At 71.2% G+C, this 57,671-nt stretch carries 48 protein-coding genes (1 of these 48 running past the window's edge); 16 read left to right on the top strand and 32 right to left on the bottom strand.

Annotation, left to right across the window (positions count from 1 at the left end; translation table 11 throughout):
• From AB0K21_RS02910 to AB0K21_RS02895, 4 genes are all read right to left on the bottom strand, one after another.
• On the bottom strand, positions 1 to 207 hold the 5' end (the start) of the coding sequence (locus AB0K21_RS02910) for an SIS domain-containing protein (RefSeq protein WP_364147322.1). 900 nt of this gene lie to the left of the window's left edge; only the first 207 of its 1,107 coding nucleotides appear in the window; its start codon is at positions 205 to 207; its stop codon lies beyond the left edge, outside the window.
• Entirely contained in the window at positions 204 to 377 is a 174-nt protein-coding gene (locus tag AB0K21_RS02905; RefSeq protein ID WP_012888128.1) for a Trm112 family protein, read from the bottom strand. Before AB0K21_RS02905 ends, AB0K21_RS02910 begins: the two co-directional genes overlap by 4 nt.
• A gap of 4 nt (positions 378 to 381) precedes the next feature.
• The gene (locus AB0K21_RS02900) at positions 382 to 1,737 is read right to left on the bottom strand and encodes a phosphomannomutase/phosphoglucomutase (protein WP_343980306.1); all 1,356 of its coding nucleotides are present in this window, start codon (positions 1,735 to 1,737) and stop codon (positions 382 to 384) included.
• Positions 1,738 to 2,093: 356 nt separating this feature from the next.
• Complete coding sequence (locus AB0K21_RS02895) at positions 2,094 to 2,462, bottom strand: DUF3499 domain-containing protein (RefSeq protein WP_343980308.1); 369 nt, start codon at positions 2,460 to 2,462, stop codon at positions 2,094 to 2,096.
• A 250-nt stretch (positions 2,463 to 2,712) separates the two neighbouring features.
• Here AB0K21_RS02895 and AB0K21_RS02890 point away from each other — a divergent pair, with 250 nt between their 5' ends.
• The gene (locus AB0K21_RS02890; RefSeq protein ID WP_343980311.1) at positions 2,713 to 3,168 is read left to right on the top strand and encodes a metallopeptidase family protein; all 456 of its coding nucleotides are present in this window, start codon (positions 2,713 to 2,715) and stop codon (positions 3,166 to 3,168) included.
• A gap of 17 nt (positions 3,169 to 3,185) precedes the next feature.
• Here AB0K21_RS02890 and AB0K21_RS02885 read toward each other — a convergent pair whose 3' ends face one another.
• The 4 genes from AB0K21_RS02885 to AB0K21_RS02870 form a co-directional block, all read right to left on the bottom strand.
• Positions 3,186 to 4,601 carry a DUF5719 family protein gene (locus tag AB0K21_RS02885; RefSeq protein ID WP_343980314.1) on the bottom strand — a complete coding sequence of 472 codons (1,416 nt, stop codon included), beginning with the start codon at positions 4,599 to 4,601 and terminating at the stop codon, positions 3,186 to 3,188.
• Positions 4,598 to 7,483, bottom strand: coding sequence for a glycosyltransferase family 2 protein (locus tag AB0K21_RS02880; RefSeq protein ID WP_364147317.1), 2,886 nt, complete (start codon positions 7,481 to 7,483; stop codon positions 4,598 to 4,600). The genes AB0K21_RS02885 and AB0K21_RS02880 overlap by 4 nt, the downstream gene beginning before the upstream one ends.
• Positions 7,484 to 7,737: 254 nt before the next feature.
• On the bottom strand, positions 7,738 to 7,998 hold the full coding sequence (locus AB0K21_RS02875) for a WhiB family transcriptional regulator (RefSeq protein ID WP_037969494.1): 261 nt from the start codon (positions 7,996 to 7,998) through the stop codon (positions 7,738 to 7,740).
• Positions 7,999 to 8,305: 307 nt separating this feature from the next.
• Positions 8,306 to 10,489 carry a hypothetical protein gene (locus tag AB0K21_RS02870; RefSeq protein WP_364147314.1) on the bottom strand — a complete coding sequence of 728 codons (2,184 nt, stop codon included), beginning with the start codon at positions 10,487 to 10,489 and terminating at the stop codon, positions 8,306 to 8,308.
• Positions 10,490 to 10,726: 237 nt separating this feature from the next.
• On the opposite strand from AB0K21_RS02870, the gene cofD reads away from it, so the two are divergent.
• Together cofD and AB0K21_RS02860 are read left to right on the top strand one after the other, a co-directional pair.
• Entirely contained in the window at positions 10,727 to 11,692 is a 966-nt protein-coding gene (gene cofD / locus AB0K21_RS02865; RefSeq protein ID WP_343980325.1) for a 2-phospho-L-lactate transferase, read from the top strand.
• Complete coding sequence (locus AB0K21_RS02860) at positions 11,689 to 13,008, top strand: coenzyme F420-0:L-glutamate ligase (protein ID WP_364147310.1); 1,320 nt, start codon at positions 11,689 to 11,691, stop codon at positions 13,006 to 13,008. The genes cofD and AB0K21_RS02860 overlap by 4 nt, the downstream gene beginning before the upstream one ends.
• 58 nt (positions 13,009 to 13,066) lie before the next feature.
• Here the strand turns inward: AB0K21_RS02860 and AB0K21_RS02855 are convergent, their stop codons facing one another.
• The 3 genes from AB0K21_RS02855 to AB0K21_RS02845 form a co-directional block, all read right to left on the bottom strand.
• On the bottom strand, positions 13,067 to 13,321 hold the full coding sequence (locus tag AB0K21_RS02855) for a hypothetical protein (RefSeq protein ID WP_343980331.1): 255 nt from the start codon (positions 13,319 to 13,321) through the stop codon (positions 13,067 to 13,069).
• A gap of 277 nt (positions 13,322 to 13,598) precedes the next feature.
• Positions 13,599 to 15,329, bottom strand: a complete 1,731-nt coding sequence (locus AB0K21_RS02850; RefSeq protein WP_343980334.1) for a substrate-binding and VWA domain-containing protein — start codon at positions 15,327 to 15,329, stop codon at positions 13,599 to 13,601.
• A 101-nt stretch (positions 15,330 to 15,430) separates the two neighbouring features.
• On the bottom strand, positions 15,431 to 18,055 hold the full coding sequence (locus tag AB0K21_RS02845) for a bifunctional FO biosynthesis protein CofGH (protein WP_364147307.1): 2,625 nt from the start codon (positions 18,053 to 18,055) through the stop codon (positions 15,431 to 15,433).
• A 220-nt stretch (positions 18,056 to 18,275) separates the two neighbouring features.
• Here AB0K21_RS02845 and AB0K21_RS02840 point away from each other — a divergent pair, with 220 nt between their 5' ends.
• A complete protein-coding gene (locus tag AB0K21_RS02840) occupies positions 18,276 to 18,491 on the top strand; it encodes a hypothetical protein (protein WP_343980340.1) in 216 nt (71 codons plus the stop codon).
• A gap of 56 nt (positions 18,492 to 18,547) precedes the next feature.
• Here AB0K21_RS02840 and AB0K21_RS02835 read toward each other — a convergent pair whose 3' ends face one another.
• From AB0K21_RS02835 to AB0K21_RS02820, 4 genes are all read right to left on the bottom strand, one after another.
• Positions 18,548 to 19,642, bottom strand: coding sequence for an NDP-sugar synthase (locus tag AB0K21_RS02835; RefSeq protein ID WP_343980343.1), 1,095 nt, complete (start codon positions 19,640 to 19,642; stop codon positions 18,548 to 18,550).
• A 17-nt stretch (positions 19,643 to 19,659) separates the two neighbouring features.
• Positions 19,660 to 20,781 (bottom strand): glycosyltransferase family 1 protein, encoded by a 1,122-nt coding sequence (locus AB0K21_RS02830; protein WP_343980346.1) that lies wholly within the window; start codon positions 20,779 to 20,781, stop codon positions 19,660 to 19,662.
• A 90-nt stretch (positions 20,782 to 20,871) separates the two neighbouring features.
• Positions 20,872 to 21,840: a lysylphosphatidylglycerol synthase transmembrane domain-containing protein gene (locus AB0K21_RS02825; RefSeq protein ID WP_364147302.1), complete on the bottom strand. Its 969-nt coding sequence runs from the start codon at positions 21,838 to 21,840 to the stop codon at positions 20,872 to 20,874.
• Positions 21,841 to 21,847: 7 nt separating this feature from the next.
• Positions 21,848 to 22,687, bottom strand: a complete 840-nt coding sequence (locus AB0K21_RS02820; RefSeq protein ID WP_343980352.1) for a class I SAM-dependent methyltransferase — start codon at positions 22,685 to 22,687, stop codon at positions 21,848 to 21,850.
• Positions 22,688 to 22,866: 179 nt separating this feature from the next.
• On the opposite strand from AB0K21_RS02820, the gene AB0K21_RS02815 reads away from it, so the two are divergent.
• Positions 22,867 to 23,832, top strand: a complete 966-nt coding sequence (locus tag AB0K21_RS02815; protein ID WP_343980356.1) for a lysylphosphatidylglycerol synthase domain-containing protein — start codon at positions 22,867 to 22,869, stop codon at positions 23,830 to 23,832.
• A 13-nt stretch (positions 23,833 to 23,845) separates the two neighbouring features.
• Here AB0K21_RS02815 and AB0K21_RS02810 read toward each other — a convergent pair whose 3' ends face one another.
• The 3 genes from AB0K21_RS02810 to AB0K21_RS02800 form a co-directional block, all read right to left on the bottom strand.
• Positions 23,846 to 24,916: a glycosyltransferase family 4 protein gene (locus AB0K21_RS02810; protein ID WP_364147298.1), complete on the bottom strand. Its 1,071-nt coding sequence runs from the start codon at positions 24,914 to 24,916 to the stop codon at positions 23,846 to 23,848.
• Positions 24,917 to 25,810 carry a glycosyltransferase family 2 protein gene (locus AB0K21_RS02805; RefSeq protein WP_343980362.1) on the bottom strand — a complete coding sequence of 298 codons (894 nt, stop codon included), beginning with the start codon at positions 25,808 to 25,810 and terminating at the stop codon, positions 24,917 to 24,919.
• 466 nt (positions 25,811 to 26,276) lie between these two features.
• Positions 26,277 to 28,418, bottom strand: coding sequence for a hypothetical protein (locus AB0K21_RS02800; RefSeq protein WP_343980366.1), 2,142 nt, complete (start codon positions 28,416 to 28,418; stop codon positions 26,277 to 26,279).
• Positions 28,419 to 28,699: 281 nt separating this feature from the next.
• On the opposite strand from AB0K21_RS02800, the gene AB0K21_RS02795 reads away from it, so the two are divergent.
• From AB0K21_RS02795 to AB0K21_RS02775, 5 genes are all read left to right on the top strand, one after another.
• Entirely contained in the window at positions 28,700 to 30,160 is a 1,461-nt protein-coding gene (locus AB0K21_RS02795) for a hypothetical protein (protein WP_343980369.1), read from the top strand.
• Between the two features lie 156 nt (positions 30,161 to 30,316).
• On the top strand, positions 30,317 to 31,921 hold the full coding sequence (locus AB0K21_RS02790; RefSeq protein ID WP_343980373.1) for an LCP family protein: 1,605 nt from the start codon (positions 30,317 to 30,319) through the stop codon (positions 31,919 to 31,921).
• A 416-nt stretch (positions 31,922 to 32,337) separates the two neighbouring features.
• Positions 32,338 to 34,245, top strand: a complete 1,908-nt coding sequence (locus tag AB0K21_RS02785; RefSeq protein ID WP_364147293.1) for an acyltransferase family protein — start codon at positions 32,338 to 32,340, stop codon at positions 34,243 to 34,245.
• Between the two features lie 49 nt (positions 34,246 to 34,294).
• Positions 34,295 to 35,395, top strand: coding sequence for a glycosyltransferase (locus AB0K21_RS02780; protein ID WP_364147290.1), 1,101 nt, complete (start codon positions 34,295 to 34,297; stop codon positions 35,393 to 35,395).
• Positions 35,380 to 36,117 carry an acetoacetate decarboxylase family protein gene (locus AB0K21_RS02775; protein WP_343980379.1) on the top strand — a complete coding sequence of 246 codons (738 nt, stop codon included), beginning with the start codon at positions 35,380 to 35,382 and terminating at the stop codon, positions 36,115 to 36,117. The genes AB0K21_RS02780 and AB0K21_RS02775 overlap by 16 nt, the downstream gene beginning before the upstream one ends.
• Before the next feature lie 230 nt (positions 36,118 to 36,347).
• On the opposite strand, the gene AB0K21_RS02770 is transcribed toward AB0K21_RS02775, so the two are convergent.
• The 8 genes from AB0K21_RS02770 to AB0K21_RS02735 form a co-directional block, all read right to left on the bottom strand.
• A complete protein-coding gene (locus AB0K21_RS02770) occupies positions 36,348 to 37,280 on the bottom strand; it encodes a ribonuclease Z (RefSeq protein ID WP_343980382.1) in 933 nt (310 codons plus the stop codon).
• 88 nt (positions 37,281 to 37,368) lie between these two features.
• Positions 37,369 to 38,244: a sugar kinase gene (locus AB0K21_RS02765; RefSeq protein WP_343980385.1), complete on the bottom strand. Its 876-nt coding sequence runs from the start codon at positions 38,242 to 38,244 to the stop codon at positions 37,369 to 37,371.
• Positions 38,245 to 38,256: 12 nt separating this feature from the next.
• Positions 38,257 to 39,138, bottom strand: a complete 882-nt coding sequence (locus tag AB0K21_RS02760; RefSeq protein WP_343980403.1) for a glycosyltransferase — start codon at positions 39,136 to 39,138, stop codon at positions 38,257 to 38,259.
• Between the two features lie 196 nt (positions 39,139 to 39,334).
• Positions 39,335 to 40,102 carry a CDP-alcohol phosphatidyltransferase family protein gene (locus AB0K21_RS02755; RefSeq protein ID WP_343980387.1) on the bottom strand — a complete coding sequence of 256 codons (768 nt, stop codon included), beginning with the start codon at positions 40,100 to 40,102 and terminating at the stop codon, positions 39,335 to 39,337.
• Positions 40,080 to 41,120, bottom strand: a complete 1,041-nt coding sequence (locus AB0K21_RS02750) for an iron-containing alcohol dehydrogenase family protein (protein ID WP_030907485.1) — start codon at positions 41,118 to 41,120, stop codon at positions 40,080 to 40,082. The genes AB0K21_RS02755 and AB0K21_RS02750 overlap by 23 nt, the downstream gene beginning before the upstream one ends.
• 5 nt (positions 41,121 to 41,125) lie before the next feature.
• Positions 41,126 to 41,860 (bottom strand): phosphocholine cytidylyltransferase family protein, encoded by a 735-nt coding sequence (locus tag AB0K21_RS02745; protein WP_030907488.1) that lies wholly within the window; start codon positions 41,858 to 41,860, stop codon positions 41,126 to 41,128.
• Positions 41,861 to 41,966: 106 nt separating this feature from the next.
• Positions 41,967 to 42,590, bottom strand: coding sequence for a DUF5941 domain-containing protein (locus AB0K21_RS02740; RefSeq protein ID WP_343980393.1), 624 nt, complete (start codon positions 42,588 to 42,590; stop codon positions 41,967 to 41,969).
• A 169-nt stretch (positions 42,591 to 42,759) separates the two neighbouring features.
• Positions 42,760 to 44,388: a CDP-alcohol phosphatidyltransferase family protein gene (locus AB0K21_RS02735; protein WP_364147282.1), complete on the bottom strand. Its 1,629-nt coding sequence runs from the start codon at positions 44,386 to 44,388 to the stop codon at positions 42,760 to 42,762.
• A gap of 155 nt (positions 44,389 to 44,543) precedes the next feature.
• Here AB0K21_RS02735 and AB0K21_RS02730 point away from each other — a divergent pair, with 155 nt between their 5' ends.
• On the top strand, positions 44,544 to 45,896 hold the full coding sequence (locus tag AB0K21_RS02730; protein WP_364147279.1) for a bifunctional cytidylyltransferase/SDR family oxidoreductase: 1,353 nt from the start codon (positions 44,544 to 44,546) through the stop codon (positions 45,894 to 45,896).
• Between the two features lie 25 nt (positions 45,897 to 45,921).
• Here the strand turns inward: AB0K21_RS02730 and AB0K21_RS02725 are convergent, their stop codons facing one another.
• Positions 45,922 to 46,941, bottom strand: coding sequence for a glycosyltransferase family 2 protein (locus tag AB0K21_RS02725; RefSeq protein ID WP_364147606.1), 1,020 nt, complete (start codon positions 46,939 to 46,941; stop codon positions 45,922 to 45,924).
• A 66-nt stretch (positions 46,942 to 47,007) separates the two neighbouring features.
• Between AB0K21_RS02725 and AB0K21_RS02720 the strand changes: the two genes are divergently transcribed.
• From AB0K21_RS02720 to AB0K21_RS02710, 3 genes are all read left to right on the top strand, one after another.
• Positions 47,008 to 48,510 carry an LCP family protein gene (locus AB0K21_RS02720; RefSeq protein WP_364147276.1) on the top strand — a complete coding sequence of 501 codons (1,503 nt, stop codon included), beginning with the start codon at positions 47,008 to 47,010 and terminating at the stop codon, positions 48,508 to 48,510.
• Positions 48,511 to 48,567: 57 nt separating this feature from the next.
• Positions 48,568 to 48,936: an STAS domain-containing protein gene (locus AB0K21_RS02715; RefSeq protein WP_343981205.1), complete on the top strand. Its 369-nt coding sequence runs from the start codon at positions 48,568 to 48,570 to the stop codon at positions 48,934 to 48,936.
• Positions 48,937 to 49,289: 353 nt separating this feature from the next.
• Positions 49,290 to 49,685 (top strand): STAS domain-containing protein, encoded by a 396-nt coding sequence (locus tag AB0K21_RS02710; RefSeq protein WP_364147273.1) that lies wholly within the window; start codon positions 49,290 to 49,292, stop codon positions 49,683 to 49,685.
• 67 nt (positions 49,686 to 49,752) lie between these two features.
• On the opposite strand, the gene AB0K21_RS02705 is transcribed toward AB0K21_RS02710, so the two are convergent.
• The 4 genes from AB0K21_RS02705 to AB0K21_RS02690 form a co-directional block, all read right to left on the bottom strand.
• Positions 49,753 to 50,784: a LacI family DNA-binding transcriptional regulator gene (locus AB0K21_RS02705; RefSeq protein ID WP_364147270.1), complete on the bottom strand. Its 1,032-nt coding sequence runs from the start codon at positions 50,782 to 50,784 to the stop codon at positions 49,753 to 49,755.
• Between the two features lie 59 nt (positions 50,785 to 50,843).
• Entirely contained in the window at positions 50,844 to 51,074 is a 231-nt protein-coding gene (locus AB0K21_RS02700) for a hypothetical protein (RefSeq protein ID WP_343981215.1), read from the bottom strand.
• 111 nt (positions 51,075 to 51,185) lie between these two features.
• A complete protein-coding gene (locus AB0K21_RS02695) occupies positions 51,186 to 51,779 on the bottom strand; it encodes a DUF305 domain-containing protein (protein WP_343981218.1) in 594 nt (197 codons plus the stop codon).
• Positions 51,780 to 51,845: 66 nt separating this feature from the next.
• Complete coding sequence (locus AB0K21_RS02690; RefSeq protein ID WP_364147267.1) at positions 51,846 to 53,198, bottom strand: DUF1996 domain-containing protein; 1,353 nt, start codon at positions 53,196 to 53,198, stop codon at positions 51,846 to 51,848.
• Positions 53,199 to 53,522: 324 nt separating this feature from the next.
• Here AB0K21_RS02690 and AB0K21_RS02685 point away from each other — a divergent pair, with 324 nt between their 5' ends.
• Both AB0K21_RS02685 and AB0K21_RS02680 read left to right on the top strand, forming a co-directional pair.
• A complete protein-coding gene (locus AB0K21_RS02685) occupies positions 53,523 to 56,513 on the top strand; it encodes a discoidin domain-containing protein (RefSeq protein WP_364147264.1) in 2,991 nt (996 codons plus the stop codon).
• A gap of 218 nt (positions 56,514 to 56,731) precedes the next feature.
• Positions 56,732 to 57,076 (top strand): hypothetical protein, encoded by a 345-nt coding sequence (locus AB0K21_RS02680; protein ID WP_343981228.1) that lies wholly within the window; start codon positions 56,732 to 56,734, stop codon positions 57,074 to 57,076.
• Positions 57,077 to 57,196: 120 nt separating this feature from the next.
• On the opposite strand, the gene AB0K21_RS02675 is transcribed toward AB0K21_RS02680, so the two are convergent.
• Positions 57,197 to 57,526 (bottom strand): hypothetical protein, encoded by a 330-nt coding sequence (locus tag AB0K21_RS02675; RefSeq protein WP_343981231.1) that lies wholly within the window; start codon positions 57,524 to 57,526, stop codon positions 57,197 to 57,199.
• Positions 57,527 to 57,671 lie beyond the last annotated feature (145 nt).

Genomic DNA, 57,671 nt, shown 5'->3' with positions numbered 1-57,671 from the left:
ACCGGCGATGCCGGAACCGCCCACGCCGGCGACCACGATCGCCCGGGGCCGGCCGTCCTCGGCGAGTGCGGACAGGCCCGACTCCATGGCGACCCGGTGGGAGGTGCGGACCTGCGCGGCCGAGTCGGCCACCGCCCGCAGCATGCCCGACGGGTCACCGTCGGCCGGCTGCTTTCCGTCGTCGAGCCGATCGGGCTCCCAGTTCACGACTTCCGGGCCTCGTCGACCAGCAGGACCGGGATGTCGTCCCGGACCGGGTAGACCAGGCCGCAGGAGGCGGAGGTGCAGGACAGCTCGTCCACCTCGGGCTCGGCTCGCAGCGGGGACTTGCAGTTGGGGCAGGCCAGGATCTCCAGCAACCAGTCGTCGATCTTCACTCGTTCAGCTCCTCACGACAGCAAGGACCTCGTCCCTGATCGCTGCCATCTGAATCTCGTCTGCCGCCTCGGCGTTCAGCCTGAGCAGCGGCTCTGTGTTGGACGGACGGAGGTTGAACCACCATCCCGGGCCGGAGACGGTCAGGCCGTCCAGCTCGTCGAAGGTGACGCCGTCACGGGTGGCGAACGCCTCGCGAACCCGCTCCGTCGCCGCGACCTGGTCGGCGACCGTACTGTTGATCTCTTCGGAGGCCGCGTAGCGGGTGTATCCGGCCAGGATCTCCGAGAGCGGCTTCTCCTGCTCGCCCAGCGCGGCCAGCACGTGCAGCGCGGCCAGCATGCCGGAGTCGGCGAACCAGAAGTCCCTGAAGTAGTAGTGGGCGGAGTGCTCGCCGCCGAACACCGCGCCGGTCTCGGCCATCTCGGCCTTGATGAACGAGTGACCCACCCGGGTGCGGACCGGCCGGCCGCCGAGTTCGGTGACGATCTCCGGAACGCCCCTGGAGGTGATCAGATTGTGAATGATCACGGCGCCGGGGTGCTTGACCAGTTCCCGGGCGGCGACCAGCGCGGTGATCGTGGACGGCGAGACCGATTCGCCACGCTCGTCGACCACCCAGCAGCGGTCCGCGTCGCCGTCGAAGGCCAGTCCGATGTCGGCGCCCACATCGAGCACCGTCTTCTGCAGGTCGCGCAGGTTGTCCGGCTCGATGGGGTTGGCCTCGTGGTTGGGGAAGGTGCCGTCGAGCTCGAAGTACAGGGCGGTCAGCTCGATGGGCAGCCCCTCGAAGACCGTCGGAACCGTGTGCCCGCCCATCCCGTTCCCCGCGTCGACCACGACCCGCAGCGGCCGGATGCCGGAAAGGTCGACCAGGCCGCGCAGGTGATCGGCGTAACCGCGCAGCAGGTCGCGCCCGGAGACCGTCCCACCCCCCTGCCCGCCGAGACCGCCCGACGCCAGGATCGCGGCGGCCCGGTCACGGATCTCGATGAGCCCGGTCTCACCGCCGATCGGCACGGCGCCGGCCCTGCACATCTTCATGCCGTTGTAGCGGGCCGGATTGTGGCTGGCCGTGAACATCACCCCGGGCAGGCCGAGGCTGCCACTCGCGTAGTAGAGCAGGTCCGTGGAGCCCAGCCCGGCGTGGATCACGTCGGCTCCCCGCGAGGCGGCCCCCCTGGTGAAGGCCGCCGCCAGCGGCGCCGACGACTCGCGCATGTCGTGTGCCACCACGGCGGTCTCGGCCCCGGTCACTTCCACGAAGGCCGCGCCGACCGCTTCGGCGGTCTCCTCGTCGAGCTCGTCCGGCACGACGCCACGAACGTCGTACGCTTTGAAGATCTTGACAAGGTCGCCCACTCCAGCTCCACCCTCTGCGTCGTGTCCGCTGCCGTTGCCTTCCAGTTAACGCTGGTCAGCGCATTGTCGGGCAGTCCGCGCCTTACGACGCGAACGTTCTCCCTCGTGGGAGTTCTCGCTTCACCGCCGACCGCCTGACCTTGCGGCCCGGTCTCACACCGACTCCACGAGCGTTTAAAGTCTCCCCGCAACTCTGGGCGACCTGACCGTGAGCACGATCAACGCTTCAGGAGACCAAAACCCTCGCCGGCCACGGCGAAGCCACGGTCAACAGGCCGTACCACTCTCCCAAGCATGTCAAAGCATAACGGCGCGCGCTCATATCCGAGCAGCTCCTACTCCCCACCCTAGTAGGGTCAGCGGTCGCGCTGGGGCTGAGCGGAGCGGAGCACCCGCAGATGACCCCGGCGCCCGACCTCGACGCCCTGACCGACCGGTTCGGTGCCGCCGCTGGGGGCGGGTCTCGCGGCCTCGCGGACCGCGTTGGCGAGGGCCTCCAGATCGTCCGTACTCGGTGTGGCACTGTCAGTCGGCAGGCGGACCACCTCCCAGCCGCGGGGGGCGGTGAGCCGCTCGGCGTGCTCGGCACACAGGTCGTAACAGTGCGGCTCGGCGTACGTCGCCAAGGGCCCGAGAACAGCGGTCGAATCGGCGTAGACGTACGTGAGCGTGAAAACGGCAGGCTGACTGCACGCGGTGCGGGAACAGCGGCGGACGGGGCTCACGGTGGGACCGTATCCGGTAAGCGTCCGGGGCGCCACTATCTGAGCGCTCTTAACGAGCGTGTCGCCACAATTCGGACACGTGTCCCGGCTTCCACCCGCCTGTATGGCTTACGCCCCTCCTCCGCGCTCCCGCCACACGGCTGCTCGGGTCCCACACCCGACGCACGGCACCACCGCCCCACGCACTCGATACGCCACCTTCCGTCACCGGCACTCCCACCCCCGCTCGGGTCACGTCTAAGCTGGGGCCGTGAGCCCGGCACCCGGCAGACCTCGTTCTCCCCGCAGGCGCGACAGGCACGGCCGCGGCCTGCGCGGTCCGCTCGCGCCCTCGCACGTGCCGATCGCCAAGTCCCGCAGCGAGCGGTTCGACGATCTCGTCCTGGACGCCGTCGACCGGCTCAAGCCCCGGTGGGCCAAGCAACTGGCGGCCGTGGAGTTCGCGGTCGAGGAGGTCCCGCCGATCAGCGAGCTGGGCGACGGCCCCGGGCTGCCGGCCGGCGAGCCGATCCCGTTCGGACGGGCCAAGCCCGCCGACGGGAACCGCCCGGCCATTGTGATCATTTACCGCCGCCCCCTGGAGAGCCGGTCCCGCGACCGCGACCACCTCGGCGCGATGGTGCACGAGGCGGTGGTCGAGCAGGTGGCGGGCCTGCTCGGACTCTCTCCGGAATCGATCGACCCCGGCTTCGACGACCACGACTGACCCGTCCGAACCGCCTGTCAGGGCAGGACCGTCGCGGCGGACTCCGCGACCGGCGGGATCAGCGCCCACATCCGGGCCGCGGCCAGTGGCTGCACGGTCAGCGCCGGCCCGCCCTTCCGCCGCTCGTCCATGACGCGCCCGCCGTAGACCGGTCCCGAGCCGGGCATCGGCTGCACGACCACCGCGAAGACCCCGTCCACCTTGGGCAGTTTGACCTGCTTGGTACGCGAGGCGGAGATGTCCACCTGGAACGGCTCGCCCGGCTCGCCCTTGCGCGGAACCACCTGCACGCTCACCTTTCCCGCCGTGTCCGGCGCGGTCAGCAGCAGCCGGGAGGTCACCTTGCCCTCCGTGCGGTTGTCGGCGACGACGCTTCCCAGGTCGACGGGGTCCGCCCCGGCGGTGAAGGCCACGTCGACCTTCGCCCCGGTGCCGGTGGCGACGAGCCCCGCGACGATCGGGGTCTCCGAGGTGAGCAGCAGCGCGGACGGCTGGCCGCCGATCCCGGTGGACAGGTCGAGGGTGGCGACGGAACCGGCGGGTACCTCGACGAGCTCGCGGCCCTTGAGCGCGTACGTCCCTTCGGGGGTGAGCGCCCTGACCTCGACCAGCGTGTCGACCTCGGCGTCGGAGGCGACGAGCAGCTCGCGTTTCCCGCCACCGCCGGGGATGCCCGGCACCACGACGCGGGTGGCGGGGGCCGCGGAGGCGGGCAACCAGTCGACGCCGCGCCCACCGTTCATGATCGCCCTGGCCGCGGCGGTGACCCGCCCGGAGCTGGTGCGCACCTGGATCGCCAGGGCGAGCGCCGAGGGCGCGAGATCCCCGACCTTGATCGAACGGTTCTCACCGGGTTTCAGGGTGAACACACCACCGCTGTCGGCCACCACGGGACCCTCGCCCGAATAGACCATGATCTCCACGATGGCCGGGGCGAGGTCGGCGTTGGTCAGGTAGAGGGTGACCTCGGCCGCGGCCGGCCCCGGGCCGACCAGCCAGGTGCTCGCCACCGGCTCGGTGCAGCGCACCCCGGCCAGTCCCCGCTGCCTGCCCGACTTCTCCTTGCGGGTCTGCGCCACCTCCAGGCCCGCCGCCATGCTCCCGGTGGCCGTGATGACAAGGGGCGGTGACGAGGTGGGGATCTTCTCATGCCAGAGGCGGCCTGGGGTGTCGAGGGTGGCGAGGGTCCTGTCACCGGTGACGAGTGCCGCGGTCCCCTGTGCCCGGCTGCCCGGCGGGGCCACCACGCCGACGGAGGCGTCCCCGGGCGATGGGCAGACCGTCGTCACCGAGGCGACGGGAACCTTCTGAGCCTGTGGCGCGGAGGTGGCGGCCGTCTGCGGCTGGGTGGCGGAGGCCACCCCGTACAGGGCGAGCAGGGCCACCAGCACCAGCACCAGCAGGCTGAACCGGTTCTCGATCAGGGATTTCACCGGGGGGCCAGCTCTCTACGGGACTCGGGCAGGTCCTGCGGGGCGGCGGGCTGGTCGGACTCGGTACGCGAGCCGGGCGCGGCCAGCACCAGGACGACCAGCACCAGCGCGGCCTGTACCCACAGCCAGCGGCTGTGCCAGGGGTCGCCGGGCGGGGTGACGGGAACGGCGATCGGCTGGGTCAGCCGCCACACGCCGACCGAGCGGGACAGGCTCATCCTCGCCAGCGAGGGCTGCGAGTCGAGGGCGGCGCTGATCGCCGCGTCGACGGGCGCGGTCATCACGACGAACCGGACACCGTGCGCCGCCAGCACCCGGGCGTCGTCGCCGCCCCTGCCGGACACCAGCCCGGCCGTGGCGACGCGGACCCGCTCCCTGGGCCCCTCGGGCACGGGGATGTCTGCCTCGCCGATCACCGGGGTACGTCCGCGCAGCACCGTGAAGAGCAGACCGTTCGGCGAGGTGCGCAGCAGCAGGGTCCGCTCGTCACCGGCGGAGTTGACCGCCGCGAGGGCGGGCATGACGTCGCGTACGGTTCCGCGGATCGGGCCGTTCACCCCCTCGGCGATCCACATGCCCGCGGCGAGCAGCGGTGTGGAGAACGCGACCAGCACGACCCCGAGCGCGGCGAGCCTGCGCAGCCCGCCGGCCGCCCGGAACTCCACGACCCGGTCGGCGGTGAGCGCGGCCACCACGAGCATGCCGGTGGCCGCGAAGGCCAGTGGCACACCGGGCCAGGCGGGAGCCTCGACGTCGCCGTTGATCGAGGTGACGGGGGTCCTGCTGACCAGGATGGCCACCAGCACGCCGAAGAGGGCGACGCCCCAGCCGACCGCGATGACCATCCGGTTGCGGCGCATCAGCAGCGCGAGCAGGCAGGCGGCGATGAGACCGCCGGTCACCCAGAGTGGCGGCATGCCGGGCCCGCCCGGGCTGAGCAGCAGCAACGACTGCGCGGGCAGCCCGGGGTCGACCAGCGCGGGCTGGTGCAGCCCGGCCTCCAGTAGCAGCCGCTTGGGATCCGCGACCAGCTGGGCCAGCCAGGGGAACAGCAGGACCACGGGCACGGCGAACGCCACGAGCATCGAGACGGCGACGCCCCGGCGCGGGAAGGCCAGCGCCGCCAGCGCGCCGAGGATCGCGGTCAGCGGGTAGACCAGCGGGGCGAAGGCGGTGCCGACGGCCAGCAGGAGCCCCAGGCCCCAGGCGGCGCGGCGGGCACGGCGCCGCTCCCCGGCGAGCACCGTGGTGGCGAGCGCCGCGTAGACGGGAAGCAGCACGAAGACCACCGCGGTGCCGAGCCGGCCCGCGGCGACCGCGCCGGTGGCCACCGGCAGGAGGGCGTAGGAGGAGGCCAGCCAGACCCGGGTCCAGCGACCCGGGATCATCGACCGGGTGGCCGCGTACGCGGAGATCCCCGCCAGCGGCACGCAGCCGAGCAGCAGCAGCGAGACCGCGAGCCACGTCTTGCCGAACAGCACCGTGGAGAGCACGGCCAGCACCGCCACGTACGGCGGAGCCCACGCGTCGGTGCCCAGCCCCGTCTGGTGGTGGCTCTCACGGTAGAGATCCCACAGGTCGGAGGCCCCGCCGATCACCGGGACGAGCGCGCCGCCGCCCAGCCTGGCGCCGCCGGTCAGGGCGCGCTCGGCGATCAGCGTGACCAGGGCGAGCGCCAGGAAGAGCAGGACGCCCGGGTTTCCGAAGACGCGCTGCATCACACCGGCGTCGGTGAGCAGTTCCTCGCCGTCCTCCTGCTGCGGGTGCGGCGAGGCCGCCACCGCGTGGTGGCGCCCCTCGGACTCCACGAACCCGCCCCCGGCCAGATAGTTCTGGGCCCGGTCGACGAGCCGCCGGTAGCCGGCACCGGGTGGGGTGAGCAACCGGCTGATCGCCGGGTACGCCTGCCTGCGCCCCTTGGCCCGCACCCGCCGAGCCTTGATCATCCGAATGGGATGGCCGAACACCGAGCCGAACGCGAGGAACTCGTCCAGCGCGTTGGCGGGCTGCTTGGCCACCAGGAACAGCGCCGTGCGGAAGACGGAGCCGAACGCGTTGCGTACCAGCGCCCACAGCAGCGGCCTCAGCGGCAGATTCGCCATGACGACGAAGAGGGCGTTACGCCGGTCCAGGCGGCGGGGGTGGTCACCGCTGGCGGTGATCCGGCGGCGTCGCCTGGTGGCGGCCTCGGCGTGCCAGGCGACCGCCCGGGTGACGTTCTGCACGCGGTATCCGGCGGCCCTGACCCGCCAGCACAGGTCGAGGTCGTCACGGAAGAGCGGCAGGGCCGGATCGAGACCGCCGACCTCCTCCCAGACATCCCTGCGGATCAGCATGCCCGCGGTCGAGACCGAGAGCACGTCCCTGATCCCGTCGTACTGCCCCTGGTCGAACTCACGGGCCTCCAGCCCGGTGTTCCTGCGGCCGGTGCGGTCGACGGTGACGCCGACCTCCAGCAGGATCCGCCGGTCCAGCCAGTCCCGGAGCTTGGGGCCGAGCACCGCCGCCCGGGGATCCGCCTCGGCGGCCTCCAGCAGGATCCGCAGGGCATCGACGTCCGGCGCGCAGTCGTCGTGCAGCAGCCAGATCCACTCCTGCCCCCCGCCGGGGCCGAGCTTGTCGAGCACCTCGGCGACGGCCTCGCCGAAGCCGGTCGAGCGCGGCAGGGTGAGCACGGCTCTGGAGCCGAGGGCTCCGGTCAGCAGCGCGGCGCTGCCGTCCCTGCTGCCGTTGTCGACCCCGACGACCCGGTCCACCGGACGGGTCTGCCGGAGCAGGGCTTCCAGGGTCTCCCCCAGCCAGCGGGAGCCGTCGTGGGAGACGACGATCGCGGTGACCGTGTGGTGGGGGCGATGGGGGCGCTGGGAGTCGGTGATGGACATACGTCCCGTGTTCAGGAGGTGTTGATGATCGGCGCGACAACGATACGACACCCTATGTCTGACTATGTCTTACACCTGGTCGCGCGCATGAAAAAGGGCCACGCGACCGACGGTCACGTGGCCCCATGGACATATTCGTCAAGCGCCCCCGAAGGGGCGTCACATACTTCTTCGGTGTTCTTCAGTGGTTGGATTTCCAGACCGTCCGGACCTCGGCGTGCCCAAGCCTTACAGCCGTCCGCTTCGCGGACGGCTCAGACCGCCTCACGCTTGATCCGCCGTCGCTCCCGCTCCGACAGCCCACCCCAGATTCCAAACCGCTCGTCGTGTTCCAGCGCGTACTCAAGACACTCGGCACGCACCTCGCAGGAGCGGCAAACCTTCTTGGCCTCGCGGGTGGAGCCTCCCTTCTCCGGGAAGAACGCCTCCGGGTCGGTCTGCGCGCACAAGGCGCGCTCCTGCCAGCCAAGCTGCTCTTCAGCGATGCTCTCCTGTGCGATGACCAGGTCGGCCACTGCACACCTCCCTGCCGCACGCCCGCAAATGGAGCCCCCCTATGAACGCCTCCCCCTTACCCACCCAGAGAAAGGCGTAACAACACGTGTGTAATTACACGCGCGTGCCCGGTGTGGCGTCAAGCGGCATGCTGGTATCCGGGGAAAGACCTGCTCTCCCCGGTTGTGGGTCGTGTGCCTGCCACGACGGCAATTGCACCAGGTGATCGCCGCGATCGCCAGGGGCTCAGTGCTCTCGGCGGTCGGAACCGTACCAGGACATGTTCTGATCCTGACCGGGGCCCACCCTCTCTCTATCCGGGCTTTGCTAATCCATGCCCTGACCTGGGCGTTGTTCGGGCTTGTAGATCGCGGTGGGGTCTATCGGCTGCGAGTCCCACGTCCTGACGGCGAGCGCGGGGTCGCTCAGCGGGTCTCCGGTGTAGGTGCTCGGGTCGAACCTGAGCGTCGCCTCCGAGCGCGGGTCCCACTGGTGACCGCCGCCCTGCGGCTGGTACGGGGCCTGCGGGGCCGGGGGGTTCTGCGGAACCTGGGGGGCCTGGGGCGCCTGCTGCGGATGCCCGAACGGGCCGTCGTAGCCGGAGGAGCCGTACTCGGGGACGCGAAGCTGCGGCTCGGTGCCCTGGGCCTGCTGCTGGTAGCTCTCCGCCTGCTGGTACGCCTGGGCCATCTGCTGTGATCTGAGGTCCACCGGATCGGGCGCGGGATACTGCGGGCCCGGCTCGGCCGGGCGGGCGAACTCCGCGCTCGGGTAACCGCCGAACGGCTGGCCATAGTTCTCCGGAGGCTGCGGGAAGGACTGCGCCTGGCCGTCGAACGCCGGCCCCTGGCGGCCGTCGACCGGCGGGTAGGGCGCGGGGACCTGCTGCTCGGACTGGTGGCCGTAGCCGGACGGCTGCGAGTCCTGCTGCCCGAAGCCCTGCGGCTCGGGCCGCTGGTAGGCCGGCGGCTCGGAGTGCGGCTCGGCCTGCGGGTAGCCCTGCGCCTGCGACTCCGAGCGCCGGCCGGAGCCCGCGGGCTGCGACTCCTGGCCGTACGCCGGCGAGTCGGCCTGCCGGCCGAAGCCCTGCGGCTCGGGCTGCCCGTACCCGGGAAGATCGGCCTGCCCGTAGTCCGGCTGCCGCTGCTCCGGGCGGAGGCCGTACGCCGAGGAGTCGGCCTGCCGGCCGAAGCCCTGCGGTTCCGGCTGTCCGTACGCCGGGGAGTCGGGGAACTGCGGATAGCTCGGCAGACTCGGGCTGGAGTGCCGCCCGGAACTCACCGGCTGCGACTCCTGACCGTACGCCGGCGGGTCGGCCTGCCGGCCGAAGCCCTGCGGCTCGGGCTGCCCGTACGCCGAGTCGGGGAACTGAGAATAGCTCGGCAGCCGGGGTTCCGTCTGGGGCTGCTGATCCACCGGAGCGGCGTAGACCGGCGGGTCATAGGCGGCCGCCGGCGGCTCGTACGGCTTGGCCGGGGCCGGGGGCTGGACGTCGGCCGCGATGTACGGGCTCGGGGTGTAGCCCCCGGTCTGCGCGACGGGCTGGGAGACGGGCTGTGGCGGCTGCGGCATGGACTGCGGGTACCCCTGCCCCTGCGGCTCCGGCTGCTGGGGGGACTGCGCGTAGGAACCGGGCGGGGGAGCGTACGGCTGGCTCTCGGCGGGCGGCTGGTAGGGAGGCTGGGGCTGCCCGTCGCCCGCCTGCGGCGCGGACGGCGCGTAGGAGGCCGCCTGCTGCCCGTACCCTTCGGAGACGTGCGCGGGCGCGGGCGGAAGCGCGGGGAGGTTCTGCGGAGGCTGCGGAGCCTGGGCGGGCGGCGCCTCCTGCGAGTAACCGTGGCCGCCCGGCGGAGCCTGATCCTGCGGGTGGTGGACACCCTGCTGCGCCATCTGGCCCTGGGGGTACCCGCCCGGCCCCTGCGGGTGGTCCTGGAAGGGGACCTGTCCCTGCGGATGGTCCTGGAAGGGGACCGGTCCCTGCGCGGGAACGGGCTGCTGGGGGTGGTACCCCTGCTCCCGGGGGTGCTCGGCGGGGCGGCCGAAACCGTCCTCGGCGCGGAGGGCACCGGCGCGTGAACCGGCGGGGATCGCCTTCGGCAGCACGTAGAGCAGTGCGACCGTGATCAGCGCGAGGGCGGGCAGGTGGATGAGGAGAATTTCGATCTTCTCCTGGAGATCCGTCACCCCCCCGAACAGCGCGGTGAGCAGGCTGATCGCGCCGAAGAGCACGGAGAGCGCGAGCGTACCGGCCGCCACGAGGGCCATCGGCTTCAGCCGCTCGATCACCGGACCGAGGTGGGTGGCCAGCAGCACGGCGCCGACGAGCAGCGCGGCGGTTGTCGGCGAGGTGAGTTGACCCAGGTAGCCCGTCGCGCGCACGGCGAAGGACGATCCACCGAACAGCAGGCGTTCGATGCCGACGAGAACGCTCGCGGACGCGACGGCTAGCATGAGCCACGCCGCCGGTTCCCGGAGCCGGCCCGCCTCGACATTGATCACAACTACCCCCATAGGGTCTTTAGGTAAACCCGGGCCAGTTTTGCACATGGCTGACTTTGCTGTTGGTAGTCCCAGGAAGCCCACCAACCCCATAAGTGCTCCATTGCACCTTATATGCCCCTAATTCGGGCACCAGGACAGGCGATTCTGCCAGCACGGACAGCCCTCATAACGATCATGAAAAGACTACGCCCCCCTCTCCCGGCACCCCGCCGACATCCGTGACGACCTAGTGGAACACTGGACGGCATGCGCATCGTGTCCCTCGCCGGCGGAATCGGTGGTGCCCGCTTCCTGCGGGGTCTTCTCACCGCCGCCCCCGACTCCGAGATCACCGTCATCGGCAACACCGGTGACGACATCAGTCTCTACGGCCTGCGGGTCTGCCCCGACCTCGACACTGTTATGTACACCCTGGGCGGTGGCATCGACGAGGAACAGGGCTGGGGACGACGACAGGAGTCGCACGTCGTCAAGGAGGAACTGGCCGCCTACGGCGTCGAGCCGCAGTGGTTCGGCCTCGGCGACCGCGACTTCGCCACCCACATCGTGCGCACCCAGATGCTCGACGCCGGATACCCGCTGTCGGCGGTCACCGAGGCACTGTGCCGGCGCTGGCAGCCGGGCGTGCACCTGATCCCGATGAGCGACGACCGGACCGAGACCCACGTGGTCATCACCGACGAGCGGGGCCGCCGCGCCATCCACTTCCAGGAGTGGTGGGTGCGGTTGCGCGCCTCGGTTCCCGCCGAGCAGATCATCCTGGTCGGCGCCGACCAGGCGTCCCCCGCCCCCGGCGTACTGGAGGCCATCGCCGCCGCCGACGCGGTCATCCTCCCGCCGTCCAACCCGGTCGTCAGCATCGGCACGATCCTGCAGATCAAGGGCATCCGCGAGGCCCTGGAGGGCAAGACGGTCGTCGGTGTCTCCCCCATCATCGGCGGCGCCCCCGTCCGCGGCATGGCCGACGCCTGCCTGACCGCGATCGGCGTGCGGACCACCGCGCAGGCGGTCCTGGAGCTGTACGGGTCACCGCTGGTGAACGGCTGGCTGGTCGCGGAGGAGGACGCCGGGGTGGCCCTCGCCGGCGTCGACGTCGAGGCCCGCCCGCTGATCATGCACGACGCCGAGGCCGCCGCCGCCATCGCCCGCGCGGCCCTGGACATGGCCACGCGGCTCGCGTCCTCCCCCGCCGGTGGGGAGGGCTCGCGATGAGCCGGAGCAGGCGCGGGCGGCGGAGTCCCGCCGACGTCAAGGTGGAGATCTTCGCCGTTCCCGGCATACCCGAGGTCCACGAGGGCGACGACGTCGGGGAGCTGATCGTCACGGCCCTGCCCGACCTGCGTGACGGCGACATCCTCGTGGTCACCTCCAAGATCTCAAGCAAGGCCGAGGGCCGGGTCCTGCACGGTGTGAACCGCGCCGAGGCCGTCGGCGCGGAGACGAGGCGGGTGGTCGCCCGCAGGGGCGAGACCGTGATCGCCGAGACGAGGCACGGGTTCGTCATGGCCGCCGCCGGGGTCGACGCCTCCAACACCCGGCCGGACACGGTGGTCCTGCTGCCCCTCGACCCGGACGCCTCCGCCTCGGCGGTCAGGGCGCGCATCGCGGAACTGCTCGGCGTGTCGGTCGGCGTGATCATCTCCGACACCTTCGGCCGCCCGTGGCGCAACGGCCAGACCGACATGGCCGTCGGCGTCGCCGGGGTGACTCCCTCTCTCGACTACCGAGGCATGTCCGACGACTACGGCAACGCGCTGGAGGTCACCCTGACCGCCGTCGCCGACGAGTTCGCCGCGGCCGGAGACCTGGTCAAGGGGAAGGTCGCGCAGACCCCGGTGGCGGTGATCAGGGGCCTCGCCGAGTACACCACCGAGGACGACGGGCCTGGCATCCGAGAGCTGGTCCGCCCGTCCGCCGACGACATGTTCCGGTACGGCTCCCGCGACGTGGTCTTCGCCCGCAGAACCATCCGGGAGTTCTCCGCGGAGCCCGTGGACGGCGCCAAGGTCCGCAGGGCCGTCGACGCCGCGATCACCGCGCCCGCCCCGCACCACACGACCCCGTGGCGGTTCGTCCTGCTGGAGTCCGCGGGGACTCGGGAGAAGCTGCTGGACGCCATGCGCGAGGCCTGGATCGCCGACCTGCGCGGCGACGGCCTCGTAGAGGAGTCGATCGCCAGGCGGGTCAGGCGGGGCGACGTACTGCGCGCGGCCCCGTACCTGGCGGTGCCCTGCCTGGTCATGGACGGCTCGCACAGCTACCGCGACGACCGGCGCAACGCCGCCGAGCGGGAGATGTTCGTGGTCGCGGTCGGCGCGGGAGTGCAGAACTTCCTCGTCCAGCTCGCGGTGGAGGGTCTGGGCTCCGCGTGGGTCTCCTCCACGATGTTCTGCCGCGACGTCGTCCGCGAGGTCCTCGACCTGCCCGCCGGCTGGGACCCGATGGGGGCCGTCGCCATCGGCCACCCCGCGGCCCCGCCCCGCGACCGCGCCCCCCGCCAGGCATCGGACTTCGTCGTCGTCCGCTAGCCATCCCCGCACACCGGGCGGTCACGGCCGGCTCTCCTCGCGGGAAACGCTCGCTGCCCTATATATGCCTGATCGTGCTCGCGGCCGCCGCGAGCACGATCAGCGTTATCAGGGCGACCCCGATCATGCGGCGGACCGCCTTCCAGGCCGCCGACTTGGCGCCGGGGATCTTCGACGCGGCCTCGGCGGCCGTTTCGATCGCCTTGCCCCATCCTGCCCAGGCGTCCATCGTCCGCTGGAAACGCCGTCCGACGGCGAACACGATCGTGGCCACTACGACCAGGGCCAGGATCCGGCCGTTCGAACTGTCCACGTCGCACTCCTACCGGGGGAAGCAGGATTCTCGTCACTGCCGGCATACGGGGACTGTCAGAGCCGTGAGATGGCGAACACGATCGTCGCGATCACGATGAGCGCCATGATTCGGCCGTCGGCACTTTCCATCGAGGTACCCCCACCTGAAGAGAAGCAGGATTTCGTCACTAAGAGTAAGTCAATGACTACTGAAATTCCAGACACCTCCCCGATCTCCCGCTGGAACGATCCAGACCTGCGGCCCGAGCCGCCGTTCGCCACCCGGCGACGGCCGGTTACGGGGCCTTGGCGCAGGTGGGGTGACAGAGGCGGCGGGCCAGAGCGGACAGGAAGACGTCGATGATCTCTTCCGGACGCTGGGCGACGTGCAGGGAGCCGTTGGTGACCGAGGTGATCTGGGTGAGGGCGGCGCGGTCGAGGTCGGTGCCGAAGGCGAGGACCACGATCTGGACGGGGCGCTCGGGGTTCCAGTCACCGCGGAGCCGCTCCACCAGCTTGGTGCCGGAGATGCCCTTGCCGTCGTCCTTGCCCGCCGTGATGACGAGCAGGGTGTTGTTCATGGTCTCGTCATAGGACTCGGTCAGCGCGCGGAACCCGGCGATGACCGAGTCGTACAGGGCGCTGGGCTCCTTGGGGTCGGCGCGCAGGGTCCGGGTCAGCTCCTCCAGACGGCTGCGCCGGATGACCTGGCCGCCGTCGGGCTCGGTGATCGGGCCGAGGCGCACCCGCTCACGCTGGTCCTCCCCCTTGGCCGAGGAGAACTCCCACATGCCCATGTGCGTGGAGTCGGGGAAGAGCTGCAGGCCGAGCCTGGCGGCGTCGAGGGCGACGGTCAGCCGGGTCTTCCCCCGCTGCCCGTTGATCGGCCCGGCCATGTGCTTGCCGCTGTCCGCCAGGACCAGGATGTTGGTCGGCGGGGCGAGCCTGCTCCACGCCGCCAGCGCCTCGTCGATCATGCCGGGCAGGATGGTCGGGCGGGTGCGGGGCGCCTCGGTGGGGATGTCGGGACCGGGTGAGTACGGCCCCAGGGAGCCGTCGGGCGAGCGGAAGCCCGCCCTGCGGGCCGCCTCCCGTGTCTCGGGGGAGCGCAGCCAGGCCGCGAATGCCCTCGACCCGCTCGCCTTGGCCTCGTCGGAGGAGGTGACCACGTACGGGTAGTCGAGGTTGATGGTCCCCTCACGGGGATGCAGGGCGGTCACCGGGTCGTCCGACGGCCGGCGGTTGTGCTCCCAGACCGACTGCTCGGGAACGATCACCACGGGGCGCTGCCAGAAGGAGCGGTCGTCGACGGCGGCGAGCATGGTCCGGTAGTCCGGCGCCGCCCCCGCCTGCGCCCAGCGGACGAACGCGGTGAGCGCGCGGTCGGCCTCCGCGCCGCTGCCGACCACGTCCCTGGCCGCGGCCACGGTGGCGATCCCGGCACCCGCGAGCGACGGGTCGGGGACTCGGACCACGTCGGGCTCGTTCTCGGTCGGCCGGATCCGGCCACGGGTGGTCGCGGGGAAGACCATCCGCCAGTTCATGTCGGTCTTACCGACCGCGAAACGCCGGGCCAGGGACTTACGGGTGGCGAAGACCAGGGGCGAGGTCGCCATGACGGTCTCGGTGCCGGCCAGGTTCGCGGCCCCCTGCTTGCGGGCGAGCCGGATCCAGGCCGAGGAGTCGGAGATCCAGCCGTCCGGACGCTCACTGAGCACTCCCGCGGTGCCGCCGAGCAGGGTGCGGAGCACCGTGGCGGGCGGCTGTTCGGTCACCTGCACCAGCACGCACCGGCCGTCGACGCCCACCCTGCTCTGGTTGAACCGCCCCGCCGCCTCCATGACGGTCGGGGCGATGTCGACGGCGGCGGCGACCCCGACCAGCACCGGGTCGCGGGCCGAGCACGAACCCCCCGCCTGGTCGAGCACCAGGACGGTGCTCCCCGCCAGGGCGACCGCTATCGCGACCGCCGCCAGCGACAGACGCAGCAGGACCTGACGTCGACGCCGCTCAGCGCCGACGGCCACACGGTGTCGACCGGAGGAGGGCACACGGAGACCTCTCGCTAGAGGAGAAAGACGATTGTGTCAACGAACCCCTCACGCAAGGCAAGCAAATATAGAACTTGTTATAATTTTGTCGACGCCTCCAGCGAGAGCAGTGGAAGGGCGTTGGGGCGGACGCTCCGGCAGACCCCGTCGCTCGCCCTGGCCGCGGCCAGCCGCTCGGCGTCGGGCACGCCGTAGGAGGTGGTCCGCTGCCGGACCGGCCGCCCGGTCGGGGCGACCATGGCCTCGATCTCGCTGATCGTCTTGAAGGACCCGTTCTCCGACCCGGCCATCCTGCTGATCGTCTCCTCCATCAGCGTGCCGCCCAGGTCGTTGACCCCGCCCATGAGCACCTCGCGGCAGAGCCCGTCCTGGAGTTTCACCCAGGAGCACTGGATGTTGGCGATCGCGCCGTGCAACAGGACGCGGGCCAGCGCGTGTACCGCCCGGTTCTCCCGTGCCGTCGGCCCCGGGCGGGCGATCCCCGCCAGGTAGATGGGCGCGCTGTGGTGGACGAACGGCAGCAGCACGAACTCGGAGAACCCGCCGGTCTCCTCCTGTATGCGGCGGATCAGCCGGATGTGCCGCACCCAGTGCGCGTGGTTGTCGACGTGGCCGTACATCATCGTGGAGGTCGTCGAGATGCCGACCCGGTGCGCGGTGGAGATGACCTCGACCCACTCGGCGGTGGGCAGCTTGCCCTTGGTCAGCACCCAGCGGACGTCGTCGTCGAGAATCTCCGCCGCGGTACCCGGCAGCGAGTCGACGCCCGCCTCCCTGGCGGCGACCAGCCAGTCCTCGATGGACAGGTTGGTGCGGCTGGCCCCGTTGATGACCTCCATCGGCGAGAACGCGTGGACGTGCATCCCGGGCACCCTGGCCTTGACCGCCCTGGCGATGTCGAAGTAGGCGGTGCCCGGCAGGTCGGGGTGGATGCCGCCCTGCATGCACACCTCGGTCGCCCCTGCCTGCCATCCTTCCCAGGCGCGGTCGGCGACCTGGTCCAGCGAGAGGGTGTAGGCGTCGGCGTCGGTGCGGCGCTGCGCGAAGGCGCAGAAGCGGCAGCCCGTGTAGCAGACGTTCGTGAAGTTGATGTTCCTGTTCACCACGTAGGTGACGTCGTCGCCGACCGCCTCCCTGCGCAGGCCGTCGGCGATCCGGCAGAGCTCGTCCAGCGCGGCGTCGTCGGCGCCGGCGCCCGACGGGTCTCCGGCGAGGTCGAGGAGGACGAGCGCCTGGGCGTCGCTCAGTCCCGCCGGGTCGCGTTCGGCCTGCCGCAGCGCCTCCCGCACATCGCCCCTGACGGCGCCGCCCCCGGCAGTGTCCTCCGCGGCGGGCAGGCGCTCCTTCAGCGCCTCCCAGTCTCCGTAGACGTGGTCGAAGTCGTCACGGCGGTCGGCGGTACGGCCCTCGGTGTCGACCTCCGTGTGCAGGTCGACGCGGCCCAGGGAGACGAAGCCCCCGTCGGGCTCCTGCCAGGGGCGGCCGGTCACGACCGCGTCCTCGCGGGCGAGGCCGGTGTCGGGGTCCGCCAGGGCGGCCACGTGCGCGTTGAGCCTCGGGTCCAGCCAGGGCTCCCCCGCCAGCACGAACTCGGGGTAGATGGTCAGCCGCTCGCGTAGCGTGAACCCGGCGGCGGCGGTGCGGGCGGCGAGGTCGTCGATCTGCGGCCAGGGGCGTTCGGGGTTGACGTGGTCGGGCGTCAGCGGCGAGACGCCGCCCCAGTCGTCGATACCCGCCCTGATCATCAGCTCGTACTCGGAGTCGACCAGGTTCGGCGGGGCCTGCACCCTCGTCTTCGGCCCCAGCACCAGCCTGGTCACCGCGATGGTGGCGGCCAGTTCCTGCAGGTCCGCGTCGGGCATGCCGCGCATCGCGGTGTCCGGCTTGGCGCGGAAGTTCTGGACGATGATCTCCTGGATGCCGCCGTACTCGCGCGCCACCTTGCGCAGCGCGAACAGCGACTCGGCGCGCTCGGTGACCGTCTCCCCGATGCCGATGAGGATGCCGCTGGTGAACGGCACGTTCGTCCGCCCGGCGTCCTCCAGCACGCGCAGCCGCACGGCGGGGTCCTTGTCGGGCGAGCCGTAGTGCGGCTGCCCCTTCTCCTCGAAGAGCCGCCGCGAGGTCGTCTCCAGCATCATGCCCATGGAGGGCGCGACCGGCTTGAGGCGCTGCAGGTCCCGCCAGGTCATGACGCCCGGGTTCAGGTGCGGCAGCAGCCCGGTCTCCTCAAGCACCCGCACGGCCATCGCGCGGACGTAGGAGAGCGTGTCGTCGTAGCCGTGCGCGTCCAGCCACTCGCGGGCCTGGTGCCAGCGGTCCTCCGGCCGGTCCCCCAGGGTGAACAACGCTTCCTTGCATCCCATGGCCGCGCCCTGCGCGGCGATCTCCAGCACCTCGTCGGGACTCAGGAACAGGCTCTCCAGCCTGTGCGGGGCGGTGGCGAACGTGCAGTAACCGCAGCGGTCCCGGCAGAGCCTCGTCAGGGGGATGAAGACCTTGCGGCTGTAGGTGATGATCCCCTGTCGTCCGACCGCCTCCAGACCCGCGTCCCTGACCCTCCCGGCGTGGTCAAGGAGGGTCTCCAGATGTGCGTCCCTGGCATGCAACAGGGTTGTGGCCTCAGCGATATCAAGAGTTTTGCCATCGCGTGCCCTGGCCAGAGCCCGGCGCATCGCGTTGTCGGTGGGGTTGGGACTCATGACGTCACAGTACGGCGCGGCGCTCACATGCCCGGCGGCGGGTACCGGGCCTCGATCCGACATTTCAGATTCGCTAAAGACTCACCACAAGCAGGTCTCGATAGACATAAATGCTTGCAGATACATAGATTAGATATGTCAGCCGGAACCTCCGCAGCCGCGAAGATCCCCGGCCCTCCTCCGAGGCACCTACCTCGGACCCCACCCCCAGGAGCCGAAAATGTTCTGGTTTCTCCTTGCCCTTGTCGCCGTCGCCGTCCTCGCCCCGCTGGTGGGCGCCGACACCCGCGACAGCCTCGACTGGCATCGCCTGGAACCCTCCCCCGACGAGGGGGCCCTCAGCACGACCACCGGTCACGCGCGGGCGGCCACGGCCCGCGAGCGGATGGCCGCGCACCGCCCGACCCTGGCGGCCGGCCGGCCCCGCGTTCTTTGAGAGAGCGGGCGCGACCGATCCGCCACGATCTCCCGCACGCCGTACGGCGGGACCGGTCAGATGTCGCTGGAGAAGCGGATCGCGGACTCGGGGAGCACCACACCGGGCCAGACCCGGCTGCCCGCGAGCAGCTCGTTCCCGGGGCCGACCACCGCGCCGTCGCCGACGACCACATCCCTCAGGACCGCTCCACAGTCGACGCGCGCGCCGATGCCGACCACCGAGTCGACCACCACCGCGCCCGAGTGCACGATGCAGTCGTCTCCGAGCACGCTGCCGCCGACCTGCGCCCCCGACTCCACGATCGCGCGGGCGCCGATCACCGAACCGCCGGAGACCTTGGCCTCGGGCGAGATCATGGCGCCGGGCAGGGCGAGGAAGTCACCGGTGGGACCTGGCAGAGCGGGCGAGACGAGCCGGCCGAGGACCAGGTCGCGGGAGCCCTGCACGAAGGCGGCGGGCGTGCCCACGTCGAGCCAGTAGGACGCGTCGGCGTAGCCGAGCACCAGGGCGCCGTCCTCGATCAGGCCGGGGAAGGTCTCGCGCTCGACCGAGACGACCTGCCCCTCCGGGATCGTGTCGATCACCGAGCGGGTGAAGACGTAACATCCGGCGTTGATCCGGTTGGTGACCGGGTTCGGGGTCTTCTCCAGGAAGGCGGTCACCCTCCCGTCGTCGTCGGTCGGCACGCAGCCGAAGCGCGAGGGGTCGTCCACCTCGGTCAGGTGCAGGGTGAGCGCGGCCCCCCGTGCGACATGCGTCGCGATCTGGTCGCCGATGTCGTGACCGGACAGGATGTCGCCGTTCAGCACCAGCACCGGGTCGTCGGGGCCGCAGGTCAGCGCCTTGGCGGCATTGCGGATGGCCCCTCCGGTGCCGAGCGGGACCTCCTCCGTCATGTACTCGAGTTCGAGGCCGAACGCCTCGCCGTTCCCGAACGCCTCGGAGAACATCTCCGCCCGGTAGGAGGTGGCGAACACGATGCGCCGCACCCCGAAGGCCCTGGCCCGGGCCAGCTGGTGGGAGAGGAAGGGCACTCCCGCCGTGGGCAACAGGGGTTTCGGGGTGTCCAGCGTCAACGGACGCAGACGCGTCCCTCGTCCACCGACCAGGAGAATCGCCTCTAGGTCCGGCAAAGGTGTCTCCATCATTCCGAGAGGTTAACTCACTACTCGGCCGCGCGCTGGTAAGAGAGCAGGTGTGCCTCGGCCGAGGCGTCCCAGGTGAACTCCTTGGCACGGGCGATACCCGCCGCGGACAGCACGTCCCTGCGCTCGGGTGAGGAGAGCAGCGTGCGCAGCGCGGCGGCGATGCTCTCGGCGTCCGGCTCGGTGTAGGCGACCGCGTCGCCCCCCACCTCCGGCAGCGAGGTGCGGTGCGTGGTGAGCACCGGCGCGCCGCAGGCCATGGCCTCCAGCACCGGCAGCCCGAAACCCTCACCCCGCGAGGGGAAGGCCGCGACCACCGCCCCGCCGAGGAAACCGCACAGGTCGGCGAAGGACAGGAAGCCGGGACGGAGCACCCGCACCGTCGAGGGGACCTGCTCCACCGCGGCGTCCACCTCGACGTCGCGGACCCCCCCGGCGAGCACCAGGGCGGGCGGGTGGGCGATGTCCTCGACGGCGCGCACGAAGCCCCGGATCAGGTTCGGCACGTTCTTGCGGGGCTCCAGCGGGCCGAGGAAGGCCACGTAGGGGGTGCCGTGCAGGCCGAGCCGGTCGGAGGCGTGCTTGACCTCACGCTCGGACGGCGGATGGAACAGCGCCGGATCGACACCGTGGTAGGCGACGTCGATCCGGGTCGGGTCGGCCGAGAGCAGCCTGATCAGCTCGTCCCTGGTCGCCTTGGAGGGGACGATCACCCGGGTGGCGTGCCGGACCGCCGTGCGGGTCGCCGCGCGGAAGAACGCCGCCTTGACCGCGTCGTGCTGCAGGGGCTCGGTGAAGCAGGTGAGGTCGTGCACCGTCGCCACGGTCGGCAGGCCCGAGCTCAGCGGAATCGAGTAGTAGGGGGCATGGATGACCTGGGCGGCGACCTGCCGGGCGAGGAAGGGCAGCCCCGTCTGCTCCCAGGTCAGGCGGGCGGCCCTGTTGGTGATCCCGTGAGGCCCCGGCACGATCCGCGCGGAGGGCGCCAGTCCGGCATATCGGGCGGCGTCGGCACGCTGGCAGACGACCACGAGATCAGCGCCCGCCCTGTCCAGCGCGGCGACGAGTCCATCGACGTACCTGATCAGCGCACCGCGATCGGCCGGAACCGCGGCCGCGTCGACGAGCACTCTAGGCGTCAAGAAGGATCGCTCCCCTCATGATTCACACGGGACGGCCGTCCCCCTCCTTCGTTCACTCTATTGCCAGAGTCTCCGAAATCATGGGGGAAATCACACGGCTTTTCCCGAAGCGTGGTCCTTATTGGAAGCCGTGGCGCGGCGCGCGGCCAGACCCGCGAGACCCGCGCAGACGAGATCGCCAAGAATGATCACAATCCGGGAGCACAGCGCCGCCGCTATGGCCGACCCCCGGTCCAGCACGGGCGCCAGGACGGCCACCATGGCCACCTCCCGCACGCCCGCCCCCGCCGGGACGACGAACGTCATGATGCCCAGGCACCACGACAGGGCGAACGCGCCGACGGAGAAGAGGACCGCGGAGAACCCGGAGGGTCCGAGGTCGTGCACGATCGCCGCCAGGTGCAGTCCGTACGCGATCCAGCCGCCCAGTGCCCAGCCCAGCGCGGTGAACATGCCCCTGCGGGTGAGCGGGCGCTCCAGCGGCTCGCGCCTCAGCTTGCGCAGCCCGAACCCGAGGACCGCGTTGACCACCCTCGGCTCGAAGGCCACCGCGAGTACGGGGATCAGCAGGAACGCCCAGGCGTACGGCGCGGCCGCCCCCGGCCGGGCCGCCAGCAGCGTCACCCCCGAGACCACCAGACCGCTGCCGAGCTGCACCGGTAGCGTCAGGAAGAACGCCGCCGCACTGCGCGACCGGGGAACGCCCAGTTCCCGCCCCATCTCCATCTGAGCGATCACCGGCCAGAGCGAACCGGGGATGTACTTGCCGAGCTGGCCCACGAAGAAGACCCTCGCCCCCGCGCGCAGCGGCAGCGGCGAACCCAGGTCGGCCAGCAGCGCCCGCCACGTCATCATCCCGCCGCACAGCGCGGCGAGCACCGCCAGCAGCGACAACACGAGCGACAACACGGACAGCCGGGCGAACCCCGCGCGGATGTCGTCCCACTGACCCAGCACCACCCAGGCGCCGAACCCGAGCGCGAGAAGCAGGAAGGCGACGCGGGCCAGCCGTCTCAGTGGGGAGGCGCCGGATCGGACGGCGCCTCCGTCCTCGCTCACCGCAGGCTCACAGGGGACGTACCGGCTCGGGCGGCTGCGGCAGCGACCGCCCGGCCGGGCGGCGCTCACCCCTGGTCGCCACCCACAGGTAGGTGGGCACCACGGGCAGCAGGGCGCGCAGCACCGGACGGGGCAGCCGCGACAGCACGCCACCGGCCACCCGTCCCGCCACACCGCCGAAGAGCTCGTCGCCCGCGAACGCCGCCGGGGTGGCGAGCACGGGGAAGGTGTAGTCCCACACCCGCAGGCCGCGCACCATCTTGCGCAGGCCGCGCCGGGTGCGATAGCGCTCGTAGTAGCTGTCGGCCCGGCCGAAGAGCCGTACGTAGCGGTCGGCCGCCGCGGGCGGCAGGTAGGACAGGAACGGCAGCTTGTAGTGCGGCTCCATCACGCCGAGCCGGTTGCCCAGCCCGAGATAGAGCACGCCGTCCGCGGAGAGCACCCGGCGCATCTCGGCCATGATCGCGTCCGGGTCGACCACGTGCTCGTAGATGTGGTTGAAGACCAGCACGTCGATCGAACCGTCGGGGAAGGGCAGCGCGGTGCCGTCGGCGCAGACGAACTCGACCCGCTCGCCGAACCGCTGGGCCGCCTTGCGCAGGCCCGGCACGTCGATGTCGACGCCGAACGTCCGGCTCGCGCCCGCTGCGGCCAGCTCGTCGGCGATGAACCCCGCCGAGCAGCCGATGTCGGCGACGGTCAGACCGGCGAGGACGTCCTCTTCCCTGCCGAGAAAGTGCCCGAGCACCGCGACGATCTTCGCCGCCTTCCTGCGGCGCTTCTCCTCGTCCAGCATCGCCGCCTGGAACTCGGAGTACTCAAGCTGTGCGACCCGCTCGGCGCTCATCACTCGCTCACCGCTCCTCTTCCTCCCTCGCGTGCCGCCGGTTCGCGTGCCGCCGGGACTTCCCCTCCGGATGGTGCCGGACCGCGCACGACGCCCGCGGGCGCGCCACCACGCCGCCCAAGAGTACCGGTGGCCGGTGACCCTACCGCCGAGTAAGGAGAGCGTCGTACCCTTGGCGGATGCTCAGCCGACTGCGGTCAAGCCGCCTGCTCCGAGTGCTGCTCGCGCTGGTCGCGGTGGGTTTCCTCGGCTACGGCCTGGCCAGGAACCGCGACGAGACCGTGGCCGCGATCTCGCAGCTCTCCTGGTGGTCGCTCGCCGGGTCCTACCTGTCGGTGATGGCCGGGATCGGTCTGATGGTGCTGGCCTGGCGGGCGCTGCTGGCCGGAATGGGCTCCCCGCTGCCCCTCGGGACCACCGCGAGGATCTTCTTCATCGGCCAGCTCGGCAAGTACGTGCCGGGCAGCGTCTGGGCGTACGCCGCGATGATCGAGCTCGGCCGCGACCACCGCGTCCCGCCCCGGCGCATGTTCGGCTCCATCACCCTGTCGGTGCTGGTCTCCCTCGGCTGCGCCCTCGTCGTGGCGGCGGTGACCCTGCGCGAGACCATGACCCAGGCGTGGTACCTGCTGGCGTTGATCCCGGTCATCGCCGTCTGCCTGCACCCCGGAGTGCTCACCTTCGGGCTCAACCTGGCCATGCGGATCGCCCGTCAGGAGCCGCTCGGGCAGGGCCGGCTGCTCAGCGGCCGCGCCGTGCTCACCGCGGTGGCCCTCACCGTGACCGGCTGGCTGACCTACGGCCCCCACCTGCTGCTTCCCATGGCGGACCTGGGCGCCTCCGGCGACTCCCTGTACCTGGTGGCCACCGGCGCGTACGCGCTGGCCTGGGCGACGGGCATTCTCACCGTGGTCGTCCCCGCCGGGATCGGCGTCCGCGAGGGGGCGATGGTGCTCGCCCTGGCCCCGGTGCTCGACTCCCCCAGGGCACTGGTGGCCGCGGTGGTGTCCCGGGTGATGTTCACCCTCGCCGACGTGAGCTGGGCCGGAATCGGCTTCCTGTGGGGCAGGGTCTCCGGCGCCGCTGGGGAGCCCGGCCGGCAGGCGGGCCCCGAGCCCGTGGCGACACGGGAGGGCACCGCCTGAGACCCGGCCCGGCTCAGCGCGAGACCAGTGTCTCGACGTAGCAGGTCCAGTACGGCTCGGGGTCGACCGCCTTGACCCCGGCGCGGAGCCGCTCGGGCTCGCCGGGGCGGTAGAACGCGGCCAGCGCGGCGCGCAGCTCCTCCACCGAACCCGGCTCGACCAGCAGCCCGTCCACCCCGTCGGTGACGTGGTCGCCGAGCGTGCCCGCCCGGCTGGCGATCACCGGCACCCCGTGCTCGTGTCCGAACCACACCTGCTGGCTGGCCGTCCCGCTCCGGTAGGGCAGTACCAGCGCGTCCACGTCCGCGAACAGCTCGGGCACGTCCGCCGCCGGCACGTAGCCCGGCCGCAGCTCCACCCGCCCGGTCAGCCCGAGCTCGGCGACCAGCGCCCTCGTCGCCTCCTCCTGGCCACCCCAGAACTCCCCGGCCACCCGCAGCGACACGCCCTCGGGCAGCGCTCGGACGAGCAGGTCGAGCCCCTTGTACGGCCGCACGAGGCCGAAGAACAGCAGCCGGTCGTGCACGCCCTCCGCGGGGCCGCGCCCCGCGTTTCCCGACGGCAGGTGCGGAGCCATCTCGGCCACCCGCACGGGCGCGGCGGTCAGCTCGCGGGCCTGCGCGGCCTGCCGCCCGGAGTGCACGAGCACCGCGTCCACCCTGCGCAGCAGCGCCTTCATCAGCGGGGTGTCGTACGGCTTGCGCTCGTGCGGCAGGACGTTGTGGCAGAGCGCCACGACCCGGGTCCTGCGCCCCAGGCCGTACAGGATGCCCAGGTAGGACGGGACCTGCACCGGGCTGAGGACGGCGAGGACGACCAGGTCGACGCCCCGCAGCCGTCGTCCGGCGCGGACCCAGCCGTCCGGGCGGCGCCAGTCGAGGTCACGCCGGACGTGCGGGAACGGCTCACCGTCGGGGGTGTCGACGGTCTGCTGCCCCGGGTACAGGAAGGAGGGGTACTGCGCCCGCCACGACTCGATCACCACGTCGTGCCCGGCCGCTCTCAGCCGATGGGCCAGCTCCGTGGTGTGCGCGGCGCCGCCCCCCTTGTAGGGGTACGTCGGCCCGACGACGGCGATCCGCATCTACTCGCTCCTGGAGCGCACGATGAGGTCGGCCAGCAGCGCCAGCGAGCCGATAAGCAGGCCGGAGATGAAGATCACGATAGTGTTGCTGGCCAGGTAGAACGGCGTCTTGACGTTGTCGTAGACCCCCTTGGCCAGCCCGATGCAGATCAGCCAGATCGCGGGCGGCATGAGGACCTTGAGCGGGTTGAAGTACATGATCATCCGCAGTACCTGCAGGATGTAGCGGTACGCGTCGGAGACGAAGCTGAACTTCGACTTACCGGCCCGCTTGCTGTAGGCGATCGGCAGGTAGTAGACGTCGTGCTGGTTGGACAGGAACGACAGCGTGATCGTGGTGACGCAGGAGAAGCCCGGCGGCAGCAGCCGCAGGTAGGGCTTGGCGACCGACTTGCGGAACGCCCGCAGCCCGCTGTTGAGGTCGGGGATCTTCTGCCCGGCCAGCCGCTCGGCCACCTTGCGGATGAACCACTTGGCCGGCACCCGGAGGAACTTGTGCGAGCCCTCCTCGCTGGTCCGCGCGCCCACGACCTGGTCGATCGCCGGGTCCTTCTCCAGGATCTGGATGAGCTCGGGGATGCGCTCGTTCGGGTAGGTCATGTCGGCGTCGGTCCACACGACGATCTCGCCGCGCGCCTCCTGGGTGCCGATCCTGCGCACCGTGCCGGAACCGCCGTTGCGGTGGAAGGCCCTGATCCGCATGTGCGGAAACCTCGGCGCGGCCTCTTCGAGCCTGGCCAGGGTCCGGTCCGTGGAGAAGTCGTCGACCGCCACGAGCTCGTAGGTGTATCCGCTGTGGTCCATCGCCTCGCAGATGCGCTCGACCTCGGCGATGACGTGGTCCTGCTCGTTGTAACAGGGCAGGACGATGGTCACGTACGGCGTTGCGTCCACAGCTGATCCACTCTCGGGCTCTCGGGCATGCTCTCCGACGGGCGAGGATACTCTGCCCAGCCGGAAGCCGAGCGCACATCACATGCCCCGGACGGCTTTCCAGCCATGTCGGCCGCCACCTCGGGGAGGCGGAAAAGGCGGACTCCGTCCGCGCCATCGACGTACTCGCCGCCTGTTGACCAGGACGACGAGACCTCGTCGTCCTCGCTCGCTCCGCGAACGGCCCCTTCCCCACCGCCAACATCATGTTGATGTCCTGGCGTAAGGGCTTCCGATCCGGCAAGCATTCAACACGCCACTCACCGCAATAACCCGATATTTACATATCCCGACACAAACGCCTGATCTTTGATCACCGGCAACAGAGCGGGTTCCCGGACTCACCCGACGATCCAAGCGGGCCGGGTCACATCGGGAAGTACCACTAGGCCGCCCACGACGCGTCACGCCGAGATGGCAGGGTCATTCAGGCTTTCCGATCCCCGTGTGGCACCGTCATCCAGACGTCGGCGGCCAGGGACCAGGTGCCGTTGGGGGGGTCGACGAGGGAGCGCTCGTCCTGGCGGACGCGGAGGTTCATGATGTGGACGGGGGTGCCGTACCCGGAGACCTGGCGGGCCTCGGCGGCCAGCAGGACCGGGACGCGGCCGGCCGCCCGGATACGGGCCGCCAGGCGGGTGACGTCGCTCTTCCTGGGGACGTTGGTGCGATAGAGGGTGACCCGGGCGGCGGGCAGGCCGCAGCTGCTCCGGACGAGCTGGGTGAAGCGGGCGGCGGTGACGCGCTCGACGACGAGCACCGAGGCGCGCGCGGGCAGGGCCGCGCACAGCGCCTCGACCGCGGCACGCTCGCCGCGCTCGATCGGGGTGAAGGCGGTCCCCCCCGAGACGAACGCCACCGGGACGAGGAGGAGGACCGCACCGGCCATGGCGAGGCCCCTGCGGGCCCGCGGACCGTACCCGGACCTGCGGGCCCGCTCGCGCACCCGGTCCAGGCCCCAGACGGCCAGCAGGATCAGGCCGGGGATGACGACGGGGACCAGCCGGCGGGCGGCCCACGGCTGGTCGGGAGTGATCCCGGGGCGGTAGAGCGTGGTGACCGTGGTCCAGACGATGACGGCCAGCGGCAGCAGCCACTCCGGAGCCGCCCCCCGCACCAGCCTGCGCGCGAGCAGCGCCGCGGCGAAGGTGGCCAGGAGCGCCGCGGGAAGCCCGACGTACCAGATCACCCAGTACGCCGAGTTCTCGTAGTAGAGCCGGGAACCGTCGATCGGCAGGCCGTTGACCCGCTGGACCCCGGCGATGAAGTCGGCGGTCAGCCGGTCCTCGACGGTGGCGGGCGGCCGGATCACGGTCTGCAACCAGGGCCGGGCCGCGAAGGCCGCCCCGACCAGCACGACCAGGCCGCCGGCGATCTCGGGCAGCCTCGGCATCCGGGCGACGCGCCGCAGCGGCGCCGCGAGCCGGGGAGCGAGCGCCGCCACCGCGACGGTGAGCACCACGACCGCGCCGCAGATGGCCAGCAGCGGGACGAGCGAGCCCGACAGGTACTTCAGGTAGGGGCGGGAGAGCAGATAGGCGGCGGCGAAGCCCAGCCCGGCCCCCACCGCCAGCCCGCCGAGCAGCGGCACGCCCAGCCGTCCCGCGTCGCGGTTCCCGGCCCGGCGGACGGCGATGAGCAGCCCGGCGTAGACGAGCACGGGAAGCACGTCGCGCAGCCCGTCGATCCTGACCATGACGGCCAGCCCGAACACCAGCCCCGCCAGGGCGGCCCCGGTCCGCGCGGAGCGGATCGCCGCCGGTCCGGTGCCGAAGGGCTCGGACGGCGAGGCGACGGCACCGGAGCGGAGCCCGGCCTCGGCGTCGTACAGCAGGGCGAGGCCGCCGAAGAGCAGGATCAGGGACGGGATCTCGCTGAAGGTGGTCCGCGAGGTGTAGAGGATCGGCAGGCTGACGGCGAAGACCAGGGCGGCGAGAGGCGCCCAGCGGGCCCCGACGAGCCGGGCCACGACCCCGGCGAGCACCAGCACCGCCGCCGCCCCCAGCACCGGCGGCACCAGCAGCAGCCCGGCGACGTCACCGAGCCAGGCGCCCACCGCGTGGAGCATCGGCGCCCCCGGCATGAACTGCGGCACGACCGCGCCGTCGAAGCCGTAGAAGCCCACGCTGTCGAAGTGCAGCGCCGGGTCGAGGCCGCCGAAGGCCTGCTCCTGGAAGGGAACGGGCAGCGAGCCGTGCCCGGCCAGCCAGAGGCCGTACTGCGCGTAGGTGGCGGGGTCGCGCCGGACGATCAGCTGCTCGCTGCGGAACAGGCCGTTGAAGACCCCCGAGGCCAGTGCGACCGCGATCACCCCGATGACCTGCCACGCCGTCGCCGGTACGGCCTCCGGCAGGCGCCGCAGACCGTACCGGCAGAGCAGTGCGGCGGCCAGCAGGCCCAGCGGGACCGCGGCGAGCGGCCGGAACCAGCCGAGCAGCAGCAGCGGCAGCCCGGCCAGCAGCCAGCCCGCCAGGACGAGTGCGGGCACGACCGAGACCACGGCGAGCACCTTGCCCGCCGAGAGGCCCGCCGAGGGCCCGCGCGTACGATCCAGCCGGCCGGTGGTCATGATTCGACCCGAGCGTACTGGCAACCGAGGCCCGCGCCGGGCACGGGCGCGCGGGACGGCGGCGCCGTGCCGCCCGGCGTCTCCCGGGTATGGAAGCCGGTAGCGTACGCGCAGCGCGTCAGAAGGGGGAAGAGAAGAGTGGTCGGGTGGGCTGGGCTGCGGCATCACCGGTCCCGGGGGACGGTGACCGCGCGTGTCGGCCGGGACCGGCGACTCGCGATCTCGCACGGCGGCCTCGGCGGGGCGGTGACCGGAACCCGGCCGGGATTCGTGGCCACCGCATGAGCGACGACGTCCTCCCCGCTCCTCGCGAGCTCCCGAAACGTGGCCGGCCCCCCGGTCGGCGGCGGTTCCCGGACCGTCGCCGGTTCTCCGAGCACCGCTGGTTCCTGCTCGTGCTGGGCGCCGGGGCCGTGCTGCGGGTTATCGCCATGCTCGGCTACCGGCCCGCGCTCTGGTTCCCCGATTCCTACACCTACGTCGTCACCGCGTTGAAGCCCCGGCCCGACCTGGTCCGCCCGGCCGGGTACCCGATGTTCCTGCGACTGCTCGAACCGTTCCACGACTTCGCCCTCGTCGCGCTGGCCCAGCACCTGCTGGGGCTGGGTGTCGGCGTGCTGGTCTACCTCACCGCGCGGCGGCTGGGAGCGCCCGCCTGGGCCGCGACGCTCGCGTCCGTCCCCTCCCTGCTGGACGCCTACCAGATCGAGCTGGAACACCTGCTGGTCTCCGACACCCTGTTCACGGTCCTGGTCCTCTCGGCGGTCTGCCTGGCCGTGCGCCGATCCGTCGGCCGGCGTACCGCGTGCGGGATCGGGCTGCTGCTCGCGGCGGCCACGCTGACCAGGACCGTCGGGCTGCCGCTGGTCGCGCTCTTCGCGGCCTGGCTGATCTTCAAGCAGCGGGGCCGGGTGGCCGCGGCGGGGGTGATGATCGCCGCCGCCGCGGTGCCGATCCTCGGGTACGGGGCCTGGTTCCACGCGACGTACCAGCGGATCGGCATCGTGGGCGCGAACGGGGTCTTCCTCTACGCCAAGACGATGACCTTCGCCGACTGCGACGTGATGCGCCCGCCACCGGACCTGGCGGTGCTCTGCGACCCCCGCCCGCCCGCCCTGCGCCCGCCCGCGCAGGAGTACGTCTGGGCGCAGGACTCGCCGCTGGTCAGGCTGCCCGGCATCACCTTCAGCCGCGGGAACGACGCGCTGGCCGGGCGGTTCGCGTCACTGGCGATCCGGAGCCAGCCGCTGGACTACCTGGGCTCGGTCGCCTCGGAGCTGGCCCGCTCGTTCACCGTGGGCCGCCCGGTCTACCCGGATCAGGAGATCTACGACCACTACCTGTTCCCCGCGACGCCGCCCGCGCCGCCCGGGCGCCACCCGGCGACCGTGGGCGCCCAGGCCGCGGAGCGCTACCAGCGGGGTCCGATCACCACCCGGATCGTCGAACCGTACGCGGGCTGGATCCGTACCTACCAGAAAGGCGCCGGACTGCCCGGCGCGGCGGTGCTGGTGATCCTGCTGCTGCCACCCGCGGCGGCGTGCGTCCGGCGGTTCCGCCCGGCCGGCACGGCGTGGGTGCTGCCCTGGTCGGTGGCGGTGGTGCTGCTCGCGATGCCCCCCGCGGTGGCGGAGTTCGACTACCGGTACGTCCTGCCGGCCGTACCCGCCGCCTGCCTCGCGGCAGCACTGGCCGTACGTAAACCTAATTTCAGTAACATTCCACTAAATGTCCGCATTTGAGTATGCTGGCCGCCGGATCATCACGGCGGTGGCAGGGGGCGGTCTTGGCCAAGTTCGCATCATCACGTCTCCTGGCGCGCCCCTCGTGATCTACTCTCTGGGCGCGATGAGCGAGCTGCGCGAGAACCGGACGATGCCGCCAAGCAGGGGAATCGGATGAGCGACCACCGGCAGGCCTCCGCGAGAGACCAGCGGACGGCACCCGCCTCCCACGGCCGCAGAGGGGCCCGGCGCGCGGGCGGAGAAGGCCCTCCCCCGGCGGCCCCTCCACCGCAGCCGAAGGAGAGTCCGCCGAAGGGCCGGGGCCGCAAGCAGAAGCGGCTCGGCATCGGCGCCTGGGCGAGCATCGCGGCGACCGGCCTGCTGGTGCTCAGCACCCTGGGCGGCTACAAGGTCTACCGGGACACGCTCGGCGAGGTCGAGACGATCAGCCTCACCGGCAAACTCGGCAACAATCGGCCGGTGAACGCCACGGGCGCGCTCAACGTGCTGATCGTGGGCTCCGACACCCGCGAGGGCGACAACCTGAAGTACGGCCAGAAGATGGCCGACGCGGGCAAGCGCACCGACACGATCATCCTCATGCACATCGCGCCCGACCGCGACAAGGCGACGTTCGTCAGCTTCCCCCGCGACTCGGTGGTCGCCATGCCCGCCTGCACGTCCGAGACCGGCGCGCCGGTCGCGGCCCGCACCGAGATGATCAATGCCGCCTACAACGAGGGCGGCATCACCTGCACGATCTCCACCATCGAGGCGCTCACCGACATCCGGATCGACCACTTCGTCGAGGTCGACTTCACCGGTTTCAAGAACATCGTGAACGCCCTCGGCGGTGTCCGGATCTGCCTGACCAAGCCGGTCGACGACAAGAAGTCCAAGCTCACCCTCGCGGCCGGCTGGCATCTGCTGGCCGGTGAGAAGGCGCTGGGCTACGTCCGGCTGCGCAACTACGGCGACGGCAGCGACATCGGCCGGATCAAGCGCCAGCAGGTCTTCCTCAGCCAGGTGGTGAAGAAGGCCACCAGCAGCGAGCTGCTGACCGACCCCTTCAAACTGCAGAACTTCATCAAGGTCGCCGCCCAGTCCGTCCGGATGGACGAGGACCTTGCGAAGGACACCGGCACCCTGCTCCAGATCGGGCAGAGCGCCCAGAAGCTGACCGCGAACGGCGTCAAGCTGATCACCGTCCCGTGGGGCCCGCACCCGGACGACAAGAACCGGGTCGCCTGGGTGCAGCCGTACGCGGACCAGCTCTTCGCCGCGATCAAGAACGACACCGAGGTCACCCCGCCCCCGGACACCAAGGTCAAGACCGTCAACCGCGAGCAGGTCAGGCTCCAGGTGTTCAACGGCACGGACACCCCGGGCCGGGCCAAGCAGGTGGCCGACGAGCTGGCCGAGCAGGGTTTCGTGGTCACCCACGTCGGCAACGCCCGCCCGGCGGCCGGCAACGTGCCCACCACCACGGTGCGCTACGCCAAGAAGGACACCGTGGACGGCCCCGCCTACGGCGACGCGGTGGCCGCCAGGCTCTCCGGCGACAAGCGCGCCCCGGTCGCGGGCAAGGTCAAGCCGGTCACCACCGACAAGTACACGCCGCCCACGGCCCCCAAACCCACCCCCGGTGCCAAGGCCCCGACCGGACCGGTCATCCAGCTGATCATCGGCGCCGACTGGCCGGGGGTCCGGGTCCTTCCCAAGATCCCGGACGCCCTCACGGACAAGGTCGTCGACAGCAAGACCAACCCCTGCACCTGACATCCTCGCCCGGCACGCGACCGGGCGAGGGCGTCCAGGCGGCACTGTGCCCGGACACCCCGGCCGGGCCTCGCGACCTGGCCTCGTGACCTGGCCGAGCCGCGAGGCCACGGCGTCCGGACGACCGGGTGCCACCGCAGAACCAGGCGAACCGGACACCCGTCACCGGACAGCGGGACGCCACCGCCCGGGAAAACGGCGAGCACCCGCCGTTCCCGGGTTTTGGACAGTCACGATTACCCGAGAACCTCCCGAATCAGAGTGCGTGCGTGCGACAGCGGGCTCACAGTCGGTCTAGGGTGGTCGAGGCGGCGAGGCGAACGCTCGCCCGGCCACACCCCCGGCCAGCCCCGGGCGCCCCCGCCAGTCTGCCCGACTACTCCCCGGTCTCCGACAGATAGCTGAGCCTTCCCCTCGTGAGCGACATCCGATCCTTCCAGGTGCCGGCCCCCCAGGACGACGGCGGTTCCGACGGCCACGGCGGGTCCGCCGGCGGACAGGGCCGGAAGCCCGCCCCGTGGCCGATGCCCGGCCAGGCACAGGCGCCCGGCGGACACCAGCCCACATGGCCGGAGCCGCCGGACGGTGGCCCGGCCGCCGGCCGCCCGTCCCGGTACGCCCGGGAAGAGGAGAGCCCCGGCGAGGTCACCGAGTGGGGCGGCTACCCGGCATACCGGGAGCCCCACCCCGGCGACCCGCTCGACCTGTCCAAGCCCCTGGCGCCCGAACCGGTGCCCCAGGAGTCCACCTGGGCCCGCGAGACGCCCCAGCCGTGGACTCAGGACGGCCCGGCCTGGGCACAGGAGAGCGCCGCATGGGCTCCCCAGGAGAGCGCCGCATGGGCCCAGGAGAGCGCGGTGTGGGCCCAGGAGCCGTCCTGGGTGCGGGAGGCCTCCTCCCCGCAGGGCGCCCCCCAGGTGCCACTCCCCCGGCCTGACTGGGCCCCGCCGCCCGTGTCACAGCCGCAGACGGGCGCGCACCCCTATGGCGCCCCCCAGTCCCAGGCACCCGGCCCGGGAGCGCCCCAGGCTCTCGGGCAGCCCGGGGCGCTCCCGGGCGCCGGGCACCCGCAGGCCGCCACGCCCCCCCGGCAGGCACCGCCCGCGGGCGGCGAACGCCCCTTCTCCTACTGGGAGAACAACCGCCGGGAGAGCGAATCCTCGTTCTGGAACCAGGGACCGCAGGCCGAGCAGGAGTTGCGGGCGGAGCGGGAGCGCGAGCCGCAGGTCGAGGAGGAGCCCGCGGCCCCCCCTGCCAAGAAGAAGCGCGAGCCGTATCTCGACAACGTGAAGTTCGTCCTGATCGCCCTGGTGGTGATGGGCCACTCGCTGGTTCCCACCCTGAAGGCGCACTCGGCGAGCTCGGTGTACCTGTTCGTCTACATGTTCCACATGCCGGCGTTCGTGCTGATCAGCGGCTACCTGGGCCGCAACTTCTGGCACTCCAACGCGAAGATCAACAAGCTGGTCGACACACTGCTGATCCCGTACGTGGTCGTGGAGATCGGCTACGCGCTGCTCCGCTACGGGCTTGGCCAGAAGTGGACGCTGACGATAATTGATCCGGCCTGGCTGAACTGGTACCTGGTGGCCCTGGTCCTCTGGCGGATCTCCACGCCCATCTGGACCCGGATGCGGCAACCGCTGCTGGTCGCGGTGGTCATCTACATGGCGGCGGGCTTCTCCGAGATCTCCGGTGACTTCAGCATCGACCGCTTCTTCGGCCTGCTGCCGTTCTACGTGCTCGGCCTGCTGCTCAAGCCCGAGCATTTCGACCTGCTCAAGCCCACCTGGGTCAAGATCACCTCAGCTGTCGTCCTGGTCGGGGCCGCCGGGGTGGCGATCCTCATCGCGCCGCACGTCCCGCGCGACCCGATCTACTTCCGCTACAGCTTCAAGGCCATGGACATGTCCTGGTGGATGGGCTTCGGCGTGCGCGCCGCCGTACTGGTCGCGGCGCTGATCATGACGGCCGCGGTGCTCGCGCTGGTGCCCCGCCGCGAGACCTGGTTCTCCGACCTCGGCACCCGCACCCTGTACGCCTACCTGCTGCACGGCGTCGTGGTGGTCATCGCCAAGGACCAGGGCTGGCTGAGCTTCCCCTGGCTGTACGGCCCGCTGGGCGTGGCGGCGATCGCGTCGAGCTCGCTGGCCCTGGCCATCGTGCTCTGCCTGCCGGAGACCCGCAAACTCTTCAAGTGGCTGCTCGAACCCAGGCTGGTATGGCTCTACCGGCGACCTTCCCCGCCCCCCGCCGCCAAGGACGCGCCCACCGCCGAGGCCGCGCCCACCGCCAAGGAGAGTTCAGCGGCAGTTCCCCGGTAATTAACTCAACGCATCCGGTGCTGACGGAACAGCCGCCCAGCATCGGCATATGCGGGTATGCGTCGCGACAATCGTTCATCATCCAGAAGACGCCCGGATCGCGCATCGGCAGATCCGGGCGCTTCTCGACGCCGGGCACGACATCACCTACGTCGCCCCCTTCACCGACTGCAACGTCACCCCGGATCCGCGGATCCGGGCGATCGACGTGCCCCGGGCGATCGGCAACCACCGCAGGCGCGCGCTGAAGGCCGCCAGGGGAGCTCTCAGCCGCGGGGTCGAGGGCGCCGACCTGCTGATCGTGTACGACCCGGAACTGCTCTCCCGCCTGCCCAGGCGCCGCCCCGCCACCGTCTGGGACGTACGCGGTGAAGCCGGCGCCACATCCCCGCGCCGGGTGCTGCCCTCGCCGGCACGCCGGGCCGAGGCCCGAGCGGAACACCGGCTGCGCCTCATCCTGGCCGACGACTCCTACCGGGACCGCTTCTCCCTGCCCCACCCGGTCGTCCCCGACACCGCCTGCGTACCCGAGAACCCGCCCGCGCGGCCCGGCCGTGACCGGGTGGTCCACATCGGTCACCTCTCCGAGGCGGGAGGCGTGGCCGAGCTGATCGAGACGGCCAGGCGGCTGCTCCCCCACGGGATCAGGCTCGACCTGATCGGCTCCGCCGACGCCGGGGTCAGGCCGCTGCTCCGGGACGCGCAGCGGGAGGGCCTGCTCGACTGGTACGGCTACGTGCCCAACCGGCACGCGCTGCGGATGGCCGAGGGGGCGATCGCCGGGCTGTCGCTCCCGCGCGACGCGCCCGGTCGCCGGCCCGTACCGGCCAAGATCATCGACTACATGTCCCGGGGCGTCCCCGTGGTCACCACGCCGCTGCCCGCCGGTGCCGCCCTGGTCGAGCGCACCGGCTGCGGGGTCGTCGTGCCCTTCGGCGACGTCGGGGCGGTGGCGCGCACGGTGCTGGCGCTGCGGGACGATCCCACCGGTGCCGCGGAGATGGGCGGGCGCGGCCACGCCGAGGCCCTGGCCCACCACAACTGGCCGGACCACGCGGGCGCGTTCGTCGGGCAGCTGGAGGAATGGGCGGGCAGACCGGTGACGTCCGGCCTGGAGATTGGTCTACTGGAGGCATGGCACGCCATCTGATTCAGGGGCGCGAGATCGCCATGCCGGTCCGCGTCCGAGACGCCATGGTCTGCGGCGCCTCCTATCTGGTCCGGGCGGACGCCGCACGGGCCGTGATCGCCTACTCCCACCTCGACGTCGCCGAGGTGCTGCCCGGCAAGGCCCTGTGCACGCTGATGTTCGCCGACTACCGCGACGGCGATTTGGGCCCCTACCACGAGTTCGGCATCGCCTTCCTGGCCAGGCCACCCGGCGCGGACCACGCCCCCGGCGGCGGACTGCGCGCGAACCTGTCCGAGCTACGCAGGACCGGCGCCGGGGCGTTCGTCCACTGGCTCCCGGTCGACCAGGGCCTCACCCTGGAGGCGGGCCGCACGATCTGGGGTTTCCCCAAGGAACTGGCCGACATCGACCTGCGCACGTCCTCCCCCTACAAGCGGTGCATCCTGCGTAAGGACGGCCGCCTGGTGCTGGACCTGCTGATCAAACCCGGCGTCCCGGTGCCGGGCACCGGCATGATGACCGCCCTCGACGCCTACAGTCACTCAGACGGCGTCACCCGCCGCATCCCGTGGTCGATGTCCCCCCACGGCATCCGCACCCGCCCCGGCGGCGCCCTGATCCGCCTGGGCAACCACCCGATCGCCAAGGAACTGAGCGAACTCGGCCTGCCCAAACGAGCCCTGGCCACGGCCACGGTCTCCCACATGGCCATGACCTTCAACGAGGCCAAGGAGCCCTAGTACCGCGAAGGCCCGGATTGGGGAGTTCCACGCCCCCGCGACAGGCCCGGTCGGCTCACTCGGGTCGGCAGGCACGAGGTGAACACGGCGACCGGCGTACCGCGACCGGGTGTTCACACCTCCAGCCTGTCCGCTCGCCGTGACCTTCGCACCATGAACGATCACCTGGACCTGGGAACCGCCCCGGACCGAGGCCCCGGCAACCTGATGCCCGCGGCCTGGCCCGGTGTTCACGGTCGTCTGCGGGGCGGGACCGGGATGCGGTCGAGGTCGTGGGCGACGACGACGTCGCCACGGAACACGGCGGCCGCCTGGTCGGCGAAGCGGTGCTCGTCCTCGGCGCGGTACCGCTCGGAGAAATGGGTGAGGACCAGCCGCCGGACGCCGGCCTCGGCGGCGACCCTGGCGGCCTGGCCGGCGGTGAGGTGGCCGTAGTCACGGGCCAGCGCGGCGTCCTCGTCCAGGAAGGTCGACTCGATGACCAGCAGGTCCACCCCGTCGGCCAACTCGAAGACCGGGTCGCAGAGGCGGGTGTCCATGATGAGGGCGAACCGCTGCCCGGGGCGATGCACGCTGCACTCGCCCAGGGTCACCACCGTACCGTCCGGAGCGGTGACCTGGCCGTCCTCCCGCAGCCGGCGGATGGCGAGGCCGTGCACGCCTCGGGCCGCGAGTTCGTCCGGCAGCATGGTGATGCCGTCGGGCTCGACCAGGCGATAGCCGTACGCCTCCACCGGATGGTCGAGCCGGCGGGCCGTCAGGGTGAACGGCGCGTCGGCGGTGTCGAGTTCCACCGCGGAGCCGCCGAGCGGCTGCTCGCGGATCCGGATGGTGTCGTGGAAGATCGTCGCGTGCCGCAGCCGCTCCCAGTAGAGCGCACCGCTGGCGGGGAAGGCCGCGTTCGCCTCGGCCACCCCGTCACGTGACATCCGCTGGACGATTCCCGGCACTCCGAGGCAGTGGTCGCCGTGGAAATGGGTCAGGCAGATCCAGTCGATGTCGTGCACGCTGAGCCCGGCGTGGATCATCTGCCGCTGCGTACCCTCTCCCGGGTCGAACAGCAGGCCCTGTCCGTCCCAGTGCAGCAGATAGCCGTTGTGATTACGGGTACGGGTGGGAACCGCACTGGCGGAACCGAGCACAACGATCTCACGTGCGGACATACGTCAATGATCACTCAACGGAGGGCGGCGAGCGACCCGATAACGACCGGGTGAACGGCTCCGGCCCACTGGCGGGTCGGGTACGGAGTCAGCCGTCGAGTTCCAGCAGGGGCAGCTCGGCCCTGGTCGGGAGGCCCTGCCAGTCGCTGGGGCCGGACGAGGCGAAGGCCGCGAGCAGGAACCCGCGGCGCAGCCGGTCGGTCGGGTGCAGTCCCTCCAGCGCCGCGCTGAGATAGCCCGCGACGAAGGCGTCCCCTGAGCCGTTGGGATCGACCACCGGCGCGGAGACGCCGGCGGCGTCATGACGGACGCCGTCGACCCGGACGCTCGCCCCCCGGGCACCGCGTATCACGATGACCTCGCGGTCTCCGGCGAGCGCGGGCTTGACCAGGTCGAGCTCGCTCTGCCGGACGAACAGCACGTCCGCCGAGCAGGCCAGCACGCTGAGAGTCTCCTCGGCCTCCCGCAGGTCGGGCCAGAGCTGGTCGTGGTAGTCGATCGCCACCGAGACGGGGACCCTCGCGGTCCGCGCGGCCCGTACCGCGGCGTGCATGGCGTCGCGCGCGCTCAGCGCGGCGGTGATCCCGCTGACGTGCAGGACGCGCGAGGCCGCGACCCGGTCGACGGGAACGTTCCCCTGGGCGAGCCTGGCGCCCGTGCGGTAGTAGGTGACCCTGGCGGCCTGACCGAGCCTCGTCTCCTTCAGGAGCATCCCGGTCGGCGATCCCTCGTCCACCCGGGTGTCGGAGACGTCCACCCCCTCGCCGCGCAGCACGGTGAGGATCCTGGACCCCAGCTCGTCACCGCCGACCTTGCCCAGCCAGCTCACCCGGTGGCCGAGCCTGGACAGCCCGATCGCGACGTTGAACTCGGCTCCGGCGACGTCCAGCCTGGCCTCGTGCTCATGGCGGATCCGGCCGCTGGTGACCACGCCGAAGGCCTCGCCGAGGGTGTAGACGTCCATACCGGACCGGACTCAGACGATCGGCGGGCGGCCGAGGCGCAGCATGCGCCAGGCGGTCTTCCAGCCCATCGGGCGGCGCTCCCCCGCGGGTTCCCTGAGCCCCTCGCCGAAGCCCTTGAACCAGGCGCGCAGGGCGGGCCCCGAGCGCTCGCGGATCAGGGTCAGCACGCTCCAGTTGAGCAGGTAGAGCGTCGCGAGCACCCAGGGAAGGTTGCGGCGGGCCAGCCAGACCCGGTTGCGGGCGTTGAGCCGGTAGAAGTCGGTGTGCCTGGTCGGCGGGACCTGCGGGTGGTACATGACCGTCTTGGCGTCGTACTCGATGCGGTAGCCCTCGCCGAGGAGCCGCCAGGCCAGGTCGGTCTCCTCATGGGCGTAGAAGAAGCGCTCGGGAAGCCCGCCGACCTGGAGGAACGCCGACCTGCGGATGGCGCACGCGCCGCCCAGGAAGGTGGTGACCGGGGAGGATCGCTCGGGGTCGCCCGCCCGCAGGCGGGGAACGTGGCGGCGCTGGCCGATGCCGCCGTCGGGGTCCTTCACCCGGAAGGAGACGACCGCGAGGTCGTGCTCGGTGGAGAAGCGCTCCCGCAGGTGGGAGACGAGCCACTGGTCGGCGTACCAGCCGTCGTCGTCGAGGAAGAGGACGACATCGCCCGTGCACTCCTCGACGCCGCGGTTGCGGCCTGCGGGAATGCCCGTGTTGTGGCTCAGCCGCACGCTTCTGATCGAGGCCGAGGACCCTTCGGGCACGGTGGCCGACAACTCGGGGACATCGGTGCCGTTACCGACGATGACCACCTCGACGTCGCCGTCGACCTGGTTCAGCGCGGACTCGACCGCCCGGTCCAGCTCTGGGATCCGGTTGCCCATGGTGAGGATGACGCACGAGATCTTCAACGGGTCATCGCCTTGACGCGTCGAAAGCACGTACGGAGCATACGTTCATGATCACCGAGTCTGCTGGATCGGGCAATTCTGGCGGGGTCAATGCTTCCTTGTTTACCGGGAAACAAGCGTATCGGAACCGTCGGCGAACACCTGCCAAACAGTAAGGTGTTCGCACCTACGACGCGCCCGGACGCCATCCGGTTCCTCATGAAAGCCGCCTGGACGCCAGAATACTGATCAGATGCAGAATCATCTGCAGCACCGCGACGACCACGCAGGCCACCACGAGCACCCTCGTCGCGGCCGACCCTCCGTTGATCGCGTCCCAGATCGCCGCGACCACGACGAGGAGGGACAGCTCGACCGCCTGCACGATCCGGTGGAACCTCAGCGCCGCGGCGGCCTTACGCGCCAGGCCCAGACCGCGCGACTGGAAGTGCTCGGCCGAGGCCTCGCTCGCCGCGACCAGCCCGGAGCGGGCGCGGGCCACGTCGACCAGGTCGGTCTCCGCCTTGATCAGAATGGCGCCGAGCGCGGCGGCGAAACCCGCCACGGTGTACCAGTCGGGCAGGATCTCCGACGCCCGGAACCCCAGCCCGATGAGCAGGGCGGCCTCGGCGAAGTAGTGGCCGACCCGGTCGAGGTAGACACCGGTGATGGAGGTGCGCCGGGTCCAGCGGGCCAGCTCGCCGTCGGAACAGTCGAGCAGCAGGTAGAGCTGGACCAGCAGTGCCGCCAGCACGGCGGCCCAGAGGCCGGGCAGCGCGAGCACCGCTCCGGCCAGCAGCCCGGTGAGGATCATCAGCCAGGTGGTCTGGTTGGGCGTGATCGGCGTCTTGGCGAGGAACCAGGTGACGTAGATCGACAACTTGCGCATGTAGAGCACGCCGGCCCAGTGCTCGCCGCTGTTGCGTTCCATGGTCGAGTGCGGCTGGGCCACCGCACGGAGCTCAGCGACCGACGGCCCGGACATAATCCTCCACCCGATCGCGAATCTCCGGTTCCGACAGACGCAGGTGCTCAAGGATCGTGTAGCGGCCGGGACGGGTGGCCGGCGCCAGCATGACCGCCTCGGTGAACTGGGCCGCGGTCAGCCCCACGTCGGTGGGGCTGACCGGCAGCTCATGCCCGCGCAGGCAGTCGACGACCTGGTTGAGCCTCCGTGAGTCCTCGCGGAGGAAGAAGCAGAACGCGGCACCTATCCCGGCGAGCTCGCCGTGGTTGGAGGTGCCGGGAAAAAGCTGATCCACGGCATGCAGGATCTCATGGTCTCCGCCACTCGAAGGACGGGAAGATCCGGCGACCACCATCGACATGCCCGACAGGATGAGCGCCTCGGCCAGCACGGTCAGGAACGCGTCGGCCTCGATCGAGTCGGCCCTGCCGATCACCGCCTCCGCCGCGGTGCGGGCCATCGCGCAGGCCAGGCCGTCGATCGGCTCGCCGCGCTCGCTCGCGCCGAGCTGCCAGTCCTCGATCGCCGAGAGGTTGCTGACCACGTCGCCGACCCCGGAACGGACCAGCGAGGCGGGCGCGTCGTGGACGAAATCGAGATCCACCATGATGGCCAGCGGCATGGGCACACCGAAGGAGCCCTTGCCGCCGTCATGCGTCAGCGAGGCCACCGGCGAGCAGATCCCGTCGTGCGACAGGTTCGTGGCCACCGCCACCATCGGGATCCCGGCCAGCGACGCGGCGTACTTGGTCACGTCGATGGTCTTGCCGCCGCCGATGCCCACGACCGCCTCGTACGCGCCCTTGCGCAGCTCGGCGCCGAGCGAGACCGCCTCGTCCACCGAGCCGTCGGGGACCCGGAAGAACCTGGCCTCGTCGAGTGAGGGAGCGATCACCGAGGTGATCCGGTCTCCCTGGCCCGGCCCCACCGCCACCGCCACCCGCCCGGAGGTCGCCACCCGGCTGTCCGCCAGCAACGATCCGAGCTGGGCGATCGCGCCCCGGCGCACCTCCATGGACAGGGGGGCCGGGAGCATCCTGGCTAGTATCGGCACGCGATCTCCCGCGCCTTGGCGAGGTCGTCGTGGTTGTCTACTTCGACCCACGGAACGTCGCCGATCGGGGCGACCGCGATCTTCTCGCCTCGGGCGACGAGCTCCTGGTAGCCGTCCTCGTAGTAGAGCTGCGGGTCGCGCTCGAAGGTGGCCTGGAGGGCGTCGGCGAGGCGCTCACCGATGCCGGGACGGATGAGCGTGGCGCCGATGTACTCACCGGCGGCCTCGGCCGGGTCCATCAGCTTGGTGATCAGCCGCAGGTGACGGCCGCCGTCGAGGGTGACCTTCATCTCCTCGTCGGCGAGCTTCTTGACGTCGTCGACCGCGAGCAGGATGTCGGTGGTCGCGGGCGCGGAGAGCAGCGTCTCCTCCACCGAGACGGGGTGCACCGTGTCACCGTTGACCAGGAGCACACCCTGGTCGAAGTAGTCGCGCGCGCACCACAGGGAGTAGGCGTTGTTCCACTCCTCGGCCTTGTCGTTGTGCACGAGGGTGAGCTTCACGCCGTGCCGCCGCTCCAGCTCGGCCTTGCGTTCGTGTACGGCCTGTGCCTGGTAGCCGACGATGACCACGACATCGCGGAGATCGGCCGCCGCGAGGTTGCGCAGCGAGATGTCCATGATCGTGGTGTCGCCGTCGACCGGCACGAGCGCCTTGGGCAGCGTGTCCGTGTACGGCCGCAGACGCCGTCCGGCCCCGGCGGCCAGCACCATTCCCAGCAACGCGCACTCCTCATTCGGGTGAGAGCCTCCCGGCGGGCACTCCTAGGCCCCAAAGGTTAGTTGCCTTCAGGCCCTGATCGTGTAATCGAGGGTTTGCCGGGCGTTCTCAATCGTGTGCGCCGAGGTCGGCCGCGTCCATCCCGAACCTCGGGGCGGCCAGCCAGCAGGTGATGCTCTCCCAGCCGAAAAGGCACCACAGGTACAGCGAGAGCAGCACGAACATCAGCGTGACCTGCCCGGCGAGGCCGCCGAGGGCGACCAGCAGCATCCTGCCGTCCCAGCCGAGGCCGGATGTGGCCAGCCAGGTCGGCGGGTAGACCCGCTGCCGGAGGCGGTAGACGACGTCGTAGTGATGGAAGGCCATCGCGCCGAGCAGCAGGAGGATCAACCACGGCGGCACGTCGTGCGCGAAACCCACCGAGGCCACGAAGCCGTACTCGGTGAGGCGCAGGATCGGCGGCACCAGCCAGTCGAGCCGGCCGTCGTGCGGGTGGGAGCTGCCCGGACCGGCGAGCAGCAGCGCCACCGCGGGGGCGAAGACCGCCGGCCCGTCGGTGCCTGCCACGCCGACCAGCAGCAGCACCCCGGTCACGAACATCCCGACGATGGCGGGCGGCAGCGGCGGTAGCTGCCCGGCGACCAGCGCGCCCATGGCCCTCGACGGCACCCCGTCGTCCCGGTAGGCGACCACGGCACTACGCGGCACCGGCGCCATATGCACAGAAACCATGATCACATCCGTTCTTCCAGCCGCCCCGCGGAAATCCCGACCGTTCCTGCCCGCCCCGCGACGGACACCGCCTGCCCCCTGGCAGGCCGACTCGGCGGGAGCCGCCGCCCCGGGCTCTTCCGTCCCGTGGCGGGTCCACCCCGCCCTGCCGCCCGCCCGTCGTCTCCGGTCACCGGCTCAACGACCTGCCCATCCGGCCCGCGAGGGTGTAGGTCGCGGCGATCCCGCCCCAGACCAGCAGCGCGACGAAGGTCACCCGGGCGTTGAAGAGGGCGGCGGTCACCGCGATCAGAGCCATCCGCTCTCCGATGGGCAGCACGATGATCTTCTTGAACCAGCGGGTGGGGGACGCCTTCTCCATGGTCCGCGAGAGCCGCACGATCGCGTTGCCCATGCCCGGCCCGCCGCCGTCCCCGGCCGCTCTCCCGGTGTCCTGCCCGGCCCCGCCGTCCGCGGCCCGCACGGCACCGGCACCCGCCGGCGCGGCTCGCCGCTCCGGCTCGCGGAGCGGCACCGGCCGTCTGGCGTCGTCGGCCGGGTCGCCCAGCGAGCCCGGTGTCCTGGCCCAGGCCGCGCCCACCCGGGCCGCGTCGCCGCGCGCCCCCGCGTACGAGAAATCGATCATGTGCCGGAGTAGTTGCAGGATCATCGCGGCCACCGCGAGCCCCCAGATGCCGTCGGGTCCGCCGCCGGTGGCGTCCAGCCCGGCCGCGTACCCGAAGGCGAGGCCCACGTAGACGGCGTACTCCTTGACCCGGTCGAAGGTGGCGTCCAGCCAGGCCCCGAACGGTGAGAAGGCACGGGTGTAGCGGGCGAGCTGGCCGTCGACGCAGTCGAGCACGAACGACAGGTAGAGCAGTACCGCCCCGGCGATCAGAGCCTGCCGGGTGCCCGTGGAGAACCAGATCGCGGCGAGCGCGGCCAGGCCGACGGACATGCCGGTGATCGCGTTCGGCGTCAGGCCGAGTCCGGCGGCGAGCTTCACCAGGTGTCTGGACCAGGAGCTCACCCCGTACGTGGCGAAGAAGCCGTCGTTGGTCTTGACCGCGCCGTCCAGCCGGGCCTCGGCCTCGTCGACCTCCGCCAGCCTCGGCACCGCCGAGTCCACGTCCGCCTGCTCGACCATCCGGTCGCCGTGCAGCCGGCCGAGCCCGGCCGCGCGCACCGGGACACCGGCGCGGACCAGGCCGACCAGGAGCAGCTGCGGGGCCTCGCCGCCCTCCATCGGGCCGAAGCCGCCCGCCTCGGCGAGCTCGGCGAGCGCCTCGGCGGCCTCGGCGAGGCGCGTCAGGTCGGACACGCCCACCTGGAGCGCGCCCCTGAAGGTGCCGCCCGCCTCGCCCACCTCGTGGAAGGAGGTGCCCGCGGCCACCACGTTCCCGCCGTCGATCCTGACCGGCGGGCGTGACGGCCCCGGCGCGGCCCCGTCGGCCTCGCTCACCAGTGCGCGGGTGTCACGGGCCGGATGCTCGGTGAGCATGGCCAGCGCCTCGGTGTGCGCCACCAGGTCACCGGCGACCAGCAGCACGGGGCCGATGGACGAGCGGGCCACCTTCGCCACCCTGCGCAGGTCGTCGGCGAGCCCCCGTGACCCCTCGGCCCCGATCATGTGGGTGCCGCCGGGCGCGTGGATGATGTCGCTGGAGCGGGCCACCAGGTGCACCTCACGCACCGAGAGTGTGGCAAGCTGTCCGGTCAGCCTGTCGAGTAGCGTTCCGGCGGGACAGCGCAGCGCGGACGCCTCGGTGGTGGCGAGCACGACCGCGGCCGTCTGGGAGGTGGCGTGAGAGTCAGGCAATCCGGGCTCCTTCGTATCCGACGGGATCACCGTACGAATCGGGGAGTGCGCACTCAGGGTAGCTAGATCTTGACGGGATAGCACGGGAGCGCGCCGGACGATCAGGTACGCACCCATTACGCTCGCCATATCCGAACTGTCAAAGGAATCTGGTCTTGGCCGAACGTGAACCGCGTCTTCGAACCGTCGGAGTGGTCCTGGCAGGCGGCGTCGGCCGGCGCGTCGGCCTCGGCACCCCCAAGCAGCTGCTGGAGGTGGCGGGCCGGACGATCCTGGAGCACACCCTCGCCCTGTTCGAGGAGGCACCGGAGATCGACGAGGTCATCGTGCTGATGGCGCCCGGCTTCACCGGGGAGGTGGAGCGGATCGTCGAGCGGAACGGCTTCGCGAAGGTCTCTCAGGTCCTGGAGGGCGGCCAGAGCCGCCCGGAGACCACCTGGCGGGCGCTGCGGGCCCTGGGGCCGCAGGAGTGCGACGTGCTGCTGCACGACGCCGTGCGCCCGCTGGCGGACAGGAGGATCATCGCCGACTGCGTCGAGGCGCTGAGGACCTGCTCGGCCGTCGAGGTGGCGATCCCGAGCTCCGACACGATCGTGGTGACCTCGCAGGGGCCGGACGGGGAGATCGTCCGTGACGTCCCCGACCGCGCCACCCTGCGCCGCGTCCAGACCCCGCAGTGCTTCCGGCTCTCGGTGATCCGCGAGGCGTACCAGCGGGCCTTCGCCGACCCCGGCTTCGGCGACCGGCCGCCCACCGACGACTGCGGCGTGCTGCTGCGCTACCTGCCCGACGTGCCGATCCACGTGGTGACCGGCAGCGAGCGGAACATGAAGGTCACCCACCCGGTGGACCTCCTGATCGCCGACACGCTCCTGCGGCTCGCCGCGAGCGACGTTCCCGCCGCCTCGGCCCTCGCCCTGCGCGAGGCGATGGAGGGCAGGACCGTGGTGGTCTTCGGCGCGGGCGCCGAGGTGGCGGAGCTGGCCGGAGAGTACGGCGCCCGCGTGTTCCGCTTCCCCGGGCCGTCCGGCCTCCCCGGGGCGCTCGAAGGGGTGCGCGTCGAGGACCCCGGCGCCGTGACCGACGCGCTCGCCCACGCCGCCAAGGAGGCGGGCGGGATCGACTACGTGGTCAACGCCCCCGGAGCCGCGCCCTCTGGCCGGCTCGACGCGGTGGACGACACCGCGATCGCCGAGAGCGTGAACGTGCACCACCTGGGCCCGGTCAACATCGCCAGGGCCGCCCTCCCCCATCTTCGCGAGACCCGGGGCCATCTGCTGTTCCACGCCCCCGCCCGGGTCGAGGGCGCCGATGACGGCCTGCGCTCCGCCGCGGGTGCCGCGGTGGCCGGTCTGACCCGGGCGCTGGCGGGGGAATGGGCCTGCTGCGGGGTGCGGGTCAACTGCGTCGTCCCCGGGCGGAGCGACGCCCCGCGCACCGTCGCCCGCACCTCGCTGGACGTGCTCGCCTCCGGTGTCACCGGTCAGGTGGTCGACGCCCGCCCCTGACCGGTTCCCGCCTCGGTGAAGTGGGTCAGCCCGGCTTGCCGAGCCTTCTCGGACTGGTCAGAAAACCCCAGCCCCACGACATGTGCATGGTGACGTAGACCAGCGGCAGCCGGATGAGCGCCTGAGCCGGTAGGCCGCTGCCGGTGACCGCGGAGCCGGCCAGGATCGCCGCCAGGTAGCCGCCGGGGATCAGCAGGCCCGGCCAGAGGAAGGGGGAGACCACCAGGCCGGCGAGGATGGCCAGCACGGCCAGCGGCGGCGCCAGGTAGCGCAGGTTGATCGTGCCCTCGTGGGTGCGGGCGACCACCCTGCGCCAGCGTCCGTAGTGGAAGTACTGCTTGGCGAGGGCCTTGAGGTTGGGCCTCGGCCGGTAGGAGACGCGCATCCGGGGCTGGAACCAGACCAGGCCGCCCGTCTCGCGGATGCGGTGGTTCATCTCCCAGTCCTGGGCCCGCTGGAAGTGCTCGTCGTAACCGCCGACCCGCTCCAGCGCCTCCCGGCGGAACACGCCGAGGTAGACCGTGTCGGCCGGGCCCGCGGTGCCGCCGGTGTGGAACCTGGCGCCGCCGACACCGATCTTGGAGGTCATCGCGCGGGCCACGGCCTGCTCGAACGGCGTGACGCCCTCGGCGGCCATGATGCCGCCCACGTTGTCCGCGCCGGTCTCCTCAAGGGTCTCGACCGCGACCCGGAGGTAGTCGTCGGGGAGCATCGCGTGGCCGTCCACCCTGGCGATGATCTTGTTGCTCGACGCGGCGATGGCGGCGTTGAGCGCGTTGGGAGTGCGGCCCGTGGGGTTGGGGACCACGATCACACGGGGGTCGGCGGCGGCGATCTCGTCGGCGACTTCCTGGGTGCGGTCGCGGGAGGGGCCGATCGCGAGGACGACCTCGATCGGTCCTTCGTACCGCTGCGACAACACCTGGCGCACCGCCTCCCGCAGATGGCGCTCCTCGTTCAGCACCGGGATGACGATGGAGATCGGAGGCCAGACACGTGTCTCGGAAGACGACGCCGGCGCGGGCGAGTCGGGGAACTGCTTCATGGCGTCGCTCACGCTACTGTACGAACGGGTACCTCATCGACCCAGCAGGAGCCTAGGGGGCCATGCATGCGTGACCCGCATGAGGATTCGGGTGTGCACGTGGGCGGCGACGCCTACGGCAGCGTCCGATTGAACCCGAGACGTGACCGCAGGTCAGCCAGGGGTGCCCGCACCAGGCGACGCGGTCTCGTCATCGCGGGCACGCTCTCGTGCCTGGTCCTGGGCAGCTCCGGAGTGACCTGGGCGCTGACGAACTACGCGACGACAAAGATCAAGTCGGTCGACGCGGGGCTGCAGGAGTCGCGGCCGAGCACCGGCGCGATGAACATCCTGGTGGTCGGCGTCGACAGGCGCGACGATCTCACCCGCAAGCAGCAGAACCAGCTCAAGCTGGGCCGCGAGAGCGGCGAGCGCACCGACACCATGATGGTGATCCACCTGTCGGAGGACCACCGCAGGGTCACCGTGGTCAGCCTCCCCCGCGACACCTGGACGACGATCCCCGGCAAGGGCCAGCACAAGATCAACGCGGCCTACCAGCTCGGCGGCCCGAAGCTCGCGACACGCACGGTGCAGGCGGCCACCGGCCTGACCCTCCACCACTACGTCGAGGTCAACGTGCTCGGCTTCATCAACGTGGTCGACGCGCTCGGCGGCATCTCGGTCTGCACACCGGTCCCGATCAACGACCCGAAGACCGCGCTCAACCTGGAGCCGGGCACCTACTCCTTCGACGGCGTCAAGGCCCTCTCCTACGCCCGCACCCGCGCCACCGCCCGCTCCGACCTGGACCGCATCGACCGCCAGCAACAGGTGATCTCCGCGCTGCTGAACCAGGCACTGAGCGGCGACACGCTCACCAACCCGATCAGGCTGGCCTCGTTCGTCGACACCGCCCTCGACACGGTCCGGGTGGACGACGCGCTCCGCAAGGACCTGCTCGGCCTGGCCGACCAGCTCAAGGACGTCTCCACGGACGACGTGGCCTTCGCCACGGTCCCGCTCGCCGACGTCGACTACCGGACGCCGACCGGCGAGTCCGCGGTGCTCTGGGACAAGGATGCGGCCAAGGAGCTGTTCCGCCGGATCGCCGCCGACGAGACGCTCGTCAAACCGACCAAACCCGCCAAGTCCACGCCCACCCCGAGCGCCTCGGCCTCCCCCTCGGCTCCCGCGCTGACCGTACCGCCCGCGCGGATCTCCCTCCGGGTTCTCAACGGCACCACGATCAAGGGGCTGGGCGCGCAGACCAGGGCCGAGCTGCAGAAGGTCGGATTCCTGGTGCCGGAGACGGCCGGCAACACCCCGCAGAAGGGCTTCGAGAGGACGGTCGTCCGGTACGGCCCGGGCCGCGAGGACTCGGCGCGCACCGTCGCCGCCGCGCTGCCCGGCGCGGAGTCGCGCCAGGTGGAGAGCCTCGGTGACGCGATCGAGGTGGTCGTCGGCCTGAAACACGAGCCGCCGAAGAAGGTCACCGTGAAGGAGTCGGCCGCACCGGCGACTCCGACCGCCTCCCCTTCGGCGACCCCGGCGGCGAGGACGGCCACGGAGAACATCTGCAAAAAGTGACTTATACGCATAACAATCTTCGGCCAGGGCAGTCAGCGAGGCACGGAGGTGATGACCGTGATCTCAACATTCGACGTTCAGACATGGCGCAGCGGCCCCTGCGCGGTCGTGCGGGCGACAGGCGAGCTTGACCTGGCCGTCGCTCCCCGGCTGCGCGCGGAGATCGACCGCGTCCTGGACGGCGCCGGCGTCCCGGGCCTGGTGGTCGACCTGACCAAGGTGCCGTTCTGCGACTCGGTGGGGCTGGGCGTCCTGGTGGGCACCCTCACCCGGCTCAGGGAGGCCCACTGCCGCCTCATCCTGGTGGTGGGCCCCGGCATGATCACCCACCTGCTGACGATCACCAATCTCGACCGGCACTTCGAGGTACGCGGCAGCCTGCGCGAGGCGCTGGACGCGCTGGCCCCAAGCCACTCGCCGAACTGAATCACCCCAGCTCAGAGCACCTTTCCCAGCCGAATCACCGCCCTCTTCGCCAACTCTCGCACCACCGTCCCAACCCTTTTCGAGCCCTCCGGCCGAGGGCCGGCACGCGCCACCCGCAAACTGTTTCCTCGAATAGCTGGCACATATACGGGTAGGCATCTACACTTCGCTTCGAAGCTACACGATCACGGAAAGCGATGGTTCGCACCGTTAGGGAGTATCGTGGCTTCAGATCGTCCATCCTTCTTCGCGCCGGGCAAGACGCGACCTGGAGGACGAGCTGAGGCCGGGCGTCAGAGTGACACTCCCCGGCCGGATACGTACATTCACGTGAGCCTGCAGGGAAGTGGGCGATGAACGCACTTCAACTCACGAGCGAACACGCGAGCGGCTTCGTGGTCATCACGGTGGTCGGCGAGCTCGACCTGGCCACCAGGCCGGAACTGTCCGACCGCGTACAGGAAGCCATCGACGCCTGCCACGGCACGGTCATCATCGACCTCTCCGGGGTCACCTTCATCGACGCCTGCGGCCTGAGCTCGCTGATCGGCATCAAGCGGTACGCACACGAGCACGACACCCCGCTGCTCCTGGCCGGAGCGCCACCCGTGGTCCTCAAGCTGCTGAAGCTCACCCATCTCGATGCCTCCTTCACGGTGATCTCCCGCTCGGAGACGATGGGCCCCCCGCCGAGCCGCCCCCAGCACGCACCGCCCGCCCAGGCGATCACCCCCCTCGCCGACCGGTAGGCGGCCCCGCCATACCGGCGGAGGCGGGCTACCACGGCCGCCTCCGCCGGTGTGGCGGTCTCCAGGGTCAGGCCGACTCCCTGACCACCAGGGTCGGTTCGAAGATCCGTGAGGTCACCGGGTGGTCCGGCCGCTCGATATGGGCCAGCAGCAGCCGTCCCATCTCGGCGGCCATGTCCTCGACGGGATGGCGGACCGTGGTGAGCGGCGGGCGGCAGACCAGCGCCGCACTGCTGTCGTCGAAGCCCACCATGGCCACGTCGTCGGGCACCCGGCGCCCGTGGTGGCGCAGCACCAGCAGGGCACCCTGGGCCATCAGGTCGTTGGCCGCGAAGACGCCGTCGATGTCGGGGTGCTCGGCGAGCAGCCGCTCCATCGCCGCCTCGCCACTGGCAAGCGTGAAGTTGCCCTCGACACAGGGAATGTAGGGATGGCCGTGGACGGCCATCGCCTCCTGGAAGCCCGCCAGGCGGTCCTGGCCGGCCGGGACGTCGAGCGGGCCGGAGATGGTCGCCAGCCGGCGGCAGCCCCGGGCGACGAGATGATCGGCGGCCAGCTTGCCCCCGGCCCGGTGCGCGACGTCGACGTAGCTGATCGGGATCGGCCTGACCGGCCTGGCGAAGAGCACGGTGGGCAGCGCGGCCTCGGCGAGCAGTCCGGGCAGCGTGTCCTCGGCACTGATGGATACCAGGATGGCCCCGTCGGCGTTGCCCTGGCGCAGGTAGGCGATGACCTGGTCGCGGCTCTCCGGGGTGTCGGCGAACATCAGGATCGGGTGGATGCCCAGCGGGCGCAGGAAACCGACGACGCCTCCGGCCACCCGCCCGAAGAACGGGTCGGCGAAGACATGGCCGGGGAACGGGTTCTCCTCGTCGCCGCCGGCCCCTGAGACGATCAGGGCGATCGCCCCCGTCCGCCGGGTGACCAGCGAGCGCGCCGCCTGGTTGGGCACGTAGCCGGTGCGGGCGATCGCCTGCCTGACCTTCTCCTGGATCGCGAGATCGACGTTGCGAATTCCGTTGATCACGCGCGAGACCGTGGCCCGGGAGACCCCCGCCGCCCGTGCCACATCCTCCAGTGTGGGGGGTGCCGACACCATCGCCTCTCCTTAAGCGTGGAGACCCCCGGCCTCAGCTGTGGGAGTACGTCGATAAGCTTTTATAGCACAACGAGAGAGCGCTCTCCCGAGGGCTTCCGCAGGGCCGGCGCCTGCTCACCGGCGAGCACCCCGACGCTCAACGGCAGGTCGGCGGCCGAGCGTCCGGCGAGCACCGCGAAGGCGCCCTCCTCGGTCCGCCAGGCCGTGGTGCTCGGCAGACCAGTGCTGGAAGGCCCGCGCCGGGATGTCCACCGCTTCTCCACCAGTCGGTCGAGCTCGTCGATGCTCACCTGGTTTCCCTTCGCTGTTGGAGATCACTTCCGGAGAGCGCTCTCCAATACGTCATGCCGCCGGCGCATGGTCAATGTCCGAAAACGGTGGCCCCGACGGCGGGGATCCGTTCAGCGGATGCCGTCGAGCAGGTCGCGCTGCGCGGCGCGGGTCCGCTCGACGGCGGCGGCCAGAGCCCTCGTCCCCTCGTCGGCACCCGCGGCCTGCTCGGAGCGGGCGACCGCGGCCGACTGGTCGAGGTGCTCGCGCAGGCGGTCGGCGAAGAGCCGGTCGAAGGCCGGGCCGGTGGCCTTCCTCAGCGCCGCCAGGTCGGCGGCGGTGGCCATACCCGGCATGTCATGCCCTTCGTGCACGTTCGTCGCGGGCAGCCCGGTACGTCCCAGCGTCTCCCTGAGGCGTTCGAGCTCGGCCAGATGGGCCTTCCTGATCCGGGCGGCCAGCCGCCGCACCGCCGGGTCGTGCCCGCGTTCGGCACCGAGGTCGAGCAGGGGCAGCGTCCGCTCGTCCATCGGGATCATCAACTGGAGCCACGCGGTGTCCGTGGTGTTGAAACCGGCCGCCGGCGTGGCGGCCGGGGCGGTGGAGACGATCGGGGCCGGGGATTCATGTCGGTGGCCCGGCGCGGCCGCCGGGGAGTGGGCACCGCAGCCTGCGACCGGGCCGGACACGAGGAGCAGGGTGAGAATCGCGCCGGCACGTCTCATCTGGGCCTTTCCTGTCAGGGGCGGGTGCCGGGCCCCGGCCGCCGGGCCGGGACCTGGCGTTCGCGGTCAGGGGAGCTCGAAGTTCTCCGTGAGGGCGGCGCCGCGGTGCGGCTTGTACAGGTCGTAGCCACGCGGGTTGCACTGGAGACCACCGTTGATGCAGTGGGTCACCAGTGCGTCGAGAATGGCGGGGCTGTCCCAGGCGTTGAAGAAGTCGTAGTGCCAGGTGTAGCCGCGGCCGCTGGCCAGCCGCGCCTGTGACAGGTCACCGCTCGCGGGGAAGGCGATCTTGAACTCCAGCATCGGCACCGCCACCGGGTGGCCGGCCGGGCAGTAGCCGTCGACGGGATAGGACATGTGGCTCTTGTGGTCGGGGCTGTCCAGGTTGACGCCGTCCCAGCAGCTCGGCGACTGGTAGCGGACGTTCACCTGGCTGCCCGCCACGCAGGAGGTCGGGATGTCCCAGCTGTGGGAGAGGTCGCCGCACTCGAAGCCCTCGACGGTGCCGGGAGAGTCGCGGAACTCCGCCAGCGTCGCGGTCGGGCTGCCGACGACGAAGCGCAGACCCTGCGGGAAGGGCTGCACCTGCCAGTAGTCGAGGATGCCGGACTTGTAGTAGATGACCTGGTCGCCGGTCGGCCGGACCAGCTGGTCGCCCTTGTAGAAGCTCGGGAACCAGTAGGCCGACCTGTCGTGCGGGTTGGTGCACGAGGTACCGCCGTCGAGGAGCGAGGAGGCCGTGCTGCTCGCGTTGGTCGTGTTGTTGCCGACGAAGGTGTGCATGTGCGAGGCGCCGGGCAGGCCGGGGTAGACGATCGGGTCGTCCGGCCGGTCCGCCGTCCAGGAGCAGTTGGCCTGGAACTCGTGGTGGGTCACCTCGTCGGTGAACGTCGGCTTCGGCCTCGGGGTGCTCCCGGCGCCGCCGGTGCCGTACACCTTGAACTCCCAGAGGGAGTAGCCGTATCCGGTGCCCCGGGCGGTGCCGTACATCCGCACGTAGCGGCCGGAGCCGGAGACAGCGAGGGTCTGGGTGCCGCCGGTGCCGGCGGTGGTGGAGTAGACGTCGGTCCACGGCGCCGCGCCGTTGCCGGAGACCTGGATCTTGAACGCCCTGCCGTAGGCGCCCTCCCAGTTGAGAACCACCTGGGAGACGGTCGCGGTGGCACCGAGGTCCACCTGGAGCCACTGCGGGTCGGCGGCGACGCTGGACCACCGGGTCCCGTCGCTGCCGTCGAAGGCGGCTCCGGCACCGTACCCGCCTCCCTCGGTGGAGGAGGCGGTCGCGGGCCGGCCCTGCGAGAGCAGGGCGTCCGCCGCGGCGGCCGGGGCGATGATCGCCAGACCGGCCGCGACCAGCGCGGTGAGCGTGGCGACGACCAGTCCCAGGCGGAGCCTGACCGGGCTTCGGGATGGGTGCATTGCCTCTCCTTCTGTGGGGGGTGGCCGTCGGAAACGGCGGCACGGAGAGCGCTCTCCTATGAGGTTGATCCCTTTTGTTGCGGATTGTCAAGGCGGGATGGCAGCCAACCCGAAGCCCGTCGTTCATGTTCGTGACACATGGAGTGCGTCCCCTGCGGCCCCCGAGAGGGCGTCTCGGCCGGGGGCAGGTTTCCGACGGCGCGTTTCGGGCTCACGCGAGGAAGGACCTTGACACCGCTCGATCTCCGGCAGCACCCTCGGTTACGGAGAGCGCTCTCCCCCCTGCCGTGTCGACGGCAGGCATCCCCTTTCTGAGGAGAGATCGTGCATCCAGCTCGTGGTTCGGGCCGATTCCGGTCAGCTCTGGTCATCGCCGCCCTCGCGGCCCTGGTCGTCTCCGGTCTGGCGCTCGTCAGTCCCGCGGCGGCGGCCGACACCCTGCTGTCACAGGGCAGGACGGCGACCGCCTCGTCGTCCGAGGGCGCCGCCTACGAGGCGGCGGCGGCGGTCGACGGCAACCTGACGGGCACCCGGTGGTCCAGCGCGTTCAGCGATCCGCAGTGGCTCCAGGTCGATCTCGGCGCCACAGCCACGATCAGCCGTGCCGTGCTGACCTGGGAGGCCGCGTACGGCAAGGCGTTCAAGCTCCAGGTCTCCGGCAACGGCACGTCCTGGACCGACGTCTACTCGACCACCACCGGCACCGGCGGCACCCAGACCCTGGACGTGACCGGCACCGGCCGCTACGTGCGGATGTACGGCACCGCCCGGGGCACCGGCTACGGCTACTCGCTCTGGGAGTTCCAGATCTACGGCAGCACCGGCGGCCCCGAGCAGCCCGGCACCTGGACCGAGGTGTGGAAGGACGACTTCGACGGAGCGGCCGGCACCTCCCCCTCGGCCGCCGACTGGATCCTGCGCACCGGCACCTCCTACCCCGGCGGCGCCGCGAACTGGGGCACCGGCGAGGTCGAGACCATGAGCGCCTCGACGGCCAACGTCTTCCTCGACGGCACCGGCAACCTGAACATCAAGGCGATCAAGGACGGCGCGGGCAACTGGACCTCGGGCCGGATCGAGACCCAGCGCACCGACTTCGAGCCCAGGCCCGGCGAGATGCTCAGGTTCAGCGCCCGGCTCAAGCAGCCCGACGTCGCGAACGCCCTCGGCTACTGGCCGGGCTTCCGGGCGACCGGCGCCGCCTACCGCGGCGACTACAACAACTGGCCCTCGGTCGGCGAGACCGACATCATGACCGGCGTCAACGGCCGCGACCAGCTGGCCAACACCCTGCACTGCGGCACCGCCCCCGACGGGGTGTGCAACGAGTACAACGGCCGCACCAGCGGTTTCGCCACCTGCGACGGCTGCCAGAGCGGCTACCACGAGTACACCCAGGTCGTCGACCGCACCAGGACCGACGAGGAGATCCGCTTCTACCTCGACGGCAGGCAGACCTGGGTCGTGCGCCAGAGCCAGGTCGGCGTCGCCGCCTGGAAGGCCGCCCTGCACCACGGCTTCTACCTCCGCCTCGACCTGGCCATCGGCGGCTCGCTGCCCAACGCGCTCGCGGGCGTCACCACACCGACCGCCGCCACCACCTCGGGCGGCGTGCTGAGTGTTGACCGGGTCTCGGTCTCCAGGCAGACCGGCACCGTCCCCGCCGCCATGACCGACCCGGCGACCCCGGCCGGCCCGAGCACGGTCAGGGTGACCGGCTCGCAGGGCAACTGGCAGCTCCAGGTGAACGGTTCGCCGTATGTGATCAAGGGCCTGACCTACGGCCCGCCGCAGGCCGCGGCCGACGGCTACATGCGCGACCTCGCGGCCATGGGCGTCAACACGATCCGTACCTGGGGCGTCGACGACACCCACACCCCGGCCCTGCTGGATCGGGCCGCCCGGCAGGGCATCAAGGTCATCGTCGGGCACTGGCTCAACCAGGGCGCCGACTACGTCAACGACACCGCGTACAAGACCAGCGTGAAGAACGAGATCGTCGCCCGGGTCAACGCCCTCAAGGGCCGCCAGGGCGTGCTCATGTGGGACGTCGGCAACGAGGTCATCCTCACCATGCAGGACCACGGCCTGCCGGCCGACGTGGTCGAGCAGCGACGGGTGGCGTACGCCAAGTTCGTCAACGAGGTGGCGGAGGCGATCCACGCCGCCGACCCCGGCCACCCGGTCACCTCCACCGACGCCTACACCCACGCCTGGACCTACTACAGGGCCCACTCCCCCGCCCTCGACCTGCTCGCGGTCAACTCCTACGGCGCCATCCACACGGTCAGGCAGGACTGGGTCAGCGGCGGGTACACCAAGCCGTACATCGTCACCGAGGCGGGACCGGACGGCGAGTGGGAGGTTCCAAACGACGTCAACGGCGTGCCCGACGAGCCGACCGACCTGCGGAAGCGGGATCAGTACACCGCCAGCTGGAACGCGATCAAGGGCCACACCGGCGTCGCGCTCGGTGCCACCGAGTTCCATTACGGCCTGGAGAACGACTTCGGCGGGGTGTGGCTCAACACCACCACCGGCGGCTGGCGCCGGCACGGCTACCACGCCCTCAAGGCGGCCTACACCGGGCAGCCCTCGGCGAACACGCCCCCGGAGATCACCTCGATGACCGTCGGCTCGCAGACCGCGGTCCAGGCCGGCAAGCCCTTCACCGTCGAGGTCGCCGCCTCCGACCCGGACAACGACCTGATCCGTCACAACCTGATGTTCAGCGACAAGCACGTCAACGGCAACCGCGGCTTCCACCACGTCAGGTTCACCCAGACCGGCCCCGGCAGGTTCTCGGTGACCGCGCCGGAGCGGATGGGCGTGTGGAAGGTGTACGTGTACGCCTTCGACGGGCACGGCAACGTCGGCATCGAGCAACGTTCCTTCCGCGTGGTCCCGCCGGCGGTCGCCGGAACCAACGTGGCGCTCGGCAAGCCGACCACCGCCTCCAGCTACCAGGCGACCGGTGACGGCGGCCCGTTCACCCCCGGCCGGGCGACCGACGGCGACTTCTCGACCCGCTGGGCCAGCGAGTGGGCCGACCCGCAGTGGATCCAGGTGGACCTCGGCGCGACCACCGCCATCAGGCACGTCCGACTCGGCTGGGAGGACGCGTACGGCAAGGCGTACCAGATCCAGACCTCGGCCAACGGCTCGACCTGGAGCAACGCCTACTCGACCACGACCGGCGACGGCGGGTTCGACTCCATCGACCTCACCGCGTCGGCCAGATACGTCCGGGTGAACCTCACCCAGCGCGGCACCGCGTACGGCCACTCCCTCTGGGAGTTCGGCGTCTACAGCTAGCCCACCCACGGGCAGGAGGCACCCCCGCCTCCTGCCCGCCGGCGAGGCACGGCGGGTTCGGCGGACGACTCAAGGGTGATTTCGGTGCCGTTCACCAGATCGGCTCAATGGGGGATTCGTCGGCCGATCACCGCCGACCGGCGGTGGATATGCTGGCCGTGTCGGGAAGATCGGCGCCCGATATTCGAGATGACCTTGCCGGTTACAGGGAGTGACTAATGGCACGCTCGGTGGCTGTCGCCTGGACAGGAGCGGTTGTCGCCGCCCTCCTGCTGACCGGTTGCTCCTCGGACCAGCTGGGCGATCGCGGTGGGAAGGAGAACGCGGCGCCTGACAGGGTCGGCGACGTCGACTACATCGAGGTCTTCCGCAACGCCGACAACTTCCCCAACGTCGCCCGGATCTGTGTCGAGGGCCTGGCCTTCGCCAGCACGTCGAGCGGGGCACGCGGCGAGAGCGGTGTCGCCAACCCGGCACTGCTCCGCATCCCCGAGTGGGACGCCAAGTGCGCCGAGTACTCGAAAACCCCTCCGTCGCCCAAGCCGAGTTCCTCCCCGGGCTGACCCGGGATCCGTCACGCGACTCTGACCCGCCGACCGGTCGTGACGGGCACGCTCGCCGGGAAACCCGCGCGGCCCCGCCGCTCTCGGCGGGTGAACAGGCGCCGGCGACCGGGCGCGGCCCTACGAGGTCTGTTCCTGCCGCTCGTCACCGGTGTCGAAGTAGGTGCTGAGATACTCCTCCGGTTCGAGATCGCTGTCCCGGAGGAGGGAGAAGACCTCCGTGCCCGGCTCGATCACGTCGTCTGACAGCCGGTACGCCTGCGCCAGTCCCAGATACTCGAACGCGGTACCGGTGGCGTACCTCGCGGCCTCGCGCTCCGCCATGACAATGGCCTCGTCGAACGAACCGGCCCTCCACAGGGTGACCCGTTCCTCGTAGGTGTCGTGTGGCGCCCCCCAGCGGAAAACACATCGAACCGCGTACCAGCCGGTGTCAGGCATCTCGATCACACCGTAATGATGCCGGATAACGGGCATCATTCGATCTTCGGCGGAACAGCGGGCGGCCGACTCCTCCCGCCCGCCCCGCACCGGAGAAGTTCACCCCCCGGCACTCCTCACCTGTCTGGAAGCCGCCCTGGGCCGGACCGGCGCC

It is taken from the genome of Streptosporangium sp. NPDC049248 (assembly GCF_040678965.1).
Lineage (GTDB): Bacteria > Actinomycetota > Actinomycetes > Streptosporangiales > Streptosporangiaceae > Streptosporangium > Streptosporangium fukuiense.
Note: the sequence above shows the minus strand (reverse complement) of the source record. Positions and strands in the feature narration are given on the sequence as shown.

What these genes read in the sequence shown, in the direction of transcription:
- AB0K21_RS02835 (WP_343980343.1), bottom strand. Translation starts at nt 19,642, where the DNA reads ATGATGGAGACACCTTTGCCGGACCTAGAGGCGATTCTCCTGGTCGGT.
- AB0K21_RS02820 (WP_343980352.1), bottom strand. Translation starts at nt 22,687, where the DNA reads ATGAGCGCCGAGCGGGTCGCACAGCTTGAGTACTCCGAGTTCCAGGCG.
- AB0K21_RS02775 (WP_343980379.1), top strand. Translation starts at nt 35,380, where the DNA reads ATGGCACGCCATCTGATTCAGGGGCGCGAGATCGCCATGCCGGTCCGC.
- AB0K21_RS02765 (WP_343980385.1), bottom strand. Translation starts at nt 38,244, where the DNA reads ATGGACGTCTACACCCTCGGCGAGGCCTTCGGCGTGGTCACCAGCGGC.
- AB0K21_RS02845 (WP_364147307.1), bottom strand. Translation starts at nt 18,055, where the DNA reads ATGAGTCCCAACCCCACCGACAACGCGATGCGCCGGGCTCTGGCCAGG.
- AB0K21_RS02710 (WP_364147273.1), top strand. Translation starts at nt 49,290, where the DNA reads ATGAACGCACTTCAACTCACGAGCGAACACGCGAGCGGCTTCGTGGTC.
- AB0K21_RS02780 (WP_364147290.1), top strand. Translation starts at nt 34,295, where the DNA reads ATGCGGGTATGCGTCGCGACAATCGTTCATCATCCAGAAGACGCCCGG.
- AB0K21_RS02770 (WP_343980382.1), bottom strand. Translation starts at nt 37,280, where the DNA reads ATGTCCGCACGTGAGATCGTTGTGCTCGGTTCCGCCAGTGCGGTTCCC.
- AB0K21_RS02810 (WP_364147298.1), bottom strand. Translation starts at nt 24,916, where the DNA reads ATGCGGATCGCCGTCGTCGGGCCGACGTACCCCTACAAGGGGGGCGGC.
- AB0K21_RS02705 (WP_364147270.1), bottom strand. Translation starts at nt 50,784, where the DNA reads ATGGTGTCGGCACCCCCCACACTGGAGGATGTGGCACGGGCGGCGGGG.
- AB0K21_RS02740 (WP_343980393.1), bottom strand. Translation starts at nt 42,590, where the DNA reads ATGGTTTCTGTGCATATGGCGCCGGTGCCGCGTAGTGCCGTGGTCGCC.
- AB0K21_RS02795 (WP_343980369.1), top strand. Translation starts at nt 28,700, where the DNA reads ATGAGCGACGACGTCCTCCCCGCTCCTCGCGAGCTCCCGAAACGTGGC.
- AB0K21_RS02690 (WP_364147267.1), bottom strand. Translation starts at nt 53,198, where the DNA reads ATGCACCCATCCCGAAGCCCGGTCAGGCTCCGCCTGGGACTGGTCGTC.
- AB0K21_RS02815 (WP_343980356.1), top strand. Translation starts at nt 22,867, where the DNA reads ATGCTCAGCCGACTGCGGTCAAGCCGCCTGCTCCGAGTGCTGCTCGCG.
- AB0K21_RS02725 (WP_364147606.1), bottom strand. Translation starts at nt 46,941, where the DNA reads ATGAAGCAGTTCCCCGACTCGCCCGCGCCGGCGTCGTCTTCCGAGACA.
- AB0K21_RS02800 (WP_343980366.1), bottom strand. Translation starts at nt 28,418, where the DNA reads ATGACCACCGGCCGGCTGGATCGTACGCGCGGGCCCTCGGCGGGCCTC.
- AB0K21_RS02880 (WP_364147317.1), bottom strand. Translation starts at nt 7,483, where the DNA reads ATGTCCATCACCGACTCCCAGCGCCCCCATCGCCCCCACCACACGGTC.
- AB0K21_RS02790 (WP_343980373.1), top strand. Translation starts at nt 30,317, where the DNA reads ATGAGCGACCACCGGCAGGCCTCCGCGAGAGACCAGCGGACGGCACCC.
- AB0K21_RS02860 (WP_364147310.1), top strand. Translation starts at nt 11,689, where the DNA reads ATGAGCCGGAGCAGGCGCGGGCGGCGGAGTCCCGCCGACGTCAAGGTG.
- AB0K21_RS02720 (WP_364147276.1), top strand. Translation starts at nt 47,008, where the DNA reads ATGCGTGACCCGCATGAGGATTCGGGTGTGCACGTGGGCGGCGACGCC.
- AB0K21_RS02695 (WP_343981218.1), bottom strand. Translation starts at nt 51,779, where the DNA reads ATGAGACGTGCCGGCGCGATTCTCACCCTGCTCCTCGTGTCCGGCCCG.
- AB0K21_RS02840 (WP_343980340.1), top strand. Translation starts at nt 18,276, where the DNA reads ATGTTCTGGTTTCTCCTTGCCCTTGTCGCCGTCGCCGTCCTCGCCCCG.
- AB0K21_RS02750 (WP_030907485.1), bottom strand. Translation starts at nt 41,120, where the DNA reads ATGCTCCCGGCCCCCCTGTCCATGGAGGTGCGCCGGGGCGCGATCGCC.
- AB0K21_RS02870 (WP_364147314.1), bottom strand. Translation starts at nt 10,489, where the DNA reads ATGGGGGTAGTTGTGATCAATGTCGAGGCGGGCCGGCTCCGGGAACCG.
- AB0K21_RS02755 (WP_343980387.1), bottom strand. Translation starts at nt 40,102, where the DNA reads ATGTCCGGGCCGTCGGTCGCTGAGCTCCGTGCGGTGGCCCAGCCGCAC.
- AB0K21_RS02680 (WP_343981228.1), top strand. Translation starts at nt 56,732, where the DNA reads ATGGCACGCTCGGTGGCTGTCGCCTGGACAGGAGCGGTTGTCGCCGCC.
- cofD (WP_343980325.1), top strand. Translation starts at nt 10,727, where the DNA reads ATGCGCATCGTGTCCCTCGCCGGCGGAATCGGTGGTGCCCGCTTCCTG.